Source organism: Wolbachia endosymbiont of Drosophila mauritiana (genome assembly GCF_004795975.1).
GTDB lineage: Bacteria > Pseudomonadota > Alphaproteobacteria > Rickettsiales > Anaplasmataceae > Wolbachia.
Genome location: NZ_CP034335.1, coordinates 922461 through 980131, shown reverse-complemented (window position 1 = coordinate 980131; position 57671 = coordinate 922461). Strand labels below are relative to the sequence as shown.

Sequence of the window (57671 nt, the reverse complement as noted above, 5' to 3'; positions counted from 1 at the left end):
TCATCCAGTTTTTATCATCACGTTCAGGGAAATCTTCACGAGCATGAGCACCTCTGCTTTCCTCGCGATTAGATGCGCATTCCATGGTAATAACTGCTTGTGGAATCATATTGGCAAGCTCCAGAGCTTCAACCAAATCACTATTCCATATCATACTACGATCTTCAACTGCAATGTTAGGCATCATTTTTGCTACTTCTTTTATAGCTTTTTTACCTTCCTCTAAAACTTCAGCAACACGGAATACCGATGCATATTTCTGCATAGTGTGCTGCATTTCACTTCGTATTTTTGCTACTTTGAACTCTCCAGAAGCAAATCGCATTTTATTAAATCTATCTACTATCAAGTCTGTGCAGTCTGAATGCAATTTTTTATGTGGTGTATCAGGTTTCAATTTTTCTTTTGCCCTAAGCGCGGCAGCTCTACCAAAAACCACAAGATCAAGAAGCGAGTTGGAACCTAGTCGATTTGCACCATGTACAGAAACACATGCTGCCTCTCCTATTGCAAATAATCCTTCTACCACTTCTTCTTTACCTTTTTGCAACGTGATCACTTCTCCATGATAGTTGGTTGGAATACCTCCCATGTTATAGTGAACAGTTGGAATAACAGGTATCGGATCTTTAGTAACATCAACTCCTGCAAAGGTCTTTGCTGTTTCACTAATACCTGGTAATCTGAGTTTGATCACTTCTGGATCAAGATGCGCTATATTCAAGTGCATGTAATCCTTATTCGGTCCAATTCCCCTTCCCTCTCTAATTTCAATTGTTATTGCTCGACTTACCACATCACGAGAAGCCAAATCTTTTGCCTTTGGTGCATAACGTTCCATAAACTTCTCACCCTGAGAATTAACGAGGTACCCACCTTCACCACGACATCCTTCCGTCATTAAACAACCTGAGCCATATATTCCTGTTGGATGAAATTGCACAAATTCCATATCTTCAAGTGGCAACCCAGCTCTTACCACCATGCCATTACCATCACCTGTGCAGGTGTGTGCACTTGTTGCAGAGAAATAAACACGTCCATAACCACCTGTTGCTATTACCACAGAATGTGCACGAAATCTATGCAACGTACCATCACACAGCGACCAAGCTATCACCCCACAGCATGTCCCTTTGTCCATAATCAAATCGATTACAAAATATTCAACAAAAAATTCAGCGTTAAATTTAAGACATTGCTGATATAGAGTATGAAGAATTGCATGCCCAGTTTTATCTGCTGCTGCACAAGTACGCTGAGCAGATTTTCCTTTACCAAAGTGAGTTGTCATTCCACCAAAGGCACGCTGATATATTTTTCCATCTTCCGTACGAGAAAAGGGTACACCAAAATTTTCAAGTTCAATCACAGCTTTTGCAGCATTTTTACACATATACTCTATTGCATCTTGATCGCCAAGCCAGTCTGAACCTTTTATTGTATCATATGCATGCCAGCGCCAGTCATCTTCAGCAATGTTGCTCAAAGCTGCACTAATTCCGCCTTGCGCTGCAACTGTATGACTTCGTGTAGGGAAAATTTTAGAAATGCAGGCAACTGAAAAATTAGTTGCAGCCATTCCAAGTGTTGCTCTAAGCCCCGCTCCCCCTGCACCTACTATTACCACATCATATTCATGTTCTATGATTTCGTATTCTGACTTATCCATATTCACTTATTTTATCATTACAGGCTTATAGTAGCACATAAGTAGGAAAAATCTATACTGGTTTTCCAAATGTAAGCTTCTGAAACAAACCTATAGTAAATAATGTCATAACAACCATAAGGTGTTATGAAAGTAGCTGACACTGGAATCCGACTTCTATTATACCAAACCATTTGATATGCTTATCCACAATCAAAATTCCTGGATCCCAGTGTCTGAGCACTGGGATAACACTATCATAGAGGAGTAAGTGTAGTTACTTGCATAACATTGATGACTTATGCCTATTTAATTAGATCTAAAATTAGATAGAAAAAGGTAATCTTGATAAAACTCATTTACAACAAGTTCTCTCGCACTTGAATTTTCCGTTTGCACTTTTTTGTATCCTAATTTATGGCTTATTGAATCTTTATATGCACTAACTGCTTTATATACCTTACTTACCTCTCCTGGAAAGATACCACCAACAATTATAACGCATAACCCTGCAACTGTTGCAAAAGCTAGAGTTAAACTTTGCCTCCAGTTAGCTTTTTTTTCTTGTATACCAGCAGGGCACAATTCACTTGACATTTCTTTTAGATACTCATGCCACATGTGATTGCAGTTTGTACATTTCACTTTTCTTCCAGATTCACCTATTTGCCCACGAGATACTAAGTAAGTTTTAGTACAATTATGACATTGTATTTTCATAGTGCTTGCGTATAAAATAATATAAATTTGATATCAATATGTATATAATAAATGAAAAATTTGCAACTAAAAAATTACAAGATGAGATAGAAAATATTTGGAAAGATAAAGAAAAACTTAACGACTATAATCTAAAACACGAAGCAAGATTAATAATCAAAGAGGTAATTGAGTTACTTGACAGTGGTAAAATTAGAGTAGCAGAAAAGCTATCAAGTGGAGAATGGATAGTACATAAGTGGATAAAGCAGTCAATATTATTACATTTTCTCACTGAGGAAAGCAAAATAATAGACAATACCAATTGCTGGTTTGACAAAATTGGTAGCAAGTTTAGTGAATGGAATGAGGAGAAATTTTACCAATCAAAAATTAGAGCAGTCCCTGGGTGTTTTGTCCGCCAATCTGCTTACATAGGTAAAAATGTTGTTCTAATGCCAAGCTTTATCAACGTTGGTGCATATATTGATTCTGGTACAATGATAGACACCTGGTCAACAATTGGTAGTTGTGCACAGATAGGAAAAAATTGCCATATTTCCGGGGGAGTGGGAATAGGCGGAGTTCTTGAACCTATTCAAGCTTCTCCGGTCATTATAGAGAATAACTGCTTCATTGGAGCACGAAGTGAGGTAACCGAAGGCGTCATAATAAGAGAAGGATCAGTCCTCAGTATGGGGGTGTTTATTGGAGCATCAACAAAAATTATTGATAGAGAAACGAGTAAACTATCTTACGGTGAAGTGCCACCTTATTCTGTAGTAGTGCCAGGATCCATTCCATCTAAAAATAACATTTCAACCTATTGTGCAGTTATAGTAAAAAAAGTAGACGAAAAAACGAGATCAAAGACCTCTATAAATGAAATATTGAGAGATTAAACTTATCTCACTACTTGTTATCACTTTTTTTATCATTGTTGCTAACTACAGTGATAGCATATGCACATAATTCTGAAAAAGAAATTCCGTTTTCTTGAGATAACTTGTGTAATTTTTGCAGACTTTCTTTGACTTTGTTAGGTATATTTCCTCCACGCTCCTTTGCAAGCCAGGAATCTTGATGGTGAATTGGATGAGTATCACCCTTTGGATCTCCTATGTATATTGCAAAAGGCGAATTTTGTCCTTTAAAATCACACTGTACAGTAAATTTTTTGATGGATGCAGTCATTTAAAGACCTCTACTTTTCTTTTTAATCGATTTTATAGCAGGTGGGAGAGATGGTTTTTTGATAAAATCTTGTCTATTGAGCATACTTTCTTTGCCTTCTAAAGCTCGAAGAACATCGGCTCTGCTTAGCTGTGACTCTTTCGCCATCCTCATTCCATGCTTTACCATAATATTAGCACATGCTAGTACTCTTTTGACCAATTCTAGATCACCATTCAGCATTTGAACCAACGCTTGAAACACCTCTGCTAAAGTTAATCCATCAGCACCTATAATTTTATTTTCTATAAAATTGACAACTTCTTCAAATTTATATTCAACACCATCATCTTGAGGTATAAGGATAACATAATCCGTATCTTGACTATTCATAACCAAAGCACTATCGCTTTTAAACTTATATTATATATATAAATACTCCACTATTTTATAGTATGGCACGCTATAGTTAAACATTTATTAATAATATGCTCACTTATATACACGAATTAATTGATAAAAGACAAGGGTCAATATCAATCAGTGATTTTATGAACTCTGCTCTATATCATAAAGAGTACGGCTATTACATGAATAAATTACCACTTGGCAAAGATGGTGACTTCATTACTGCACCTGAAATTAGTCAGCTATTTGGTGAAACAATTGCAGTGTGGATAATGAATACATGGGAAAAATTAGGAAAGCCATCAAAATTTTCTCTAGTTGAACTTGGACCAGGTAAAGGAACACTCATTCACGATATAATAAGAGTTACTAAAAAATACAGCTGTTTTTTTAGCTCAATGAACATTCACCTAGTTGAAATAAGTCCTCTTTTACAGAAAACACAAAAGGGAAAATTAAAGGGATTAGATATTAACTGGCACACAGATGTCAACAACTTACCAAATCAGCCAACTATTTTTCTTGCAAATGAGTTCTTTGATGCTCTTCCAATTGATCAGTTTGTTTATCGTGATGGGCAGTGGTATGAAAATAGAGTGATGAAACAAGATGATGGCAGTCTTTCATTGTCACTCCAGTGCTTAACCAGACCAAAAACTGGATTCCAGACTGGAATGACAGGGGGTTTCAATGGTGCGGTAGTAGAAGTATGCTTAACTGGAATTGAAATATTAAGAAAGCTTGAGAAGAAGATAGTCAATAATGGAGGAGCTGCTTTGATCATAGATTATGGCTATATATATCCTTCATACAAGAGCACTTTGCAATCGATAAGGCAGCATCAGTATGCTAATTTTCTTGAAAATATTGGTAACAGTGATATTACTGCACTTGTAAACTTTCAAGCGTTAAAAGATTCATTAAAATACTTAAATTGTGAGATTTTAACTCAAAGAGAATTTTTATATTTGTTTGGTATAAAGGAAAGAGCGCAAGCCTTAATGGAAAATGCAAGTAATGAACAGAAGAATAAGATCTTCAGTGAATTTTTAAGGTTAACTGAAAATATGGGTACTCTCTTTAAGGTAATGCTGATTCACCATTTGTAGTCTTGTATAGTTCTTATGTTAAACATACAAATACTAAAAAATTTACAGAATAAAAAAGGTAAAAGAAACGTATCTGTTCAGCAGAGTAGCAAAATAAGATAGATAGATAAGACTATCATAGGAACAAATAGGTGTCATGAAAGTAGCTGACACTGGCATGACAACAAAAAAGTTACTCAAATGACACCCTTTTGATGCACAATTTTTGGTGCATCACGTACTGATTTTCATCCAAGACGATGTCATGCAAGTAGCTGACACTGGCATCCAGCCTTTTCGCGCAAAAAACGTTGTAAAGTGTTTACCAACTTAGTTGGATCCCAGCTGGAATGACACTTGGTTATGCAAGAAATCTATTGTCAAAAAAAATTACTTCCGCATATTTTGAATCTGATTATAATGACAATTAGAGATATTTTAAGAGCTCAAAATCTATCTTTGTCTGCAGACTTTCAGTTAACCTTTCAATAAAAAACGTAGCGTATCTTTTTCAGCGTATACACACGTCTGTCATATGTGCGCTGCATTTTTTTTCTAATCTTTTTATACAGGAGGATTTTATGTCCAGAATTCCAGATACTTGACCTTTACTTTAGCTAATAACAGGCGCCTGTGATTTTTATAAAGAAAGTGTAGGAAATAACCAAAAACTGTTTCCAGGCATAAATTTGCCATTTATACCTAAAAAGTAATTATATTAGCATAATATTCATACTTATATGCCAATATTAATATTCTTTGAATGGAATACGAAATTAATGTTGAAAAAATATGTACCAAAAAATTTATGGGGGATCTATGCCGAAGCTCAAATTGCATGACACCATTTATTTTTATGGTTTTGTCTATTTTATTTTGCCACTCTGCTAAACAGATACATTTAATTCCATTTTTATCGAGCAGATAATTGTCATATATTAGCTTAGTTCTCCTGTTATACTTAAATATAAATCAGCATAGCCCTAATTTTTTTATATATTTTACTTCTTTCTCTATATTTAATAATAGGCTTGAAAATAAATGGTAAACCTATAATTGTTAAGCTTAGAGCTAGAATTGAAAGTACACAAAAGGCTTTGTGTTTACTATGTAGCTCTTTCAAGTAAAGCGTCAAAAACCTACAAAATTTTTTGTAATTTTCTTCAATGTTTTTTTTGCTATGAGCCTTGTCAATAAACATGTCTATTATAGTAGAATCTTTACTACACTTAATTGCCCCTTTTTCTATTAATAGCTGAGCTATATCAAAATAATCCTTTTGAATAGTAAGATGCAGAGGTGAAAAACCTTGTTGATCACAAATATTCATATTGGCTTTTACTGCTAACAACATTCTTACAATTTCTACATGGCCTTTTTTAGCTGCAAGTAGCAGAGGAGTTCTGTTGCATCTAGTGACGGCATTAACGTTTACCTTAAGCTCCAATAAGAACTTAACTGCTTTAGTATCACCATTATAGCTAGCTTTATGTAACCTGGTGTTACCGCTACAATCTTGGTCATCTGCTTCTATTCCCTTTGAAACAAGAAATGTTACCATTTGCCTATTATTATGCTTAATAGCGCAATCCAGTGCATCAAAACCATGTTTGTTTTTTGTGCAAACAAACTCTTTTAACCTAGCTTTTGCTTGCTTTACAATAAGCTTTACCAGTTGCATTTTGTTGTTATATGCTGCTAGAAAAAGCGTAGTATTATTTTCTGCATCTTTTGCTTCTATGTTTGCACCTTTCTTTATCAGATATTCTATAATCTCTGCTCTACTTTCATAATGTGTAGTACATTGATAAATGGTCAAAAATAAAGGAGTACGAAAGTTGTTATCTTCACATTCAAGATTTGCTCCGCTATCAATTAAAATCTGGACGCTCTTTTTAGAACCGTATAATGAAGCCATGTGAAGAGGAGTATAGCCTTCCTCAGCATCTTTTTCATTAATTTTTGCGCCTTTTGTTATTAAAAAATCCATTAATTCTGTGTCATCTTGTAGTGTAGCAAGGTGAAGTGGAGTAAATCCATTTTTATCTCTAGAATTAATTGTCAGTTGATTAACAAGAAGTTTAGCAATTTTTTTGTGTCCATGCATAATAGCATAATGCAGTGGATTTCTATTTTCGTTGTCCACAACATTAAAGTCAGCTTCGTGCTCTAATAATGATTTTACTCCAACTAAATCGCCTTCTTTTGTAAACTTATGTAAGAGAGTGACTCCGCTTATATCTTTTGAGTTAATATCAAATCCACTTTCTACCAATTGATATATGTCTTCCTCACACGCCATACCATTTTAATTAAACCCTTTTCGCATTAATAATACTCCCACTTAATTAAGTTTGAATGAATCTATAAGAGATATATCACAATTTATTGAAGTTACTAAATTCCGATATATTAAAGTCCACAATTTCCTGAATATAGAAATATTTATTTTTATACATTTGCCCTATTTCTTGTCATCCCAGTACATTCTTTTTTGTCATCCCCAAGTAGCCCCATTTCACACTACTGTCATCCCAGTGCCCAGACACCAGCCTTTCTTACCAACAAAAACTTAGCATAACTTTTGTTCTCAAAAAATTTCTGAATTCCAGTGTCAAGCACTGATCTTCAATCTCCGTACATCTCTGCGTCACGCACTGAAATGACACCATGAAGCTTTAGCTATAAATATTAAGCAAGCAAAAAGTGGATGTTCAATTATCTTAACATAAAAATCAAGGCAGCTTTAGGTATAAATACGAGTAACTCGTATAAGTAAAGAGGCTATAAGAAGTTTCTTACCATTCTATTCAAACGGGTTTTAAACTTTTGAAATGTCATGACATTGTTGATACGTTTGTCAAGAAACGACAGGGTATCTGCAAAATCTTTTGAATAATCATTGATAAAAAAAAGTATCGTACTTAAGTACACTCCAGCTAATATTGCTCTTTTTGTATAGTAGTTAAAATCTGTTGATTGATCATGAATGCCATACCAAATCGCGCTAACAGTTCTGTACAAGAGTTTACTAGAAAAATATGTATTTTGGGGTAATATAGAGAATGATAAAACATTTTTTAAAAACTCTCTGTAATTTTGTAACTTAGCATAGTTTGAAAGGCGTATTTGGACAGCTAACTTTATCCGCTCTCTTACCTTCATATTTTCTAAATTGGAATTCCAAAATTCAGTTTCCATTGAGCTATTTAAGTCCTCTGCTATGTACTCCAAAGCACTATATATTCCATTTTGAAATTTACAAAAACTATTGGCTAGGTTAAGGTTCGTGCACACTTTCAATAAGGTTGCATCACTTATTCCTTCAAATGGAATAACCTTAATCAACTCATCTACTATTAACTTTTGTTCCATACAATATTATACTAAACATCACATATAATTATACCTGAGATTTTCAAACATTCTGCAAAATGCTTCACCGCGCTCTTCAAAATTTTTCCACTGATCAAAAGAAGAACATGCAGGAGAAAGTAATATCGCTACTTCTTCTTTGCTATTTATGGCCTCTTCAAAAGCCAGTTTAAATGCGTTTTCTAGATTATAGCACTTCATATAATCTATTTTGTTCTCCATAATGTTTGCAAAAACTTCAGTTGATTCTCCAATAAGAAAAGCTTTTCTAATCTTGGTGAAATGCTTGCTTAATGATTCTATTCCGCCTTTTTTGCTTTTTCCGCCAACAATCCAATATATGTTTTTATAAGATAAAATTGCCTTTTCGGTCGATTCTGCATTGGTTGCTTTGCTATCGTTGATAAAAAGTACATTATGTATTTTGCCAAGAAATTCATTTCTGTGTCTTAGCCCTGGAAAGGATTTGATTTCATTGACAATAGTGCTGCTATCTACTCCAAGTAACTTGCACACAGCGTGTGCAGCTACTATATTTTCTACATTGGATACTAGGTTTACTTTCATATCACTCATTGATAAGTTGTGATTCTCTAGTTTTAGCGAGATCTCCTGAATCTCAGCACTCCTTTTGTCATCCAAGTAGCTGACACTGGGATCCAGATAATTTCGATCTATACCAGTAATCTGTTCACTATAATCAAGCAAATTGTTATCTGCCAATGATATTAGATCTCTTGCACTACCCTCTATCATCTGAGTAGTTGGCAATGGTTTTTCTTTTCTGGTCATGCGCTGGAATGACACCAGGGAATATGTTACTGAAATTGGAATTTTGTTCCCAGTGAATTTATTGAATACATCAGCGGTAATTTTGTTATCACATCCTATCACGGCAATCTTGCTACTGTTTATCAGTTTTAATTTAGTTGCTATGTAGTTATTCATACTTCCATGTCTATCTATGTGGTCTGGTGTGATGTTGAGCAATACAGAAATGTCTACATTAATTTTATTTATTAGCTCCAATTGAAAAGAGGAGAATTCAATTACATAAATTTCTGCATCTCTTTCTAAATCCAAAATAGGCACACCTAAATTCCCGCCAATAGCTACTTTTTTCCCTGTGGATTTTAATATGTACCCTATTAGTGACGTGGTGGTTGATTTGCCATTTGTTCCGGTGATGCCTACAACCTTCTGGCTTGTAGTTTTAGTTTCAAGAAATAGCTCAATGTCTGATTTTATTTTGCAGTCAAAGCTTCTTGCAAGTTTTACTACCCAATGCGTTGGTATTGGCACTCCAGGGCTCAAAATTAGTGTGCTTATCTCATGCCAATTATACTCATTGGGATGAGTAAAGTTACACTCTTTATATATCTTTTTTGCATTTGCTATTTGCTCTTTATTATCATCCCATGCATATATTTTTGCACTGCTTTTTGTTAGAGCATTAATAACGGACAAACCAGTTTTACCAAGGCCGAAAACTGCAACACTTTGATTTTTGTATTTGTTTAGTTGCACTTCTAGATAACTTATGCGAACCATTTTATAAAGATATAATACAAATTATAATGACTTCTTCCATAGTTTTTGGCAGTGCTTAACTTTATTGTCACAACCTTAGCCAATAGAAAACTCCTTGACACATTTTGCCAACTCCCTTACCATGACGTCCAGTACAATGTTGCAAATTAAAATCTCTCCATCCTGTGCTGGTTCTTCGATTCTAAACGCCACTTCTACCTGATCATAACCAATCTGAATTCGTTCTACTAATGCTTTAATGATGCCACGCTTAGTTTGCCAATCTAGCTGTTCCAAATTAGATTTTACACTGGAATAAAGACTCTTTATACTGTTGATGATAAGGTTCATTCCCTTCTCTATCGCTTTTTGATCAACTACCTTTTTCTTCTCTTCTTCTATCCCTCTTAAGCGTTCCCTCATTCTTTTCATCGTCTGTTTAAATTCTTCCTCACTTATATATCCTTTATCTCCTACATTTTCTTGACTATAATAGTCTTCCATTAACTTTTCGATGCCTTGTTTTATTTGATTTTCCCTTCTTGCAAACTTCTTATCTGATGATTCATCATTTTTATTTTCTGCAATTCTACGGTGATACTCATTTTTTATTATCTCTGGGTTTTTTAGTAAATTTTTCACCTTTTCCCATATAGCTGTTTCTAACATATCTGTACGGACCAATTTATTAGTACACTTCTCCCTACCATCAGTAATACGTATAGTACTACTACAGCGATAATAGCTAAACTTTTTTCCTTCAACTCCACATTGTGCACCACTATACGCATATCCACAGTTTTGACACACAACTAGACCTTATATGTTAAAAACAAGTCTTTATAAATGTCACGAAATGGCGGTATAAAGACACGCAGAGAGGAGGAACCGTACATACTCTTGGTCATAAGGACCGTTTTGCAGCAAGGTTCTCCTCTCTGGTTTATTATACTGAAAGTTCCGAACAACTGGTTGAGCTTTTAGGCTCGTATATAAGGGTGGAAAATGCAGTATACACATTATTTATGGAGGGATTATGAATTTATCAAATATTATTACTGGCATTGATATTAGCAAAAATAAACTAGATATCCATATTCATCCACTTGGACATCATAAAGTATTTGAAAATAACGTTCAAGCTATTGATCAAATAATCGACTTTTTGCGTTTACATAACGTAACCAAAGTTGGACTTGAAGCAACTGGTGGGTACGAAAAATTATGTGCTTATACTTTATTAAGCCATGGTTTTGAAGTATATGTCATTCAACCAAGATGGGTGAGAGATTATGCAAAAAGCCTTGGTATTGCTACTAAAACTGATAAAATAGACTGTAGCATCATCTCACGTTATGTTAGTAATACAGACATGCGTGTCACTCCTTTAAAAGTTAGTAGTATTGACTGTTTGAAGCAAAAATTATCTCGCAGGAATCAACTAGTAGAAATAGCAAAAATACAAAAAACCCAAGCTCATCAAGTAACCGATTTATCTATAATCAAACAAATGGAAGAGCTACTTGCAGTTTTACAAAATCAAATTCAAGTCTTAGAAGATGAGGTAATGGAATTAGTCGATAAAAATCAAGAGCTTAAAAAAAAGTATATGTCAATAACTAGTATACCTGGTATAGGTGCAATAACAGCTATTACTTTTATTTGTTATCTACCCGAGCTTGGAACTCTCCAACATAAAGAAATATCCAGCCTTTCCGGAGTTGCACCTTTTAATCGAGATAGTGGTTTTAGTAAGGGAAAAAGGTGTATTCAGGGTGGTAGATCACAAATTAGAAAGGTTTTACATATGTGCATTCTTAGTGCGCAAAGGTACAATTCTTATATAAAAATCTTCTTTGATAGGCTATACAATCAATATAAAAAACCATATAAAGTTGCTTCTACTGCTGCAATGAGAAAATTACTTATCCTTGCTAACTCTTTAGTAAGAGACGGTAGACTGTTTACTGAGGAGTATAGCCCTAAAACTGTTTCTATATAGTAATAGCATAGCTGTGAATAAGTACGCCCACACAAATTTTAAGTACTTATTCACAGCTACATCAATTTTTCTATTGACTTTTAACACAACTGCTGAGAAACTCCATTCCCCATCATTACATGCATTTAGCCTTGTTCCATCACCTATTACTTCATCTATAACTTTGTTCATCTCTTTTGGGGTTTTTGCTTTTACCACTCCACTCTTAAACCAGCTCAACTTTTCACTTTCGCTTATACTTGGCTTTATTTTTTGCAAGGCGGAGGTAAATGGATTTTTATCTTCTTGATCACTTGCAGGTTTTGTGCCATAAACATAGTCAAATCCTTTCCCACAGTTGATTTTGTTTTCGCGAACTTCTCTACCAGGGAAAGGTGCTATTTCCTCAGGCTTTTTAGCCTTATTAATTTTGCTTACAAAGGTGGATTGCTCCTTAGTACGACCTATTCCTACAATAGCATTTAACACCTCACCTTTTGATAATCTATCAAGATCAATGTTTAACTCGTAAGTACCTCCTTCTTGATCATCAAAAGGTACAATTATTTTATTACTCATATTAGCCTCCGCTATTAAATATACTTTACTAAGTCTACAACCGACTTTATTACTTTATTATTAACTTAATATATACTTTCTCATTAATTATAAGTAACAATTAATGTGCTTGCAAATACTTTCTTCATTCAAGTAGTTAAACAACTCATGAAAATCTTCAAATATCTGCTTTATAACAGTCCTTGCTCTTTAAAGCTAAAATACCCAACACTTGTGATGATAATGTGATCCAGTAACCTAATCCCTATAGTCTGACAAGCTTTAGCCAAGTCTTTAGTTACAGCTTCATCCTCATCAGATGGCTTTAACCTTCCTTCTGGGTGGTTATGCGATATTATTATTGACGTCGCTTTTCTTATTAATGCCTTTCTTGTTACTTCTCTTATGTAAAAAGGTACCTTATCCACTGTACCAGTGAACACTTCTTCCCACTTTAAACGGCACTTTTGATCAAAATATATTATTTTCATCTTTTCCTCCTCTGAATAGCCAATACTAACCCTTAAATATTTTACTATGGTTTCCAAGTTATCCATTACAGGTCCTTTCTTTAACTCTTCTCTTGGTACTCTCTTTGCAGCTTCCTTTAGACATAAAATTACTGCTACTGTAGAGTCAGTTATCCCTTCTATAGTTTTCAAGTCATCTATTTCCTGACCTAAAATTCCTCCTATTCCAAAACTATCTATTAGCTTTCTAGCAATAACTCGAGCTTCTTCCCTGTCATGCACTGCACTTAGAAACGTTTCTATTACTTCACGATCAAGTAGAGCTTTACCGTTGCTTTCTAATGCTCTGAACTCTATTTCTTCTCTACGATCTTTCTTATTATTCATAAAAATTACCCTTCACTAATAACAAAATGTTTTTATATATTTACTGCTGTTTTTTTGTCAGCATTGGCATAAAGCCATAGCTTTTGAGTGAAGTCAAATCAATTTCTCAATCTTTTTTACTTATTTTTTCATCAAAAAGTAAAGATATTAATAGATACTGATTTTTTATTTCAAATTTGTTGAATTTCGTCTAAAGAGATGCCCACTGTTTTTAAAATAATATTGATAGAAATTCCTTCCTTAACTAAATTCTTTGCAATTTTCATCTTTTCTACTCTCTTCACTTTCTCTTTGCAAACTTGTATGCTTTCAAACAGAGATTTTATTAGTACATGCCGTAGTTCTTGGCTCTTGATCTTTTTGTATTCTTCTATTAACTTTGATAGCTCTGCTTCACTATTCTCATTTTCTCTTGTTTCTGGAAGCAGATCTGTAATATTAATTAATAGTACCTTTGCTATTTCATCTAACATTTCAAGTGAAACAGCAGCTCGTCCTTGTTCATATTCATATATTCTTTGATTTATTATGCCCACTTTACTTGCTAAATCTTCCTGAGTGTATCCTCTTCTCAACCTCCATTCTTTTATTCTTTGACCTACTTTATACGGAATAGAAATTTTTTTCTCATCATTATCATATTCATCAATAGATAAACTGGTCGTTTGAGAGATAACATGAGCAGAAACTCCTTCCTTAACTAAACCCTTTGCCACCTCTATTTTTACTACCTTTCCACTTTCTTCCTCACCAATACGGATGAATTTAGTTAATAAATAAAACGTTTCACGTAATTCTTGGTTCTTAATCTCTTTATGTCTTCTTACTAGATTTAGTACCTCCTCTCCCTCATACCCTTTCTCATTTGATACTTCTTGTCCGCAAGCTAGATCTCTAACAGTTGTTGATAATGCTTCTGCTAATTCATATAACTTCTTAATTGAAATTCTGCGCGTTCCTTTTTCATATTGCAGTATTACCTGATATGTTGTTCCGATTTTTTTTGCTAAATCTTTTTGAGTATATCCCTTTGCTAATCTACGATTTCTTACTTCCTGTCCTATTACTTTGTAATCTAAAAAATTAGAGCATTTATTCTCTTTTTTCACATTTTATACTCCATAACCAGAAGAGCTATCACGTATACCTAATTGGGAACCTTTTTGACAAACTGAACTCATCTCCTTTCAAACAATTTTTCTATATCACTTAGTTTCATTTCTATATAAATTGGTCTTTCATGACCAGAATATGGAGTTTTCTCAATTTGTCTTAGTATCTCATTCATCTCTTCCAACTTCATTTCCCTTCCAGCTCTATGGCACACAATGGTAGCTAACACTTTTTCTTCTATAGGTAGCGTATCTCCTATCTCCATTAATCTATCAACTATATTCATCACCATCTCTTTCACATTTATTGTTCTTAAAATTGCAGGTATTTCTTTCACCCTTACTTTATCTTCTGATTCTATTTCAATACCAAAACCCATTTCGAAAAGCTTATCTTTATACATTTCAACCATCTCCATTCCAGCTTGGTTTTTAATCTCGACTATTTCAGGAAGAAGAAGCTTTTGCCTTTTTATGCTTGATTTTTGTTTTAAGCACTCATAGATCAACCTCTCATGAGCTGCGTGCTGGTCTACTATAATTAATTTGTCTTTAGCCTCAGCAACAATGTAAGTATTGTAGACCTGACAGCGTGCATATCCCAGAGGATAATCCTCTATTAAATCAATTTGCTTCCTTTCTAAAACCATCGTTCCCTTTTGGGGTGGAGATTCTCCATATTTAAACGTTTCTGGTAAGCTTTGCCTTCTTTCATCTGGTGCATTGAATTCTTTCATTAGACGATTTTCTAAAAGACTTGGTCTCTTTTCATAAAACTCTTTTTGATCTTTTTTCTCTTGACTATCAACCTGCTCTTGGCTTTTACTATCATTAAAAATTAGCTCCTCTTCAATACCTTGATCACCCGCTGCAAATCTCGTTGATAGTGTTTTTATTATCCCTCTTCTCACTATTTCATATATTAGCCTTTTATTCTGAAATCTTACTTCCGATTTATTTGGATGCACATTTACATCTACTTGGTCATATGGTACTTCTAAATGCAACACTGCAAAAGGATACCTATTGTTTGGAATAAAATCGTGATACGCATATCTAATTGCACCAACAAGTAGATTGTCTTTTATTGGCCTTCCATTAACAAACGTACAAATCTGAGTTGAGTTGCCACGATTGACATTAGGTTTACAGATGTGTCCCTTAAGTTTGATGCCTTCTTCTTCCTCTTTAACTTCCAGTGAATTGCTTTGAAATTCTTCTTCTATTTCACATAATCTGTTGAACAGCGAAGTTTGCTTAACATATTTTAAGAGCTTTTTATTACCAGAAGTGAGAGTAAACCCAATACTATAATTAATCATCGCTAAGTTATTCACAATATCAACAATACTTTGTGTTTCTGCCCTTTCGGTTTTTAGAAACTTTAGTCTATTTGGTGTAGCAAAAAATAAGTCACGAACTTCAATATATGTACCTTGCAACAAAGAACAAGGGGTAATCTCTCTTATTTTTTCTCCTCCCTCATACCTTATAGACCATGCTTCCTTTGCTCCACTTGCCTTAGACGATAATTTCATTCTGCTTACTGCTGCAATTGAAGGTAAAGCTTCTCCCCTAAACCCAAGGTGCTTGATTTCTATTAACTCACTATCGCTTAATTTTGAAGTGGCATGCCTCATAAATGCTAGTTCTAAGTCGTCCTTTTCTATTCCATTTCCATCATCTGTCACAGTTATAAGGTTACGTCCACCACTTTCTATTTTGATCTCTATCTCTGAACTTCCAGCATCTATTGCATTTTCTACTAATTCCTTTACTACACTCGCTGGCCTTTCTATTACCTCTCCTGCTGCTATACGATTTATAGTTTTTGTGTCTAAAAGAATTATTGCCATATTTTCAACTCTCAGTCTGATCAGTTTAATATCAATTAAAATCAGATTGTCTATTAAATTCTATTCTAAGCCCTTTCATGAAGATCATTAGAATTATGTATAATTATTAATGCTTTTTGTGTGCCGTAGAGACACAAGGAATGTTCAGGAAAGAGCAAACTAAGTGCGAAAGCTGCACAATAGATGAGGGTGGACCCCTCAGAGCCGGTTTACAAGAGCAGGCTTCAAACAACCATAAGCTGCTTTGGTAAAGAGCCAAGGTAGTGAGCGTTATGGAAAAGGCGTAATTATGCGTCATGTGTGAAATAGAGAGATGAACGCAAGTGAACCACTGATTACACGTCGAAAGGTAATACGATGATGTCAAAACCAGGGGAGAAAAAGTAACTTGGGATAAGCCTATCGGGAACTTGTCTACTGGGTAGGTGGCATCCGGCATATAGGTGGCATGAACCTATTTCAGGCTATTGTGTGGAACTACGGGAACCTGTCGTTTCGATGATAAGGGAGAAGTCCAAGGAGCTGAACTCTAAGGAAGAGAGTACTGATGCGAAAAACAGGGGCGGATTAGCTTGTAGTAATGAAGAAGTTTTTGTAATGGAAATGGAGCGAAGGGGCTGAGTTATTTAGTTTTTATTATTTATCAACCGAAAGGGAAGAGTTAATGAATAAAACAAAATCTTTTGACATACCAAAGCAACTGATTTGGAAAGCTTATAAACAAGTATCCAAAAACAGAGGTGCGGCAGGTGTAGATGAGGTCTCGATAACAAAGTTTGAAGAAAATCTAAAAGATAATCTATACAAACTGTGGAATCGGATGTCATCCGGAAGTTATTTTCCAGAATCAGTAAAAGCTGTTGCGATACCAAAAGATACAGGAGGACAAAGAACTTTATGTGTTCCTTCAGTATTCGACAGGATAGGGCAAACAGCAGCTACTATGTATCTCGAACCGTTAGTAGAGCCGGAATTTCACGAAGATTCATATGGTTATAGACCAAACAAGTCTGCACTGGATGCGGTAAGTACAGCGTGTAAGAGATGTTGGAGAAGTGATTGGATGATAGATCTTGATATTTCTGGATTTTTCGACAATCTGGATCATGTGTTAGCACTGCAAACTATCAAGAAGCATACAGATTGCAAGTGGGTCATACTGTACGTGGAAAGGTGGATGAAAGCCCCGATTCAACTAGCAGATGGCAGTAAGGTAGTTAGGAATAAGGGAGTTCCACAAGGAGGTTCTGTAAGCCCAATCATTTCCAACATATTTATGCATCATGCATTTGATATGTGGATGAGGCAAAACTACCCAACAATACCATTTGAGAGATATGTAGATGATGCAATGGTGCACTGTAAAACCCAGAAACAGGCAAAATTCATAAAAGACAAGATCGAAGAAAGATTGGCTGAGTTTAAGCTAAAATTACATCCTGAAAAGACACAAATAGTGTACTGTAAGGATGACAATAGGAGAGATGAGTTTCCAATACAGAGCTTTGACTTTCTGGGTTACACGTTCAGACCTAGACTGGCAAAGAACAATAAAATAGGAAACTATTTTGTCTCATTTCTACCTGCAATTAGCAACAAAGCCAAGAAGAAGATCAACCAAACCATAAGGTCATGGAAAATACGTAGGCAAACATATACAACACTAGAGAAAATATCAAAGAAAATAAATCCTATAGTCCGAGGCTGGTATCAGTACTATGGCAGGTTTTATAAATCAGAGATGTATCCATCTCTCAGAAATGTAGAGTGGCACCTAGTAGGATGGGTCAGAGCCAAATATAAGAAACTTCGAAATCATAGAAGACTAGCAAAGCAATTTCTAGCAAAAGTGAGAAAGAGGTCTCCAAATATTTTCTATCACTGGACACTAGGATTGGGATCAAAAGGATGAATAACGGGAGCTGTATAAATTGAGAGGGTGCGCCGTGGTACGCATTAAGAAATACTTAGCGGAGCTAAGCGAGGTTCAGAATAAATGGCCTCGAGGTGAACAACTAACTTTAACCCGAAAGGGAAGGAGGACAAGAGCATGTATGTAAAGCGAGAGTTATCTGAAGATGTGTAAGGTAACGGCTTGCAACACCTGATCAATATGGTTAAAGCTAAACTGCTTGAATTCTAATCTTCAGGGGTGGGATTTCACATCCATGGGTATCACATTTAAAACCCCATGTCTACAGTAAGCACAAATTAAACTTTCGTTTGTGTGACATTCTGGCTGTAGAACGATAAGTAGTGAACTTATTTAAGAGGATGAATAGAAAACCTAAGTTGATCTAGAACAGTTCTTAGTGACGGAACATGGGATGACCTAAGGAACGCGAGTTCTATGGTTACGGAGTCATCGTAGTAGTCGTGAAAGTAACGAATCACCGGGGAGTGTGGGAAAGCCACATACAGGGCAAAGGGTGACAGATAATTGAATGTTGAAATTGGGAGGTACGCAAGATGCGGAAAGCTGAAACAATACTTAACATTATACGTGAACGTGGACAAAGAAATTTGCCGGTTAAAAACGTATATCGCCTACTCTATCAGCGTGATCTTTACCTTCGGGCGTATGGCAAACTTTGTCGTAATAAAGGTGCTATGACAGAAGGTGTGACAGTTGAAACAGTTGATGGTATGTCTTTGGAAAAGATCGATAAAATCATAGAGGGTTTACGCTATGAGCGATATCGGTGGACACCAGTAAAACGTATCTATGTTTTAAAGAAGAGTGGTAAACGCAGGCCGTTAGGGTTGCCAACATGGTCAAATAAGTTACTTCAAGAAGTAATTCGATTAATATTGGAAGCCTACTATGAGCCTAAATTTAGTGAATGTTCACATGGATTTCGACCAAAGCGTGGATGCCACACTGCATTAAGAGCAGTAATGCAAAAAGGCAGAGGTACAAAATGGTTTATAGAGGGAGATCTCAGTGCATGTTATGACTCAATTGATCATACTATGTTGTTGAAAATACTGAGTGAAAGCTTCCAAGATAACCGTTTTATTCAGCTAATCAATCGACTGCTAAAAGCAGGATATATGGAAAATTGGAAGTACAATAAGAGTCATAGTGGGGTACCACAAGGTTCTATTATTGGTCCAATTCTGAGTAACATATTACTCGATCGGTTAGATAAACATGTGGAGCATATACTAATACCAGCAAATAACCGAGGTAAGCGAAGAAGGACAAATCCAAAATATTTAAGGTTAACCATGCAAGTATCGATGATGAGAAAACAAGGGAACTGGGATCAAGCAAAACAACTGCGTCAATTAGTGCAGGGTATGCCATCTAAGGATTCTTGCGATCTAAATTATCGACGTCTTTGGTATGTTAGGTATGCTGATGATTTTCTGGTAGGGTTTGCAGGACCAAAGAATGAAGCTGAACAAATTAAGAATGAGATTGCTGGGTTTCTCAATGAGGAGCTCAAACTTATGCTTAATGAAGATAAAACGTTTATTACACATGCGTGTGATAGCAAAGCCAATTTTTTGGGTTATGAAATACATGTTTTGCATGCAGATGATAAACATGATCATCGGACACAACGATGTATTAACGGTAGTATTGGGTTACGTGTACCACATCATATAAAGCAGAAAAAGTGTTCTGAATATATGCGTTGTGGTAAACCGATACATTTACCTCAACGTACAATTGATACAGCTTACAGTATTGTTGCTCAGTATCAAACTGAATATCGAGGAATTGTACAATACTACAAAATGGCCTACAACCTTCACACACTAAGTTATCTGAAATATGTGATGGAAGTATCATTAGTAAAGACTTTAGCATCTAAATACAAAACAACTTGCAGGAAAATTTATAGAAAATTTGGTGCGACGATCGAAAATGATGAAGGTGAAAAACGAAAAGTCATCCAAATCAGAGTAGATCGTTTACCATCAAAGATACCATTAATTACACACTTTGGTGCTGTGTTGCTAAAATGGAATAAATGGGTAAGCATAAGTGATAACCTTATACCAATATGGAATAAGCGTAGTGAAATAGAGCAAAGACTATTGGCACAAACTTGTGAATTATGTAAATCACAAGAGCAGATTGAAGTACATCACGTACGTAAACTTGCTGATTTGCTAGGTAAACGTAATACTGAACTACCGGAATGGAAAAAGAGAATGATTGAACGACAGAGGAAAACTCTTGTTGTTTGTCATGAATGCCATAAGAAAATCCAATATGGAAAATATGATGGTGACTCCTTAAAACATTAGATTATTGGAGAGCCACGTGATACGGAAACGATCATGCGTGGTTCGGAGAGGGGTTGTTGGAAAAGTACTTAACAAGTAACTCGCTGGCTGCCCACTCTACTTTACGTACAGTTCTGCGAGAGACTGGTGGGGAAGCTCCGCCGGTCTACTCTCCAAATGGATTTCCTATTGTTCTTTCTAAGTTCCTTGGTGCACGTAACGATTATTCTTTAAAAAGAATATTGGCTACTGAGAAGAATGAAGACATCTTCATCAGAGAAAAAAGGGGCAAAAAACAGAGAAATTTGATGTAGCTACTTAAGGTAGGTGTCTCTATTGCAGCTGAGACAGCTGATCACCCATGATCAAATAAAAAAGTTATAAGTACACAGATTGGATACAGTATCTTTTTTAAGAAGAAGATTTATCTTGCTTAAAAACTTGTAGATGCTATATTTACATAAATTCTTCATGCGAGGCCTTTATATGCGAGGCCTTTATGTTTACTAATAGAATATCTAATAATCTGGATCAGCTACAATTTTTTGTAGAGTTTTTAAATGCAAATTATGAAGCTCAGAAATATCTTAGTCTTACACCACTACATTTAGCAGCAGGAAATGGTCAGTTGGATTTAGTCAACACTTTATTAGAAGAAGGTTTAGATATTAATTCAGAGATTAAGTACGATGGCTTTACGCCACTGTATTTTTCAATTGCAAAAAATCGCTTAGAGATGGTTAATTTTCTTATTGCTCATGGAGCAGATGTAAACCATAAGACCATTCTAGGCTTTACACCTTTAAGTTTTGCATCCCAGCAAGGATATTTAGATATAGTCAACACCTTGATTGCAAATGGAGCAGATCTTAGTACTAAAACAGATAAACTTAATACACCTTTACACCTAGCAGCAGAGAATGGTCATCTAGATACAGTAAATGTTTTTATTGAAAAGGGATTAGATGTTAATGCTGTAAATAATGATCGAGCAAGACCTTTACATTCTGCAGTACAAAATGGTAACCTCGAAGTAGTTAAAGCTCTTATTTCACAAGGGTCTGATATTAACGCTGGATCTTCAGGCATAGGTAATCATAAAGTTGATGCAAACATTACACCCTTACATCTGGGAATACAAACTGGTAGGTTAGATATAGTTAAGGTTCTGCTTGAAGCGGGAGCAAACGTTAATGCAAAAACAGATGATAAGATTACACCTCTACATTTAGCGTCTCACAATGGCTTTTTAGAGTTAGTAGACATTTTACTAAAAGCAAAATCTAATGTTAATGCTAAGGATTATGAGAATCTTACACCACTACATTTAGCAGCAGAACGTAATCACTTTGGAGTAGTTAAGTCTCTTCTTCTCGTAAAGGGAATTGATGTTAATGCTAAAGGCCACGATAATTCCACAGCTTTACATATAGGATCTCAGAATGGTCACCTAGAAGTAGTGAAGCTACTAATAGAGAAAAAAGCCAATGTTAATGCTAAAAAAAACGAAGGTTTTACACCTTTGCATCTAGCAATTCAGCAAAGTCATTTCGAGGTGAGTGATTTTTTAATTAAAAATGGAGCAAACATTAACACCGTGGATGATCAGAATTGGACTCCTTTACATAATGCAGCATATAATGGTTTTTCTTTAAAAATAGTAGAGAGCTTAATTGCAAAAGGAGCAAATATAAATGCAAAGATGGATGATGGTAAAAGAGCTCTACATTTGGCAGCAGAACATAATCACTTGGAAATAATGAATTTCTTGATTGAAAATGGAGCAGATATTAATGCTCTAGATAACAGAAGTTGGATTCCTCTACATTGTGCAGCATATGATGGTAATTTAGAAGTTGCTAAATCTTTGCTTGATAAAGGAGCAGACATTAATGCTAAAACAGTTAAAAGTACTACACCTCTACACTTTGCAGTAGGCCATGATCATTTAGAGGTGGTTGAATTGCTCTTAGAAAAGGAAGCAGATATTAATGCTTTAGATCACACAAATTGGACTCCTTTACATTTTGCAGCAGAAAAAGGTTATGATCAGATAGCAACCGTTCTATTGAAACATGGTGCTGATGTAAATGTAAAAGAAGATCAAAATAAAGTCACAGCCCTACATCTTGCAGCTCAATATGGTCATCCTAAGGTAGTTAAAACTCTTATTATAAATGGAGCGGATGTTAATGCAAAAATGGATAAAAATGCTACGCCTTTACACTTAGGGGCACAAATTGGTAATTTAGATATAGTTAGGTCTCTACTTATGAGCGGAGCATACTTTAATGCTAGAGCTGAAGTAGATAGATATGTTTTACCATTACACTTTGCGGAAAGAAGAGGAAACCCAGAAGTAATAAAATTACTAAAATTGGTTGAGAAGTTATTTAAGGCTATAGAAGATAATAATTATTTAGGAATTGAGAGTTCCATTAGAGATGGAGCAATCATTGATTCGAAGAACGTGGATGGAAGAACGCCATTACATTATGCTGTTAATAATGGGCACATAAAAGTTGTAAATATCTTGCTAGCAAATGGAGCTGATGCTACTCAAGTTACTAACAAGGGTAATACACCATTACACACTGCTGCTTCCAAAGGTCATAAAGAAATTATTGAAGCTTTGTTACAACGTGTAAGCCACAATAAATTGAGTGATTTTATTAATGCTAAAACAATAGTTAAAGGCACTACATCGTTGCATGTTGCTACTGAAAATAGCTTTTTCGAAGCTGTAAAATCTTTGTTGAAACATGGTGCAATTTATAACATCAAGAATAAAGAAGGTAAAACACCACTTGATCTTTCTCGAGACCAGAATATTACTAACCTATTGAAATTAGTAGAAGAGCTATTTGAAAATGCAAAAAATGGTAATGTTGAAATTATCAGTAAGCTGAGAGCAATAAAACCCGATGAGCGCGTAGCTGTAACAAATGCTCGTGATGATCAAGGCAAGTCATTAGTCCAGGTTGCAGTAATCAATAAACACTCAAACCTTGCAAGTAGATTATTAGAAATATTAAAAAGTCCAGATCAGAGTTTACAAGATGTCAGCGTAGAAAATCGAGTAAAGAGTTTAAAGTTATAGTTCTCTTAAATGAAACTCTAATGAGGGTGCCAAGATCTAGATCATTTAGAAAATTATAGTGGGCTTTACATCTTATTAATTATAAATTAACTTACTATCTAATCAATCCCTAAGTCATGTATGAGTAACATTTTGATAATATTAGCAGCAGGAAAGAGCAGTAGAATGAATTCTGAATATTCAAAAGCGTTGCACCAAGTGGGAAATCTTACTCTTTTAGAACATATAATTTCTAATGCAAAATTGCTGAGTCTAAAAAGCTTATCAATTGTTGTTAACAACTCCCTTCTAAAAGATTTAGAAAACTTTGATACTCTAAAAAGTATAATCGATCAATACAATATAAAACTAATAATTCAAGAAGATATTACAGGTACTGGCACTGCAGTTAAAATTGCTCTAGAAAATCTGGAGGAGTTATCTGATCAAGACATAGTTTTAATACAGTATGGAGACACTCCTTTTATATCTAGTGATACAGTTATGAAAATGACTGATTGTTTAAAGTATAATAATTTAGTTCTTCTTGGATTCAATAGTCAAGATGAACAATATGGAAGATTAGTAATTGATAATTACGGCAATGTTCAAAAAATCCTAAAAAATGGAGATAAAATGCTTCTTGCAAACTCTGGAATAATAGCTTCATATGCTAAAGATCTCTCTACCTTAGTAAAAGAAATAAAATTTAATAATTCGACCAATGAATATTGTCTTAATGATATAGTACCCATTGCAGCAACCAATAACTTGAGTGTAGGTTATGTAGTTACTGATGAAAGAGAAGCAATGGGAGTAAATAATAAAGAGGATTTGGTTAAAGCTGAACACTATTTTCAAGCAACAACTCTTCTTTCATAATCACATTTTTTATTCACTAATTTAAGTTGACATTTATTTTATATTGGTTTTATAATACCTTTTGATTCTTACTTGTAAGATAATTGGTACGACAAATTTTCCTAGTTGTAGTGAGAGGGTATACATGGGGATATTAATAACAGGTGCTGCAGGTTTGATAGGGTCAACCTTGGTGAAAAAGTTAGAAAACCAGGGCCATGAAGTAATAAGCTGTGATATTAGGTTTCACAACAATCCACTCAGTTTTTTTTTAGAAGATATAGTACCACTACTTGCTAAGTGTACAGGAATTATTCATCTGGCTGCAATTTCTCGGGTTATACATGGTGAACTTTATCCTGAACTGTGTAAAAAAATTAATGTTGATGGTACAATGCAGTTTTTAGGGTTATGTAAGTCACTTTCAAATAAACCATGGTTTATATATGCAAGTAGTAGGGAAGTCTATGGAGAGCAGAAGGAACTGCCGGTTACAGAATCTGCTAGTATCAATCCAATAAATAATTATGCCAAAGGTAAAGCATTTATTGAGAAACAAATAACAAGCTTAAAAGATTTTAATGTAGCAATATTACGCTTTTCAAATGTATACGGTGGTTTACTAGATCATAACAGTAGAGTAATTCCTGCACTCTGTATTAATGCATTAAGAGGTGATCCAATTAAAATAGAAGGTAAAGAATGTGTTTTTGATTTTACCTATTTGGATGATGTTATAGAGGGTATATGCTTAACTGTTAAATATTTACAAAGCGAAAAATCTTCTCTTCCTGCTATTCATCTTACTACTAATAGCCCATGTACTTTAGAAAACTTAGCAAAAACAATATTAAAAGTCACGAAAAGTGATTCTAGAATTGATTTTTATCCTCCAAGAAATTTTGATGTAACTAAGTTCCATGGTGATTTTACTAGAGCTAAAGAGCTACTTGGTTGGTCTCCAAAACATTCATTAGAAGTAGGATTAAGTAATTTTATAAAAAGTCTACAAAACAATACACAAGAATATCCTGACAATATAGATATGGTAATATATGAAAATATTAAAAGTTATTCATGGTTACCCTCCTTATTATAGTGCTGGTTCAGAGGTTTATAGCCAAACTCTTGCTCATGAACTAGCAAATAACAATGAGGTACAAGTATTTACTAGGTATGAAAATAGCTTTTTACCTGATTTTTATTATACTACAGTCCTAGATCGTAGTGATTCACGAATCTTACTGCATTTAATTAATATACCCATAACTAAATATCGTTATAAATTTATTAATGAAGAAGTAGATATAAAATTTAAAAGAGTAATAGATAACTTTCAGCCAGATCTTATACATTTTGGTCATCTTAATCATCTATCAATTACTTTACCAGAAATTGCTTTTAAAGAAAATATACCTACAATTTTTACGCTACATGACTTTTGGTTAATGTGTCCAAGAGGAAGGTTTATTCAACGCAATTCTGAAGATTTGTTGCGGCTTTGTGATGGACAAAAGGATCAAAAATGTGCAACCCAATGTTACAAAGGATATTTTACAGGAGATGAAGAATTCCTGAATTTAGACATAAATTATTGGGAACAATGGGTTGCAACTAGAATGAAGCACACAAGGAAAATAATAGACTATATAGATTACTTTATTTCCCCATCAAAATTCTTGATGGATAAATTTACTCAGGATTTCAATGTTCCGATAAACAAAATTTCTTATCTTGATTATGGTTTTGATCTCAATCGTCTTAAGAATAGAAATAGAGCACAAGAAAAAGAGTTTATTTTCGGTTATATTGGTACTCATACTCCCGAAAAAGGTGTTGACCTATTACTAAAGGCTTTTTCTCACTTATCATCTAAAGCAAAACTTAGAATTTGGGGAGCAGCAAGAGAAGAAACTAAATCTTTAAAAGCGATTGCCGATCAGTTTTCACCTGTTGTTAAAGAAAGAATAGAGTGGATGGGAAGTTATGATAATAAGAATATAGTTACTGACGTATTTAATAAAGTTGATGCAATAGTCGTTCCTTCAATTTGGGGTGAAAATTCACCATTAGTAATACATGAAGCACAGCAACTTAGAATACCACTTATAACAGCCGATTATGGTGGTATGGCAGAATATGTAAGAGATGGACTATTGTTTAAGCACAGAGATGCAAGTAGTTTATCAGAAAAAATGCAAGTCCTATCTACAAATCAGGAGTTATACAATAAACTTACCCAAAAAGGCTATCCTTATACTGAAAATGGAAATATACCTTCTATAAGTGAGCATACTGAAAAACTTAACAAGATTTACCGTAATGCTATTGAAAAGAAAGGAAAATCAGTAGCTTTGAAACCCGGTCCTTGGAGAATTACTTTTGATACTAATCCAGATTACTGCAATTTTGCTTGTATAATGTGCGAATGTTTTTCACCATACAGCAAAGTTAAAGAAGAAAAGAAAGCTAAAGGAATAAAACCTAAGATACTGTCGATAGAAACTATCAGAAAAGTAATTAAGGAAGCAGCTGGCACACCTTTAAGGGAAATCATTCCTTCTACTATGGGTGAGCCTTTAATGTATAAAAGCTTTGATGAAATAATCAATTTTGTGCATGAGTTCAACCTTAAGCTTAACCTCACAACCAATGGTTCTTTTCCTATTAAAGGAGCTAGAAAATGGGCTGAACTATTGGTACCAATTTTATCTGATGTTAAGATTTCCTGGAATGGGGCAACTAAAGAAACTCATGAAAGAATCATGAAAGGTTCAAAATGGGAAGTAGTGACAGAAAATTTAAAAACTTTCCTTGAAGTTAGAGATAAATACTTTAGCGATACAGGTGAAAGGTGTACCGTTACTTTACAATTAACATTTTTAGAAAGTAATTTACATGAACTTTACGACATAGTTGAGATGGCTATAAAAAATGGCATAGATAGAGTTAAAGGACATCATCTTTGGGCACATTTTAAGGAAATTAAGGATCTATCTATGAGGAGAGATGAATTAGCAATTAGTAGATGGAATACGGAGGTGGGAAGGTTATATGAACTTAGGGATAATATGCTATTGCCAAATGGTAAAAAGATAAAATTAGAAAATTTTACGATCCTTTCTCAAGAGGGTATCAAGGATTTGGCTCTAGGTGGTCAGTGCCCATTTTTAGGTAAAGAAGCATGGATAAACAATGAAGGCAAGTTTAGTCCCTGCTGTGCTCCAGATGAACTACGCAAAACATTAGGAGATTTTGGCAATGTTAATGAAGTTAAACTGGAGGAAATATGGCAAAGTAGCGAGTACCTAAACTTACAAAAGAATTATTTAAACTATGAATTATGCAAAACATGCAACATGAGAAAACCATTAGTCAATTAATGAAAGATAGTGAGTACCTTAAATCTATTAGGGTTTCCCCCTGTGAAAGGTTTCACCAATTGTCAGAAAATCCTTTGTACAAAAATAGATTTATTAGAGTTGATAAATTTCACGAGCCTGGCCTTGCACCAGTTTATGATGAGACAGGCGCTTATCACATCGATGCAATGGGAGAAGCAATTTATCGCGACAGATTTTTAAAAACTTTTGGATTTTACTGCAATAGAGCAGCCGTAGAAGATGACACAGGGTATTACCATATTGATCCATCTGGATGTAGAGTATACAAACATTCGTATCAATGGATTGGAAATTACCAAGAAGATATTTGTGTGATTAGAAAGCATGATAAGTTTTTTCATATTGATTTGAACGGCAATAGAGTTTATGAGCAAGAATACAATTATGTTGGGGATTTTAAGGATGGTATCGCTGTAGTCCATAAAGATGGTAAAGCTACACATATTAATAATCATGGAAAGTTAGTACATAATAAATGGTATAAAAAGCTTAATGTTTTTCATAAAGGATTTGCTATTGTAGAAGATAAGCATGGCTGGTTTCATATAGATATTAATGGCAATCCTGTTTACCGGCAAAGATTTAAAATGGTAGAAGCATTCTATAATGGCATGGCAAAAGTTGAAACTTTTGAAGGTGTATTAGGACAGATCGATATTACCGGAAACGTAAAGTTTAGTATTTTTGATTTAGATAAAGAATCTCAAGTGCATAAGATTTCTGCAGAACTTTCAGCCTTTTGGAAAACTTACCTCGCAAATGTTGCTATTGAACTTGATTTGTTAAATATCTTACCTGCAACTATGCCAGTTTTATCTCAAAAGTTAAATATTATCGTTCCAAATCTAGAAAGGCTGTTAAGGGCGTTGTGGGAAATAGGGTTTATTGATTACGATAAGAACAAGGACTTATGGCAACTATCATCAAAAGGTAAGTGTTTTAAGGAAATACCATTTTTGCCTAAAGCAGCAGCAATGTGGGCAAGGGTTGCCGCTGAAAAGAATTGGTTAAAAATTGCCGATATATTAAGGCAGGAGTCAATATCTTCATTTGAATCTTTTAAGGAGAAAGAAACATCAGAAGACAGGAAAATAGCGTTTTACCAAGCATTGCTAGGATATTCCAGGTTTGACACTAAAGAGTTTAATTCTAGGGTTAATATAGATGGTGCTAAAAATATATTGCTATTTGGCGTACACTCTTTATTTCTTGCTTATTCTGATATACACAATAAAGGTTCTATAGGCTTATATTATTACAACGAACATAAAGTGCCTAGGCAGGCAGTAGAAGATTTAAAAATTAAACTCATAACTCAAGAAGAATTATCAGCTACAAATTATGAATTAGGTGTCTTTTGCCGCTTTCTGCAGCATTATGATGATAATAAGGTATTGTCTTATTTAAAATTGGTAAAAAATAAAGGAATATCACGCGTTTTAGTGATAGAAACTATCCTAGATTACTACTCCCCAGTGGGAGGTTCTGTAGATATTAATGTAATGGTTGAAACAGGGGGTAAACTAAGGACATTGAGCGATTGGAAAAGAATACTAAAACAAGTAAAAGGGCTTAAAATTTTTAGTATTGTACCTTTAACAGATTATTTATCAGTTATTGACATTAGGTGTTAATATATGAAAGCATTGCAAAAAAATGGTTTTTTTATTATCAAAAATCTAGTTCCTTTAGAGTTAATAACTCAGTCTTTAAATGATATAATAAGCAAGATATCAAAGTTATCTCAAGAATTAGGTGTTTCAACTTCTGACTATTTAAACTGCACTGGAAGATGGGGTACATCATCTCAGGTAACTAGAATTGTATCTCAAGTATTAGATAAAATTATTAAAGATTATCTTGAAAAGTCACTTCAATGCCAGATACTGCAGAAAAAATCAAATGTTATATGTAAAACTGCTGATTTAATAGATGCAGTTCCCTTCCATCAGGACATCTCTTATAGCTTTAATGACCCTTATCATTTTTCTGTTTGGCTAGCTTTGAATAATGTCAATAAAACTTCAGGTGCACTACAAGTTATAGAAGATAGTCACAACTGGAAAATACAGCCTCTAGTTGATTTTTGGCATCCATACTTTTTGGATCAATACTCGGATAACCGGGAAAATTATAAAATTAAGTCACTACCTATTTCAGCAGGAGATGCGATAGTTTTTGATTCACGGTTATGGCATGGTAGTGATAAGAATATAGATGCTAAAGATAGGTTTGCTTATGTTACGAGATGGGTTGTAAAAGATAAAAGTCTTCCTTGTGTGCCAAAACCTCAGCCTTCAGTTTTTGGTATATTAAACTGTGGTGCATTAACAGAATTTATACTGAGAGAATACTTATCATTATTTCGTCGCCAGGAAAGTATAAAAACAAAAAATATGGAAGAACTTATTAAGAGCTGGTTAGCCTTTATTACAGACACAACTACAAATATTTCTGAGGTCAACACTGCTGAAGCTAAGCGAGATTTATATAAGCTACTTATTCTGAATCAAGCGTCAGCACTACATGATGCTGGAGACATTTCAGGAAAAATATACAAAAATTTATGGTTTTCACTGCTTGTATTTCTCAATAAAAAAGTCAATGTGGTGGAGCTAGCATTATAAATGAACAAAAGTAGAGTTGGTAGTTTCAAGTATATATTGGTGTTCATTTTGAATATCTTATCCAAGTTTAAGCTTAATGTGCTTGTAATGTTCCTGGTTGCCCTAGTAGTGGCTGTTGATTTATCTTTTAGAAAGTATTTAGTAAAAAATATCTTAGATACAGCTGTAAAATATCAAGAAGGTAATGTAATTGAAAATCTTTTATTACCTGTAAGCGCTTATGTTTGTATGGCATTACTTATTACTACTGCTTTTAGATTCTATGGCTATTTTGTTGACATTCGAATGTTTACCTCAATGCGTCAAAAAATAGCTGATATGTCTTTTTACAGGCTGCTTCAGCAAGACCATTCCTATTATCAAAACAACCTATCCGGAAGTTTAGTATATAAGGTCAGTAACTTAATGGATAGTGTGATAGAGCTAATAAGACTGCTTATAGACTGTTTCTTTAGTTATAGTATAGCATTAATCTTGGCTATTTATACTTTATCACTAGTAAATATAAAGTTTGCAATAGCTACATTCATTTGGGTGAACATTTTTATTTTGATTTCGGTTTTCAGTTTTCGGGTGCTTACCGGATTAGCCGATGATCATTCTAAACAAAGTTCACAAGTAATAGCGGGTATAGCCGACAGTATTTTAAATGTTATATCAGTAAGGTTATTTTCTCGGCAAGCGCATGAGAGGCATAAATTTTTTCAAGTATGCAAGAAAAAAACTATTGCAGAAAGAAAATTACAATGGGCATACTTTTGGCTTTGGTTTATATATGGCTATTCATTTGATATACTCCAAGCAGTAAACTTGTATTTTTTAATTCATGATTATCAATTGAACAAGATTGCAATAGGAGATATTGCTCTTGTACTTGGAATTAATATATCGATTATAGAGTTTCTTAACCATCTAACTAGGAATCTTACCCAATTTTCTACTCATTTCGGCAAAGTTTCAGATGCATTGCCAATCTTGACTACCGTACCAGAAATTCAAGATAAGGAAAATGCTAAAAAATTAAATTTATTAAGTGGAAGAATAACGTTTAATAATGTTTCTTTTTCTTATGAGGGTCAGAAGTCATTATTTCAAGATTTTTCAGTTACCATTAATCCTTGCGAAAAGGTAGGTCTAGTTGGTTATTCTGGAGGTGGTAAATCTACTTTTATAAACTTAATCATAAGGCTATTTGATGTTAAAAAAGGTAATATACAGATTGATAATCAAGTAGTATCGGAAGTTACACAGAGTTCTTTGAGGCAACAAATATCTGTAATACCTCAAGAACCATTGTTGTTTCATGATACTATTTTAGCAAATATTATATATGGTAAACTTCAATCTACTATCGAAGAAATAATAAGAGCTGCAAAGCTGGCTGGTATTCACGATTTCATTATGACTCTACCCGATCAATATGAAACTGTAGTCGGAGAAAAAGGCATAAAGCTATCTGGAGGGGAAAGACAAAGAATAATCATAGCGAGAGCATTTCTAAAAAACGCTCCGATATTATTTTTCGATGAGCCAACTAGTCAGTTAGATTCTATAACAGAGAAAACAATTCAAATGAGTTTATTTAAGTTGATGGAAAATAAAACCACCATTACTATAGCACACCGTATTTCTACACTTTTACATATGGACCGAATTCTAGTATTTAACAAAGGAAAAATTGTCCAAGATGGTAAACACGCTGAATTAGTTTCTAAGCAAGGTCTTTACAAGGAACTTTGGAATGCTCAAATTGGTTGTTTGAATGGCAAAAAATAAGATGGAAAAAATTATTGATCTGAGAAGTGACACTACAACTCTGCAGAGCTCCAACGTTATACATGCAATAAGTAATGCAACTGTTGGAGATTTTGCTTATGGTGAAGACAAAAGCTGTAATGACTTATCAGAATATTGCAAACAATTATTCAAAGTAGAAGAAGCATTATTTGCAACCAGCGGTATGCTTGCAAATAGATTAGCCATTGCCAGTCAAACAAGTCCTGGTGATGAACTAATAACTCATTATAATTATCACGTTAATTTTTTCGATAGCGCAGGCAATGCAAAAGTAAATAATATCGTATTTAATTGTATTAGAAATAATAGCGGAATCTTAGATGTTGCTGAAGTAGAATATGCTATTAATTCTAAGCCAAGGTACAAAATTTTTGCTCAGGTGAGTCTTGTTTCTATAGAAAATAGTATAAACGGGTTTAATGGTAAAATTTATCCTTTTGAAAAACAAGTCGAGTTATATCACTTTTTAAAAGCTCACAATGTAAATCTTCATTTAGACGGTGCAAGAATATTTAATGCTCATGTCGAAACAAATATTGCTTTAGCAGATTATGCTAAATATGTGGATACAATGAGCTTTTCTTTTACCAAAGGACTTGGAGCTCCTTTTGGTTCAATGCTTATGGGTAAAAGAGAGATAATTGAAAGGGCTAAAAAGCTACAGGTTTGGCTAGGTAGTGGTTATCATCAGATAGGGTATTGTGCTAATGCAGCAAAGTATGTACTACAGAACAATATTTCTAGGCTTAAAGAAGACAATAAACTCGCCAAACTGTTTGCAGACAAGATTAAGGAAATTCCACACATAAAACTGGTACTACCTTATCCAGAAACTAATATAGTAAGCTTTAGTATAAAAGCACTAAATGTAACTAATGAGGTTTTCTTGAGTAAGTGCCAAGCTTATGGTTTATTGCTTTTTCCTTGGCTCGAGTCTCATATAAGAGCAGTTACCCATCTTGGCACAAAGGAAACAGACATCATGAAAGCTGCTGAAATTATAAAGGAGGTTGTGTTAAATTTAATATGAGAGTAAAAATAGATTTCTTTAGCGATTCAAACACTGACCCTTCAGCTAAAATGAGGGAAGCGATGGCTAAAGCAAAAGTTGGAAACGAAGCTGCATGTGAAGATCCAACTGTGAACGAATTAGTGGCAACCGCATGTAAAATATTAGGTAAACCTGCAGGAATCTTTTTGATTTCAGGAACGATGTCCAATGTAATTGCTTATAAAGTACACATTCAAAGACCTGGTGATTACTTGCTGCTTGATGAAACTTCACATCCACTCATAGTACAATCTGGCTTGATCGCAGCCCAGGCACATGCTACTCCTTTGCCCATCAAAGGTACAAGAGGAATATTTACTGGAGAACAAATTGTTGAGTTTATTACTCGTCCTAGTTTAAGAAATATTCCGAGAGTTGGGCTTGTTTCTATCGAACAAACGACAAATTTTGGTGGTGGAGCTGTGTGGCCTTTAGAATATATTCAAGAGATCTCAAGTCTCTGCAAAGAGAATGACGTATTCACTCATTTAGATGGAGCAAGACTGTTCAACGCTTGTGCTCATACTAAAATATCTCCAAAGGAGTATGCAAGTTATTTTGATTCGGTATTCATTGATTTTAGTAAAGGATTAGGTGCTCCAATGGGTGCAATATTGCTTGGAAGTGAAGATTTTATTGAAAAAGCTTGGTACTATAAGTTTCAAATTGGCGGAGGTATGCACCAAGCTGGCATTATTTCAGCTGCATGTTTATATGCTCTACGTAATAATGTAAATTCTTTAGAAGAAGATCATAAAAAAATGCAGCACCTTATAGAAGGCCTAGACTCCATAGATCAAGTTATAATTGATATCGACCTGTATAAAACTAATATAGCGTATTTTTCATTACGTACTAATTGTATATCTACTCAAGAATTAATAAACGTACTAATGACAAATTATGGAATTAGAATGGCTAACATCAAAGGTAAAATCAGAGCTATAACACATAGAGATATAAGCTATGAAGATATTAATACTACTGTATCTGCTATAAGAAAGATACTAAGTAATTTTCTGCACTAATTGTTTGCAAACTTCTTGTCAAACAATATTATACCAATATAATATTATGCTAGCATCTGCATAGAGCTATTTGGGAATAGGTGTGAACTTTGTCTTCTTTCAATATTTACTATTCTTCTGTGGATATATGCTGCTTTATTTATCAAGACAAAGTATACCAATTGCTCTATCACTGTTAATAGATACTGACCATGTAAAATTAAGCTATTTTTTTGCCTGCTTTTCTTTTTTTTATGGAGTATCAAAATTTGTTAATGGAATAATCATGGACTCCAAAAATAATCCATTATTTATGTTTGGGCTATGCAATATTGCAACTGGATTATTAACCATTGGTATAACTTTATCATATAATAATCTAACTTTATTACTGTTAACATTAATATTATTAGCTTGGACACAAGGGTTAGGTTGGCCAGCTATTACCAAGTTTATGGTTACAAACTCTAGCATCTCTTCAATTGCATCATCATGGGGAGTTATGAGCGCATCTCAGCAACTTGGTTCTTGTATTACTTTAATTGTATTACCAAGTATAATTAAAATATATAATGCAAAAAGTGCATTTTTGTACTCTGGTTTCTTATGCTTACTTTTTGGAATTTATATAATATTAAAGGCATATTACAAAGAAAGTGCCAACTTTACTACCTATTATAAGGTGCAGAAATCTCAAATAGGTATCAAGGTAACAAGTTCCATATGGTTTCTATGTTGTGCTACTTTTTGTGCTTATATTATAAAAATGGGAATCTTCTTTTGGTTTCCTATAATTTTAAAGAATAAATTACAAATTTCTCTTGTACAATCCTCACTAATAACAGGCGTATATGATTTAGGTGGAATCCTTGGAACTTTAATAACAGGAAGAATTAGTGATATGTACTTCTTTCAAAATAGAAGCTTGCTGGCATCACTTTATATGTTGGGTATAGCACTCACTTTTATTGCAATGAACTTTGGTCAAAACATAATTCTTATGAACCTTTGTGCAATCTTATCAGGATTCTTTATATTTGGAGTGCAAGTACTGACAGGTGTTATAGCTGTAGAAATTGCTCCACAAAATAATGTATGTGCAATTGTAAGCTTAACAGGATTATTTGGGTATATTGCAAGTTCAATATTTTCATGCGTGCTCTTAGGAGTACTTGTTAAGCACTGTGGTAACAGTATTATGTTTTCATTTTTTTCCATTTGCTCTGTTGTTGCACTCGTTTGCTTTTCCATACTATCAAGCAAAGATCTAAAAAAACTAAGTAAAGCGGTGTAAAAAAAATTTCTCAACAGTTAAACTTTGTAGATAGATTTTTTACCCAAGGAATAAACATGGTAACCATATCTTAGTAATAGCTCGCTATCTAATAAATTACGGAAATCAAAAACATTAGATGCAGCCATAATACTCTTTAAACTTGCAAAATCTTGATTTTTAAATTCTTTCCACTCCGTTAACAATAACAAGGCTTCCGCGTCCCTTGCAGCCCCTATAGCATTATCCGCGTACTCTATATCCTTTAGAACTTGCCTAGCATTATCCATCCCCATTGGGTCATATGCAGTAATTTTAGCCTTGTTATTCACTAACAATTGTGCAATATCTATAGCTGGGCTATTTCTTACATCATCAGTACCAGACTTAAAAGTTAGCCCCCATATCGCTATTTTTTTATTTTGGACTCCATTTAATAAATATTCTACCTTTTTAGCAATGTTTGTTATATGATTATAGTTAGATTCCTTAACTGAATTTAAAATTTGTAGCTTGACATTGTGATCTTCAGCAAGCCTTATTAAGGCCGATAAATCTTTAGGAAAACATGATCCTCCAAATCCTGGACCAGATTTGAGAAATTCCTTACCTATTCTATGATCCATTCCCATACTGTTAGCTAAAAGGTCAATGTCTGCTCCTAATAGCTCACATAAACCTGCCATCTCATTGATAAAAGCAACCTTTGTTGCTAGAAAAGCATTAGAAGCATATTTAATCATTTCAGCAGTAACTGTATCAGTGACTATTAACGGAATATTCTTATCTATAAATGATCTATATATAACTTCTAGTTTTGCCCTAGCTAGCTTAGTTTTTACTCCTATTATTATCCTATCTGGGTATAAAAAATCTGATACTGCAGAGCCTTGCTTGAGAAACTCTGGATTAACTCCTAAATCAAAGTTATAGCCCTTATTAGATAAATAATTATGTATATTTTCTGCAGTACCAGGAGGAACAGTTGACTTTATCACTATTAAGCAATCTTGATTAACTCTCTCAGAAACTTCACTTACTGCATTATATACATTCTTTAAATTTGCATTTCCTAGGGAGTCTGATGGAGTATCTACAGTTACAAATACTACTTCTGTATTGGGATTTATTTGAGAATACGAATCAAAAAATCTTATCCTTTGTGACTTTATATTATTCTCTAAATAATCTGCTAATCCAGGTTCATATAGAGGAATTTTACCTGATTTCAAAAGTTCAATCTTCTCAGTATTTATGTCAATGCAATCAACTTTATGGCCCTGCTCCGATAACATTGTACCAGATACTAAGCCTACATACCCTACTCCTATAATAGTTATGTGCATTTTATTATCACCTTAAAAATATGGCTTAGCATCTAAAATAAATACCATTAACAATTATAAACTTTTGTTGTTACATTATTTTTCTTAATTGCCTTACCTTCCGAATAAGCTATAAATAAGGTTGATGGTATTAATATCAAAGTACCATATAAAGCACTTTTATCAGGTAATTCATTAAATATAACGTATGTTACTATTGCAGAAATTATTAGCTCTATGTATCTATACGGTGCAAGTGCAGTAGCATCAGTAAGAGCAAAAGCTTTTAACATGAAGAACAGAATTAGGTTTGAACTTATTCCTAAAATCAGCAGTAATACTAACTCCAACAAGGAAGGCATATACCAATAAAATAACAAAGGTGGAGTAGAAAAAATAGTTGTCGTTAGAGCTGAATAAAATAACATACTTATTACTGACTCTTTTATTACAAGTTTCTTATTAAGTATATCCAATATAGCAAAGATCAATGCAGATACAATAAAAATAAGAATTTTAGGATTAAAATCTTCACTATGAGCTTTGGTAGTAATAGCAATACCAACAAAGCCAATAACAGTTACTATCCATCTTTGCCAAATTATATTTTCGTTTAGCAAAGGGATTGCAAGGAGTATAACAAATAATGGTATAGAAAAACTTATAATCGTTGCAGTTACTATGGGGAAAACAGTCAACCCGTAAGTCCATAAGGTCATTCCACAAAACAACAACCCACCCCTGGTTATTTGAGTAGATATTTGACTTGTTTTAAAAGTTTCTATTCCATAGTAAAACATAAAAGGTACAAGGGTAATAGTGGTAAACAGAAAGCGGAAAAAAATTATTTCAAAACTCTGAAGATGTAAACTTAGATATTTTGATATAGTATCATTAGCTACACTACTAAGTAAGCTAAGTATAAACCAGATAACCCCAAACAAATAAGCTCTCAATCTGTAATCCATAAAGCTTCTGATTTAATAGATACGATGTACTCATATAATTTTACTACAAAACTAATAATATAAAAGTTTTCTGATGTACGTCCCCAGAATGTGATCGTAAGGGTTCATTATAAATAATTCGGGAAATTTCGTCTCTTTAGACATATTAAGAGCTATGTAACGAACGTTTATATTTGTGAGTAATAGTAAGGCTCAAGGTAAGGAAAATGCTAGTGAGGTAAAGTAGAATAACGTTAATTTGATAATTTAAGCTCATTCCCTCTTGCTACATCTCTCTTTAATATCTCCTCTTTTGCAGCAGGTCTATAATTACTGCTTAAATTTAGGTGCACACTAATTTTTCGATTTACATATTATTCTAATGCTTGTATAATACCTTCATTGAATATTTGATTTTGAGGTAATTAGATGCCAAAAAGTAAAACTAAACGTGGAACGGAAGATTTGAAGGGTAATGCAGGCCCAAGCAAAAGATCTCGTCTCAGTTCTGATCCTAAAAAAAATAAAGAGATTATCTCTAGCAAAGTAATAAGTAAGCTGAAGGATGTTGTTAAAGGTGATAGAACTTCAGCTATTGAGGAATGGGTCAAGGCTCACCCTGTCACAGTAGAGGGTCTAATCGTTGAGCAATCGGACCTCTTATGTAATGCGTTTCGTGATGAATCTTGTTGGTCAGGTGCGACACTAGATGTTGCTAAATTGGTAGGAGAATTAGCTAAATCAGGTGTGTTGAATCCATTTGCTATATATAAAATAGCATGTATTGAGTGTGTAGAGAGTGAAATTAAGCAATTATTTGACAAGGCGTTAGAGTCTTTTAGATCTGACTTATCTCATAAAGGTGCATGTGAGGAAGATAGGAATTTAGCTTGCAGTGATAAGCTTGCAAGAGTTGAATTGTTAAGTTCCATGGGAAGACGTGATCCTGTTTTCAATTTCTGGATTGATCAAGAATCAGGTAACCTTAGAGAAAATATAGAAGCAGAAGATGGATTTAATAAGGCTGTAGATTTCAAGTGGAGTAAGGGAGTGGAACACTTCTATAATCGTCTGTGTTCTGAAGAAAAATTAGTGAAAGAAGAGAGAGAAAAATTGCTAGTTTCTGCTATTGCAAAATTATCTCCATTGCAATCTAGCTATAAACTTGCTTCTACCTTAAATTCCCTTCTAGGTAAAGTCATAAGCGCAAAAGTAGATCATAAGTCACTACTTGGGCTACCGAATAAGAGAGATAGGGGTGTGATCTATCGTCCTCTTAGTTACTTAGTAGAGCACGGTTTTCTTTGCACAACTAAGTATGTTATCCAGTACTTGAGCGAGGGATGTTCAAGATCTGAAGTAGAGAAAATGCTTTCACCTAGAGGATATGCACATCTTCTCTCATCGCTTTCATTTGTTGTAGTTTCTAAAGATTATGACTTGGATAACAGGAATGAAGCAAGGTCAGCTATTAGCAGTCTTTGGGAATCTAGTGTATTTAACCAAAATAAAATAAATGTTGTTGATCCTTTTAAAGATAGGATTGCTTTTGTTGCAATGGAAAATGCAATTTCAAATTTGATTGTAGATCAGGAGAACAGTAAGGATACTCAAAGTGATGGCGATGGTGAAAAAGTTGATTTGGTCTTGAGTATTTTAAAGTTTGCTAAAGATTGTTGTTCAGACAAAAGCTTTAAATCATTAAAAGCGAGGATAGCAAATAGTTTAGATAAAACAAGGAATTCTAAGATGATAGATGCAACTAGCTCCTGCAATTTAATAGAAGAGTTGTGTAAGTCAGCGAGAAATTTGAATTTATTCTCTGCTAGCACTGAAGGTCCTCAATCTACGTTAGTGGGTACTAATGTTAGTATTTCGCCTGCTGCAGTTGTTAACAAATAGGAGTATTTATGCATGGTAATAATGAAGATCGTGAATTAGTTAGGGCTTTATTAAGTGGAGGTTGTGATGAGTTTAGTAGACAATTTGTAGGTTTTTTAAACAACTGTCCATCTTTTTTGCATTCGGCTAATAAGCCTGGCTTTTTTCCTACATTCTTTTTTGGTATGTTTTCTACTGCACATGATGCAGGTATATTAGTTGAAGGTGAAAGAGTCTATTTTCGTTTTGACAATTATGGAAATCTAAAAGTTGCTGTTCTCACTAATAAAGAAAATAGAAGAATAGTCAGGTGTTATACTGTTGCTGATAATGAGAACAGCCCTGGGTCAAGGTTTAGTGCAGAAGAGAAGCAGCAGGTAGAAGAGAATCTTCCACAAGAATTACAGGAAGATGAGGATCTGGATTGGGAAGAGTATAAAATATTTCGGTTTGGAGAAGAATGTAGGTTTATTCATGAAATAGATAGATTTCCTCAACGTGATGAACCTGGAGCTCCAATTTTTCATGAAATTAACCCAATCAGAGAACAAGGTGAATTGTTAGACCTGATGAGTGAGTTGGCAAATGACGATACAGGAGAAGTGCGTACTAATGTTAAAAGAATTTTGGAATATGTTATTGATATCCATGATGAACATGAAGATAGCTTAGTGTTTCGTGCAGAGTCTGACTACCACGGTTTTCTGTGTGGGTTTTTAGTAAATTTTAGATACCGAGCTTTGGCTGATTTCTACCCAGAGCTACTTATAGGAAAAGGTTATGCAGATGTTGTTTTGCTTGTTCGTGGTGTTGATCAGATAAATGATTCGGTTCCAATTATAATTGAGTTGAAGGTTGGTGATGAGGAAGGATTAGAGCAAGCTAAAGATTATGCTAAAAGTTGTTCTGTTTCGTCTTTGCCTATTCATACCTCATCACCAAGTGCTGTTTGTGTAGCGTTAAATTTTCAATTACGTGGAGGTGCTGGTCTCCGAACTTCTGTGCAGGCCTTTTCAGAAGGTGGTCTTTCCTTAATACCGGGTTTACTACATCCTCATGGAAATGGAGTTAGGGGAAATGTAAAACGTTTTTTACAACCCATAGCATCAGAGTTCACTCAATCGCCTCATTGTAACACTTTTTCCTGTACTTCATCGTTTGTTTTGGAAATGTTTTATCTACAAGGAGGGACTTAGAAACAAATGATGGGCGGGAGGTAAGGGTTACCAAGTATCTATTTAACCACTCTCAGGGAGAGAAAATGAAACGTACAGGTGGTAGAGGAGATGCAGCAGATATTGTAAGCCATGCGTTAACTTTAGCTCTATTTTTATCAAATATTGGTTTTGTTGTGCTTCACATTTTTCGTCGTTTAAAGTGGCAGACTTTACCAGACAAGGCATTGAACCTGTCGTTACTGCCTCAAGCCACAGATGATGCTAAGGTGCGTCAAGTACTTTGTGAAGTAGATGTCCAGGGTCATCTGGAAGTGGCTTCTGCAAAGAAATTCGAATCACTACGTGCTTACTCACGTTCTCATAGTGAAGGTTATTTCGAGGGAAGGTTTTCAGAACAAATGGGTAATGTTAGGAATTTACATCAACTTGCAGATCAGTTGATGAGTGCTGAGCCTAATTTTGGTAATGATGGTAATGTTAATGGTGAGTACAGGGCTAGGTATGAAGTTTTATTTAATGAGATTTCTCGTCTGTTGTCTCCGTTATTAAATGGAAACCGTCTACTCGTGAACAATGAAGCTAAATTTCAGGCTTTGTTGCGTGGAATATTTCAAAATTGCGATAATCCTGCCAAGGTAATTATTGAGTTCCAGCTACAGAGAGGAAGGAAAATAGACCTAGTATTATCAAAATCTGCGGAAAATGATGATACTCATCCAATTGGAATAGAGTTGAAGTATGCTAACACCGCAGAACAAGTTGAACGAAAAAGGGTGGAGGCAAATCGACAGTTAAGTGAATACGAATTTTGTGGAGGATGCAAGCGTATTACTGGGGGAGATGCGATGGTTTTGTTATACGCTATATTAAATGCTGTAGGACAAGAGCAGGATCTGATATTGATTGGTGGGCTTCGTAGAGCATCTGGGTTTTCTAGATGACTTGTAACTAATAAAAGTACCAAAGATAAGGTTGTTTATGGGTAAAATTATGCATTAAGCTAGAGTACGTTTGAGTAAGGTTGGAGAAAAAGCAAGGTCTTTGAACAAGAAAATTTGATTTATGTTTTCTTAAGTTAAAGTTAACCTGATGAAGTTTGTATAATTTATTGTTGTAGTTTTTTTGTTCTATTTTTACTGTAAGTTCAATCTGCTCTATCTTTGGTCTTTTTTTCTTAGTTTTGCGGCAAGTCTAATATTTTTACTACTTAATGGAATAACTTGCAGAAAGTGGAGATATAATGCTAAGGCAGAGGAGCTCAGACAGTTATCTTAAACAATAAAGAAATACTAAAGGCAAAAGATACGCTTGCGTAGTTCGAAAGCTTTCTATAGGATAAGCCTCACCTGATTTACAAATAGACTCGTTATGTTAGATGTTTGCTATTTATTCTTAAGCTCATTTTAACAGCATTTTGCTTTTTTTAGTATGTAGGGGTTTTCTAGGAATTACCCTACTGAATTCTATGATATTATTTTTTGTAACATTGTTATACATATCATGACAATAAGAGTATTTATCCTTTAGAATTAATTAAGAGAAAATTTTTTCTTGACTTGTTGTATAATTTGATAAAAGTGATCAAAATCTAAGCTTGCACTACCAATTAAAACTCCTAATAGATTTGGAATACTGAGCAAGTTTCCTATATTTTCTGAGCTGACTGAGCCACCATATATAATGTGTTTTTTACCAGTACACAATTTTATTATCTCTATCACCTCAGCAATTGCGTCATTATTTGGCACATTTCCTGTTCCTATTGCCCATATCGGTTCGTATGCTATGGTATATTCACCTTGTGTTGGCAAACGGTTTTTGCATTGATATTCTATTACTTCTTTTGTTTTTTTATTTTTATAATCTTCTGAGTTTTCACCTACACAGATGATTGGGTGTAATCCTGATTCTATTGCTGTTTTCGATTTAAGTTTTATTTCACTATCTTTTTCATGAGCCCTTTCAGAATGTCCAAGTATTACGTAACTACATCCTAGTTCCTTCAACATTCCTGCACTAATTTCACCTGTGTAAGAACCGAACTCTTTATGATGGCAATTCTGTCCTCCTATTTTAATATTGTTGTTCAACTCTATATTGCTTGGAAATGATGTAAAAGGAGGGCAAATTACTAATTTAGAGGTAATCCCGTTACTCTTGTTATTGAGTTTGTTCATAAAGTCAACAAATGAAGAACGTGTTCCATTCATTTTCCAATTTGCTACTATTAAAAAAGACATCAATTTTTCTTATATGAATGAGAGTGCCGGCTGTCGGACTTGAACTGACAACCTACTGATTACAAGTCAGTTGCTCTACCAATTGAGCTAAGCCGGCATTAAATACACTGACAATATACAATTATTGATGAATTTTCGTCAACTAATTTTTAAAATACTGCATACTAAGATCATATGAAAAAATTTTCACTGAAGCCAAAAAAGAGTCTAGGGCAAAATTTTATTTTATCGAATGAGATAACAAAAAGAATAGTTGCCTTAGCTGGTAGCCTGAAAGATTTTAATGTTATTGAAATTGGTCCTGGGTATGGTGCGTTAACAAGAGAAATATTGGCGTATAATCCAAAGTTTCTACTTTCTATAGAAAAAGATAGTAGTTTAGTGAAACATCACGAACAATTGATAAATGAGAATCAGGGAAAATATAGAATTATAGAAGCAGATGCACTTAATGTTGTAGAAAAAGAGCTGGTAGGATGTCCAGTCAAAGTCATTGCTAACTTGCCTTACAATATCTCAGTAGCGTTATTTTTAAAGTGGTTAAATAATATAAAATTTTTTACGAATTTGACGTTAATGTTCCAAAAGGAGGTAGCAGAGCGTATTACAGCAGAACCTAATTCTAAAGATTATGGTTCCCTATCAGTGCTAAGCCAGTTACTATGCGACATAAAAAAGGAATTTGATATTGAACCTAAGGAATTTTTTCCAAGACCAAAAGTATATTCTTCAGTAATTACAGTAAAACCTTTACCCACTCCAAGATTTGCAGTAAATCTAGAAACCTTAACAAAGCTAACACGTGCTGTGTTCGCTCAAAGAAGAAAGATGCTGAGAAATAGCTTGCAAAGTATAACTAGTGATGTCTCAACTATTCTTGAGAATGCTAAACTGAGTGGAGAAGAACGTCCAGAAAGCTTAACTATTGAGCAGTTCTGTTTGCTAGCAAATAATGTAATTTTGCGATAAATATATTAGGAGCTACATCCCTCTTTTATCCTATTTTGATCTAAAAATAGCTGGAGCCAGGCTAATTTTGCAAAAGCTCTATTGCAATTTCATTAATTGGCGTATAAGCTTTAAATAAAGCATATGAAAAAAATGGAAGCTTGTTATTCGTTTGACGATGTACTTCTCTTACCGGCCTATTCTGATGTATTGCCTCGTGATGCAGACACAAGAACTTATCTAACAAATAATATAGAACTAAATATCCCTCTCATATCCTCTGCAATGGACACTGTCACTGAATCAGGCTTTGCAATAGCTATTGCCCAACATGGTGGAATAGGTTGCATACATAAGAATTTATCAATAGATGAACAAGTGTTAGAAGTAAGAAGGGTGAAAAAATATGAAAGCTGGATCGTGTACAACCCAATTACAATTTCCCCAGATAAAACGGTTGCAGAAGCAGTTTCATTAATGAGAGAGTATAATTATTCCGGCATTCCTGTAGTTGATCAACGCAAGTTAGTGGGAATTTTAACTAATCGAGATGTGAGGTTTATTGAAGACCAGAACATGAATATAAAAGTTTCCGAGGTAATGACAAAAGATAAGTTAGTAACAGTTCGAGAGCAGGCAGTAAACAGCGCCTCAGCAATGAAATTGTTGCATGCAAATAGAATAGAGAAGCTTTTGGTTGTTGATGAAAATTCTTGTTGCATAGGTCTAATCACAGTTAAAGACATCGAAAAATACAATAGATATCCAAATTCATGTAAAGACAGTAAAGGTCGACTCAGAGTTGCCGCTGCAATTGGTACTGGTAAAAAAGACGGTATAGAAAGATGTGAAGCTTTGGTCAAAGAAGAAGTTGATGTGGTTATTGTAGATACCGCTCACGGTCATTCCGAGAACGTTATCAGCACCATTAAGGAAATAAAAAAGATGTATCCGAATACGCAACTAATCGGCGGAAATATTACAACAAAGGAGGCTGCTGAAGCGTTAATTGATGCTGGTGTTGATGCAGTGAAAGTTGGAATAGGGCCAGGATCAATTTGTACTACCAGAATAGTTACAGGCGTTGGTATGCCACAATTCTCTGCGATCAAGAATATTGCAGAGGTTTGTAAAACAAAAAACGTCAGACTAATTGCTGATGGTGGAATAAAATATTCGGGAGATGTTGCAAAAGCTATTGCAGCTGGTGCTGATACTGTGATGATAGGTTCAATCTTTGCTGGTACTGAGGAAAGCCCAGGTGAGATTATCATGTATAAGGGTAGAGCATATAAGGAATATCGAGGAATGGGATCTATTAGTGCAATGAAACGAGGATCAGCTAGCCGTTATTTTCAAGATTCAAAACTTGATTTAGTCCCACAAGGAGTAGAAGCAAGAGTTCCTTTTAAAGGTCCAGCTTCAGGAGTGATCTGTCAGTTAATTGGTGGGTTGCAAGCTGCAATGGGTTACACTGGCAACCGTAATATAGAAGAGATGAAAAAAAACTGCAAATTTGTCACTATTACTTCATCAGGGTTAAGAGAAAGTCATGCTCATGATATAATCATTACACAGGAAGCTCCAAATTACGCTTACCAAGCATCTAATTTATCATCTGATTCAGAGTAAATACAACCCCCTTTTGAGGGTGTCATTTCAACACTGGTACACAATTGTATAAACATATTAATATTAAGAGTCAAAAAGATGTCATCTAAGTGGCTGACACTGGAAAATCGATTATAAATAAACTGACTACATAAAATTTTTGATCAAAATCAGTACTATAAGCTGGAATAGCAACTTAAGGTAGATTGCCAGCTTAATATATTTTGATAAATCCAAATTATTTTAGCTATAAGAGAGCTTTGCTTTTTTGCTCCATCATAATAGGCTTACTTTTAGTGATTCATGGAGTTAAAAAAGTCAGCATTGCTCTTTGTTAAAAGTAGTTTATCACGTAAAAACTCCATTGCTTCAACAGATCCCATAGGATTAAGTATCCTACGCAATACCCATATTTTATTTAGTATGGCCTTATCAACTAATAGCTCTTCCTTCCTTGTTCCGGATTTTGTAATATCAATAGCAGGGAATATACGTTTATCAGCAAGTTTTCTATCTAGTATAATTTCAGCATTACCTGTGCCTTTAAACTCTTCAAAAATAACATCATCCATTTTTGAACCAGTTTCTATAAGGGCTGTAGCGATGATTGTCAAAGAACCACCATTTTCAATATTACGAGCTGCTCCAAAAAAGCGTTTTGGTCTTTGCAGCGCATTTGAATCTACACCACCGGTTAGAACCTTTCCAGACGAAGGAATGACTGCATTATAAGCACGTGCAAGGCGAGTTATAGAATCAAGCAAAATCACTACATCTTTTTTGTGTTCAACCATTCTTTTAGCTTTTTCTATTACTATTTCAGCAAGTTGGACATGACGGTAGGCAGGTTCATCAAATGTAGAGCTTACCACTTCACCCTTTACAGAGCGTATCATATCTGTCACCTCTTCGGGTCTTTCATCTATAAGTAATACTATTAGTTCTATTTCAGGATGATTTGTAGCTATAGAGTGAGCCATTTGCTGAAGCAATATCGTTTTTCCTGTACGAGGTGGAGCAACTATCAATGCTCTTTGTCCTTTTCCAAGAGGTGTAACTATATCTACAGCACGCATGTTTATATCTTTTTTATTATCTCCGCTACTGTTGTTTTCAAGGATGAGGCTTTTTTCAGGATAAAGCGGAAGCAAATTATCAAAATGGACGTACTTTCTTAATTCACTGATTTCAGTAGAGTTTATACTTTGAACCTTAGTTAAAGTAAAATATCTTTCTTTATCACCAGGTGGCCTTATTTCTCCACATGCCATATCTCCTGTACGTAAATTAAACTTCTTTATTTGGCCATTGGAAATATAAACATCATCGGTACTTGGAGCATAATTTGCACTTGATGAACGTAAGAAACCAAAACCATCAGGCAATATTTCCACTACTCCACTTCCTGTGGTTATGCCTCCTTCTTCACTCATTTTCTTCATTAAACTGAATATCATTTCCTGTTTTAGCATCCTGCCATTGCCTTTACCACTAGTTGAAATTTTTCTTTCTTCAGCTAGTTCTAACAATTCTTCTGCTGTTTTCTCTTTCAATTCGCTCAGGTCCAATGTTTTCTTGTTTTTTTCAGCACCTTCACTGGTCATTTGTTTTACTGCGTCAGCATTATGAATTTGTTCGCTTTTTTCAGGTTGACCTACAACCTCTCCTTTTGCTAAGACATCTTCATTAATTGTTGTCATAATCCTCCAAAAATTTTAATTGATGCTTACTAACCTAAAATGTGAATATAAAACAATAAATTAGGCTGAGCTAGTTTTTAGTGCGTATTTAGACTTAATTATTATTAAACTAGATACTTTACTTACATTATACTGATAAAAACTAACAAGTCAATCTAATATTAACAAAGTACAAGAATTTGAGAATCATCAATAGCTATTATTTATATTTTTTAATCTTTGTTTCTTCTCTTCTTCTACTTGCGCTTTTTCTACTTCCGCTTCTAAATTTTCCTGGCTACATAAACCAAGTAGTACAGGATCTTGAGGTTTGATATTGAGTATGTTATGATGAGATCTATCTCTTACCTGCTCAACTGTGTAATTTGTTGTACTAACTAGCTTAGCTATCACATTATTGTTCAAGATAGGAAATTTTTTTACCAAATAATAAATCGCATTAGGTTTATCTCTACGCCTTGCTGTGGAAGCAAAGGCAAGAAAGTTAATCGTCTTTGCCCTTTTTTTTATATTTTTTATAATCAAATTTGGTACACGATTTGGATTTTTTTTGCAATTATCGATTTCTTTTTCAGTAATTATTTCAGAAATAATAGGGTCATATTTTTCAACTTCTATTTCCTCATCAGCTATGTCTTGTACTTTTTCAAGGGATAACTTGCAACATTGTGCTATTTGATCAAAAGTTAAGCTAGTGTTATCAACCAACCAAGCAGCTACTTGCATGAGAAATTGTTCATTTCTATCTTTATTGTCTTTAGAAGATTCCATTGATATCGAAAAAACATCCCCCATTTTAATATTCCTTTACTGTTATAGAAATAAAATATAAACCATTAAAACTAAAAAAGCATTAACTTTGTCATCCAATGGCTTTTTGGTTTATATTTCTTATCTCTTAGAACCTGTTCATAATCTTTTGAGGAGGAAAGAAGTAAAAGCAAATTTGTAGGCTAGTATTAAGTTTACGCTCGCAATTTTTCCAAAATCGCCTACATTTTTCCAACCAGGCAAAAGATCTCTCAACAACCCATCTTTTTGGCAATACAGCAAAGGTGTGTAATTCGCTTCACCTCAACAATTGCACCAATAGTTACTTTCATCTGTGTTGCAAAATTTTCTCCAGTGTAGCCTGCATCAACCAGTATGTTTTTAACTTCAGAGAGACTTTACTTAGCATTTTTAACCATTGTCAAAGCACTGCTACGATCAGTTATTTCTGCCGTTGTTATATGAATTGCGTGTGTCAAACCTTGTGTATCAACTGCGATATGACGCTTTATTACTGAAATTTTCTTGCCAGCATCATAACCTTTTTCTTTAGCAGTATCGGTATTTTTTACACTTTGGGCATCAATGATGCAGAAGCTTGTTTTGGTATTCCGACCACTGTTCTCTCCAACCAATTTTTTTAAGACAATTTCTAGAACACTTTCTCTATCTTCATTCGTTTTTTTACTCCATTTCTTAAAGTAATCGTAACAATTTCGCCATCTTGGAAACTCTTTTGGAAGCATTCGCCATTGATAGCCACTTTTTAGTACATAAAGCACACCACAAAATAACTCATATAAACCTAATCTTCTTGGCTTTGTTTTCTTGCGCACGCTTTCTAAAATTAGTCTAATCTTTTCGAATTTTTCACAACTTATGTCACTTGGATATGTATTCCTCATACTTTACCTCATGTCAACTATACCTCATCTTACCATATTCAGAGATCACTTACAGGCTCTTAGGTTAATATAAGCTTCCATTCAATTTAATACACTACAATATTACATATATTAGCTAATTTGTTAATAGATTTACAAATATTAAATTATTGCTATTCTAAATTTAAGTGTTAGTTAACTGAGTTTACAATGAGTATTAGAAATTTTTTTACCAAGGCAATCGTTCTCCTTTTAGTTTGCTTATTAATCTTTATGGGGATTGGCAATCTTCTATCAAATGATGATGAAAGGAAAGAATTAGCTAAAGTAGGAAAGGAAGTTATAACATCAGATGAATATAAATTACTATATCAAAATTATGAAAAGCAAATTTCTGGATCTGATGTAAGTAAAGAACAAGTAAAAAAGCTGAAATATGATTTACTTAACGCACTTATAGAGCAAAAACTATTGTTTAACCTAATTAGCGAACTTGGATTAAAAGCTGGAGAAGAATCTATCAAAAGCCATATTAAAAATACCAAGTACTTTCAGGATGATAAAGGAGAATTTGACCATAATAAGTTTCATCAAACTCTAAATAGCCTGCATATAACAGAAAAGGAGTATATAGAAAAGCTAGAGAAAATCCTGCCTGCAATGATGTTCATGACTTCATTATTTAAAGATAATTATCCGGTAACTTTTGGTGAGAGTGTTGATGAGCAGATATACAAAAATCGCTACCAAACTAGAGTGATTGATATTGTTAAAATAACTGGGGATGCAATTATAAACGTTCCTGAACCAGATGATCAAGCCTTACTTGATTTGTATGAAAGAAATAAGTTTAATTTTTATTATCCTGAATATCGAACTGCACAATATATTTCTCTGGATCAAAAGTATTTTGAGGATCAAATCAGAATCTCAGATGAAGAGGTTGATAGTGTAATAGAACATCAGGAACTTAAAGATCAAAGAGACATATTTAATGTGATATTTTCTACCAAAGAAAAAGCTGAAATAGCAAGAAGAGCGCTTGAAGAAAGTAAAGCAAGCCTTGAACACATAATAGAAGAGTTCAGTAAAGTAAAACTTGAAGAAACCAGAGTAAATAATATAACTAAGGATTTCTTACCTGAAAATATGAGAGAAAAGGTATTTGCTCTCAAAACAGGTGAAGTAAGTGAAGTTTTAACAAGCAATTTTGGATGGCACGTAATAAAGGTAGAAAGCATACATAAAATCTCTGATGAAGACTTGGTTGATTTAAAAAAAGACATAAGGTCAGTTTTAACCAATCAAAAGTCTTTTGAAAAAGTCAATGATTTCATAAATCAAGTGAATTATAAGATATACAATGGTGCAACGATTGAAGAAATCTCCAATAATTACAATTTACCTATACAAACCATTGGTCCAGTAGATGCTAGTGGAAAAGACCAAAGTGGTAATGAAGTAGGAAATTTCAGTGATTTCATTTCTTTCATTTTTTCACGCGAGAAAGATCAGAAGAGTTATTTTAAGGGTGTTGGAGATACTGTTGTTGGTGTAAAAATCAGTGATATCGTTCCTCCTAAATTACAAAATTTTGAAGAAAGTAGGGAATCAGCCATAAAGCTTTGGCGTAGTGAATTTATAAAAGAAAGAATGTTTAAAATGGGACAAGAAGTAGCAGTTCAACTAAGAGAAAAGATAGATTTGGAAGAAATGCAAGGTATAAAATTGGTTAAAGGCCAGCAAATACAACGCAATGAACAAAACTACCCTTTTTCTTTCATAGAAGAGATTTTCAATATGAAAACAACTAATTCGGTAACAGATCCTATTCAATACAATAATGAAATTATAATAGGCGTTCTAAAAGAAATGCATTCATCAAATGGTAAATTAAACATGCTTGACACCGGAAAACGTGTGATGATATCGCTAAAGGAACAGTTAATTAGCTATCTAAAATCAAAGTATAGAGTAGAAGTTAATCATGCTATGATTGATGATATATAAAAAAGTTTATTATCCTAGATCTTCCTTTTATGAGTGATTGTAGGGGGCTATATTGTATTTTTAGGTAAAAGAGGTACAATTAGTTTGACTTGAGCTGTTTATTGTATTTAAATTGTAATTAATATATGAATAAAGGTTGACATGGCAGTTAAAATAAGGTTAGCAAGATTTGGGGCAAAGAAACGTCCTTTTTATAGGATAGTTATAGCCGACTCACGAGCACCAAGAGATGGGCGCTTTATCGAGAGAATAGGACAATATGATCCAATGTTGCCAAAAGACAATAAAAATCGTGTTGTAGTGAAAGCTGATAGGTTAAAACATTGGCTAAGTGTGGGGGCGCAGGCAACTGAAAGGGTACTGTGGTTCATTAAAAAAGGCGTAGTAACTTTAGAAGCAGAGCCAAAAAAGATAGAAAAGGAGAAAGTTAAAAAGGCACGAGAAGCATAAGTCCTCTTAAATGCTAAACACTGATTTAACAAAAAGTAGTAAATTAGATGATATTGTATCTTCTGATTTATTGGCTATGAATGACTTTATCTTCAAAAATGTCAATGATGAAGGTACTAAGCTTGCTACCGATATTACATCTCATCTTATTAATTCAGGAGGAAAAAAGATAAGGCCTAAGCTCATTTTTATTATGTGTAAAATGCTGAATTACTCTGGAGAGAGTAGGGTCAACATTGCTGCATCGGTAGAATTTATACACAACGCTACTTTACTTCATGATGATGTGCTTGATGAAAGTAAGGTACGCCATGGAGTTGCAACAGCAAATAAAATTTGGGGGAATAAATCAAGCATTTTAGTTGGTGATCTATTATTGACCTTAGCATTTAGATGGCTTATAGAATGTGGGAATTTAAATGTTCTCTCTATTTTATCTAAGGCATCTAATTTGCTTGTCAAGGGTGAGATAAAGCAGATGACAACGCGTTTTGACCCTAACACAATTAGGAAAAATTATTTTAATATCATTGGAGAAAAGACAGCATCTTTATTTTCTGCATGCTGCGAGGCTGCATCAGTAGTATCTGGAGCCACAAGTGACGAAACAGAGAGGCTAAGGAATTTCGGGTTTAATTTTGGTATGGCATTCCAAATAATTGATGACGTGCTAGATTATACTGCTAATCAAGGCACTTTAGGAAAGCAACTTGGAAAAGATTTCTTTGAAGGTAAAGTTACTTTACCTTCTATTATAGCATATGAAAAAGGCAGCCCATCAGAACAAAAATTCTGGGAGAAATCTTTTTCTTCAGCTAGACACAATTTTGACCAAGCATTACAATATATTAATCATCATAATGCCATTCATGTTTCTATGGAAGGAGCTAAACACTATATTAATATGGCGCAAAGTAATATTGATACTTTTTCTGATTCTCTTTATAAAGCTGCTTTGATTGACTTTTTAAATGCAAGCATAGAAAGACAAGGATAGCTAACGCTTGATATTTTTAGATTGATTGTTATATATTTATTAAGTTTGTAAGGGTGAATGATATGTCAGATAGTAATAAAGAGAAAAAAAAGAAATTTGCAGATATGGTCAGTAAACGAAAAGGGGATGATCAAGAAGATCAGCAAACAGGTGATTTAAGTGAAGAGCTTAATATATTAAAAGAACGTGCAGTTCAGCTTGAAGATCATTTACGTCGCGCTGTTGCGGATAATGAAAACGTTAAACGTATAATGCAAAAGCAAATTAGCGATGCAAGTGATTATGCAGTCACAAAATTTGCACGTGATATGATCGACTCTTGTGACAATTTAAAAAAAGCAATGGAAAACTTGAAAGATGGTGATCCTATTCATGAAGGAATAAAAGTGGCGCACCAAAAGATTGTGAGTGATCTAAAAAAACATGGAATAGAAGAAATAGATCCAATAGGTAACTCTTTTGACAGCAATTTACATCAAGCTGTTGTAGAAAGAGAAGATAATGAAAAAGAGCCTGGCACTATTGTAGAAGTACTACAAACTGGTTATACCATTAAAAATAGGTTGCTTCGTCCTGCAATGGTTATTCTTTCTAAAAAATCTGCTGATTGCGAAAGTAACTAATAAAACACTCAAGGGTATGACAGAAGTTGTCTTCTCAGGTATTCAGCCAAGTGGAGTATTACACTTGGGCAATTATCTTGGTGCAATTAAGCAGTGGATAGGCTTGCAGGATAAATATAAATCTCTTTTTTGTGTTGTTGATCTGCATGCAATCACAGCAAATAAGCTTCCCGCAAATGAATTAAAAAATAATATTTTTAAAGCAGCAGCAACTTATATTGCATGTGGAATAGATCCGGAAAAGTCGATTATTTTCAATCAATCCGCAGTTAGTGGTCATGCAGAATTGGGCTGGCTGCTAGGGTGCTATACACCAATTGGTTGGCTTAATCGTATGACTCAATTTAAAGATAAGGCTGGAAGCGATAAACAAAAAGCTTCTCTTGGGTTATACAGCTACCCAGTACTTATGGCTGCGGATATATTGCTGTATCAAACTAAATACGTTCCTGTTGGCGATGATCAAAAACAGCATTTAGAACTTGCACGTGATATTTCATCAGCTTTTAACAATCATTATAAATGTAGTCATTTCATCATACCTGAAATCTTAACTTTGGATTGTACATCAAGGATAATGAGCTTAAGAGATGGAGCAAGCAAGATGAGCAAATCTGATCCTTCAGAATATTCATGCATTAACCTTAACGATACAAATGACTTAATTGTCAAGAAAATAGAAAAAGCAAAAACAGATTCAATTCTAGGCTTTGATTTTTCTACTTTAAAATGTCGTCCAGAAATAAGCAATTTGATAAATATTTATTCAGTGCTTAGTGGTTTAAATGTAGAAAAAGTGTGTAAAAAAGTGGATAAACATGACATGAAGAACTTTAAAAAAGAGTTAGCTGACTTAATCATCAGCGTTATATCACCCATACGCGAGAAGATGAATAGTCTTCTAAAAGATCAGCTTCATTTACATAAAATATTAAAACAAGGTACAGAAAAAGCAGCAGAGATTGCAAATAACAATATAAAAAAGATCAAGGATATTATAGGGTTTGCTCAATAGGTTACAACTATTTCTTCCCATGGCTTTCAAATCGTGCAGCTATTTTCTTTACGCTGACGTGCGTGAGAATAGGCTTTGTATTAACTGAAGGCTTGGGATCGGACTTTGCTGTTATGGGGTTCATTTTAGATCTTTTATTTCCCGCCGGAAATGATTGAGATTGGGAGGCAGTTTTTTGCGATGGTGCAGGATCTTTCTTCATACCGATATCTGCTTGTGTTGCAGGGGTGGCTTTGCTCTTAGCAACTTGATTTTGCTCAAATTTTCCTACTATTGACTTTACTCTACCGTCCTTCTTGCTATTTACTTTTTCTTTTATAATAACCGCTTTTACTTCTGATGCTGCTTTATCAGCAGATTTTTTCAGGATTGGTTTACTTTCAGCTGATTTTTGCGAAGTCACTTCTACTATTATTGGTTTCGTGCTCACTTGTTGATCAACAATATCTAGCCTTTTAGGATTTGACAGTATTTCAGATTTATCTTCTTTAGTTTCTTGCCTAATTTCTTGATTGGTAGCGTTTAGTGCTGGTGGCTCTGGAGCCTGTCTCTTTTTATATCCTTTTCTTGTTCCTGCATTTTTCTTAGGTTTCGTTTTGTGAGTTGGCTCCTTTTTAGCTAACTTTGAGTCTTCCGGATCTTTTGTTGAAGATTTACTACTTTTCTCTTGATAATTTGATATTTCCTCATGTCCAGACTCTTCACTTAATGAACTTTCATAGCCTGAATCTTCAGGAGATACATTCTCTATTTCTGGTTTAAAGTGTACCTTTTTTGAGGCAGTAGGAGGTGGCGGAGGTGCTGTTGTTGGCCGTTTTATTCTCTTCATAACTAATTTTCCTACCGGCTGTTTTCCTTCTTGCAGCTTAGGAGTATCTTCCTTCTGCTTTGATGTCGTTTTATTTTCCGTGCTTACTTCGTATGATTTATGTTCTTTATTGCCTTTTCCACTCTGCTTCGAATCTAAAATTTCTTTAAGTCCTTTCTTGAATAGATTAATTGTACTTAAAATATTTGTGTATTCGGCTGCTTTTTCTATAGTGAAACCTGATAATTCATCACCAACAAAATTTTTTATGTCATTATCATTAGTTGGAATATCTTTTCCCAAGACTCTATCTAATATCTCTTTTAATGTTCCAATAAAACCGAGTGGCTTTGTGCTCAAAGGTTCTATATAGTTATTCAAGTCGCTATATATAACAAATTTGGCTACATCTTTTGCGTTGTTTGTAAAATTCTTCAGAGCTTGAGATAAATCTTTCAGTGTTTCATCATATTGTTCATTAATTTTTTTTGTATCCTTTAGCTTTATGACTCTTATCAAAGAATTGAGATTTTTATCATAATTGTCACTTTTAAATAGATCATTCATACCAATTACTGTTTATCGTTTACTTAAATATAAATTCAAAGTATTAAGACCGAGTAAATGTTATATGACTTATCCTCTGACTCATAAACGCTTGCGTTCCTTAATGTGCAAAAAAATTTCAATAATCTTCAATCAGCAATAGTATAGAAATCCAAAAAACAAGTAGCTAACACTGGAATCTAGGAATTATGATTGGGCACAAGTTGATGAGTATAGTTATTTTATGTTGAAATACAGCATTATGGAAAGATTAGATGTCAGTCTAGAATGACACCCTTTCTGGAAAACTCAGATTACAGTGTTTGTATAACTTAATAATTAGAAACTAAAGGAGTTCTTTTTTAAAAAACTTAAGTTATACTCATAAGTACTTGATACTTTTGTAGTGATTATGTCCAATTTTAAAAATAACTCCTGTTTTTATGGCGATAATGTCGAATTTGTGGAAGAAATTTATAGCCGTTACTTGCAAGGCGATAAATCAATTGGAGAAGATTGGTACAGAATTTTTTCGAGCAATTTAGAAGTTAATAAAGCAGAACCCTGCAGAGCACAGAATGAAGCCAAGGTAGATGCTGATGATTTAGCAAATTTTTTCAGATCTTACGGTCACTTTTTTGCAGACTTAAATCCATTATCAACGAATGTAAATAAGAAAATAGATTATCAAAAATACTTGAATCTTTCTCCTACAAGTGACACTAGAATCTACAGAGATATTTACTGCAAGAATATCGGTTTTGAATTTATGCATATTTCCTCTTATGAGGAAAGAGTTTGGCTGCAGGAGAAAATTGAAAATCAGGTCTATACGCTAAGCCCTCAGGATAAAAAAGAAATACTAAGGCACTTGATTGAATCTGAGATGTTCGAGCAATTTCTCCATATGAAATTTCCTGGATATAAGCGTTTTTCTATCGAAGGTGGGGAGTCAGCCATTGTTGCAATTGAAAGAGTTATTAGTGATTCTGCAGCTTTTGGTATTGAAGAAATAGTTCTTGGTATGGCCCACCGAGGACGGCTTAATGTTCTAACCAAAGTTATGGGGAAAGAATATGCGGCAATGCTGTCTGAATTTCAAGGCAACCTTGCATATCCAAGTGGTCTTGAGGTATCTGGTGATGTCAAATATCACCTTGGTTACTCTTCTGATCGAGCACTTGCTGGTGGTAAAAAAATACACTTAAGTTTATGTCCTAACCCATCTCACCTTGAGGCGGTAAATCCGGTTCTAGCTGGAAGAGTAAGGGCAAAACAAAATATGAGATCTGTGCTTGGAATATCAATTCATGGTGATGCAGCTTTTATCGGGCAGGGAGTGGTTGCCGAAACCCTGACTTTGAGCAACATTGAAGGTTATAAAGTTGGTGGTATCGTTCATATTGTCATCAATAACCAAGTTGGTTTTACTGCGAATCCTCGTTGTGCACGCTCTTCTTTTTATTGTACTGATGTAGCAAAATCAATAGAAGCTCCAATATTTCATGTTAATGGAGATAATCCAGAAGCCGTGAGTTTTGCCGCGAGTTTGGCAATGGAGTATGTGCAGAAATTTAAAAAGGATGTGGTGATTGACATAATATGCTACCGCAAATATGGCCATAATGAAGGCGATGAACCAAATTTTACTCAGCCACTTATGTATAAAGCAATATCAAGGCATAAAACTCCAGGAACAATTTACGAAGAGAAGCTGGCTGCAGAGAAAGTCCTAATTAGTGATGAAGTAAGTAAATTGCGCAGCGAATTTAGGGTAAGGTTGGATAAAAGTCTTGCTGAGTCAGTGACTTACACTCCAAAAAAAGCTGATTGGTTTGATGGAGTGTGGTCAAAATTTAGAAGAGCAAAGTTGAACGATTTTAGTGAATATTATACGGACTCTGGTGTTTCACCAGATGAGCTAAAAAAATTAGGTGTACACATAAATAGCAATATTCCAAGTAGTTTTAATCTCAATAATAAAGTCAGAAGAATACTTGATGGCAGAATAGACAGTATAAATTCCGGTAGCAACATAGACTGGGCAACTGCTGAAAGTCTTGCATTCGCGTCATTGCTTAAAGAAGGAATAGGAGTGCGCTTGTCAG

At 34.2% G+C, this 57671-nt stretch carries 44 protein-coding genes, 1 tRNA gene and 2 pseudogenes (2 of these 47 cut by a window edge); 27 read left to right on the top strand and 20 right to left on the bottom strand.

Translation table 11 applies throughout. The features are described from left to right. Positions 1-1672, bottom strand: the 5' portion of a protein-coding gene (sdhA, locus tag EJB00_RS04725) for a succinate dehydrogenase flavoprotein subunit (RefSeq protein ID WP_015587831.1). Its footprint begins 128 nt before the window's first position; the window shows 1672 of its 1800 coding nt (coding positions 1-1672); it begins with the start codon at positions 1670-1672; the stop codon falls past the left edge of the window. Positions 1673-1960: 288 nt separating this feature from the next. Then, positions 1961-2371, bottom strand: a complete 411-nt coding sequence (locus EJB00_RS04715) for a zinc-ribbon domain-containing protein (protein WP_015587830.1) — start codon at positions 2369-2371, stop codon at positions 1961-1963. Positions 2372-2409: 38 nt separating this feature from the next. Here EJB00_RS04715 and dapD point away from each other — a divergent pair, with 38 nt between their 5' ends. Then, positions 2410-3252 (top strand): 2,3,4,5-tetrahydropyridine-2,6-dicarboxylate N-succinyltransferase, encoded by an 843-nt coding sequence (dapD, locus tag EJB00_RS04710; RefSeq protein WP_015587829.1) that lies wholly within the window; start codon positions 2410-2412, stop codon positions 3250-3252. A 10-nt stretch (positions 3253-3262) separates the two neighbouring features. On the opposite strand, the gene EJB00_RS04705 is transcribed toward dapD, so the two are convergent. Both EJB00_RS04705 and EJB00_RS04700 read right to left on the bottom strand, forming a co-directional pair. Next, the gene (locus EJB00_RS04705) at positions 3263-3544 is read right to left on the bottom strand and encodes a DUF2610 domain-containing protein (protein ID WP_108784050.1); all 282 of its coding nucleotides are present in this window, start codon (positions 3542-3544) and stop codon (positions 3263-3265) included. Continuing rightward, on the bottom strand, positions 3545-3916 hold the full coding sequence (locus EJB00_RS04700; protein WP_135352791.1) for a hypothetical protein: 372 nt from the start codon (positions 3914-3916) through the stop codon (positions 3545-3547). A 95-nt stretch (positions 3917-4011) separates the two neighbouring features. Here EJB00_RS04700 and EJB00_RS04695 point away from each other — a divergent pair, with 95 nt between their 5' ends. Then, the gene (locus EJB00_RS04695) at positions 4012-5040 is read left to right on the top strand and encodes a class I SAM-dependent methyltransferase (protein WP_135352790.1); all 1029 of its coding nucleotides are present in this window, start codon (positions 4012-4014) and stop codon (positions 5038-5040) included. Between the two features lie 940 nt (positions 5041-5980). On the opposite strand, the gene EJB00_RS04685 is transcribed toward EJB00_RS04695, so the two are convergent. The 4 genes from EJB00_RS04685 to EJB00_RS04670 form a co-directional block, all read right to left on the bottom strand. Next, positions 5981-7321 carry an ankyrin repeat domain-containing protein gene (locus tag EJB00_RS04685; protein ID WP_135352789.1) on the bottom strand — a complete coding sequence of 447 codons (1341 nt, stop codon included), beginning with the start codon at positions 7319-7321 and terminating at the stop codon, positions 5981-5983. Between the two features lie 482 nt (positions 7322-7803). Next, complete coding sequence (locus EJB00_RS04680; protein ID WP_015587824.1) at positions 7804-8394, bottom strand: COQ9 family protein; 591 nt, start codon at positions 8392-8394, stop codon at positions 7804-7806. Positions 8395-8412: 18 nt separating this feature from the next. Next, positions 8413-9945 (bottom strand): Mur ligase family protein, encoded by a 1533-nt coding sequence (locus tag EJB00_RS04675; protein ID WP_015587823.1) that lies wholly within the window; start codon positions 9943-9945, stop codon positions 8413-8415. A gap of 75 nt (positions 9946-10020) precedes the next feature. After that, complete coding sequence (locus tag EJB00_RS04670) at positions 10021-10734, bottom strand: recombinase zinc ribbon domain-containing protein (RefSeq protein WP_225416254.1); 714 nt, start codon at positions 10732-10734, stop codon at positions 10021-10023. Between the two features lie 226 nt (positions 10735-10960). Between EJB00_RS04670 and EJB00_RS04660 the strand changes: the two genes are divergently transcribed. Then, complete coding sequence (locus EJB00_RS04660) at positions 10961-11926, top strand: IS110 family RNA-guided transposase (RefSeq protein ID WP_135352759.1); 966 nt, start codon at positions 10961-10963, stop codon at positions 11924-11926. 81 nt (positions 11927-12007) lie between these two features. On the opposite strand, the pseudogene EJB00_RS04655 reads toward EJB00_RS04660, so the two are convergent. The 4 genes and pseudogenes from EJB00_RS04655 to mutL all read right to left on the bottom strand — a co-directional run. Beyond that, positions 12008-12484 (bottom strand): annotated as a pseudogene (locus tag EJB00_RS04655) (hypothetical protein); the annotation flags it as partial. A gap of 170 nt (positions 12485-12654) precedes the next feature. Next, a complete protein-coding gene (locus EJB00_RS04650) occupies positions 12655-13320 on the bottom strand; it encodes a JAB domain-containing protein (protein WP_015587821.1) in 666 nt (221 codons plus the stop codon). Positions 13321-13490: 170 nt separating this feature from the next. Then, entirely contained in the window at positions 13491-14429 is a 939-nt protein-coding gene (gene wmk, locus EJB00_RS04645) for a WO male-killing family protein Wmk (protein ID WP_015587820.1), read from the bottom strand. 68 nt (positions 14430-14497) lie between these two features. Next, positions 14498-16288, bottom strand: coding sequence for a DNA mismatch repair endonuclease MutL (gene mutL / locus EJB00_RS04640; RefSeq protein WP_135352761.1), 1791 nt, complete (start codon positions 16286-16288; stop codon positions 14498-14500). A gap of 664 nt (positions 16289-16952) precedes the next feature. Between mutL and ltrA the strand changes: the two genes are divergently transcribed. The 13 genes from ltrA (at position 16953) to EJB00_RS04575 (ending at position 35650) form a co-directional block, all read left to right on the top strand. Then, the gene (ltrA, locus tag EJB00_RS04635; RefSeq protein WP_015587818.1) at positions 16953-18200 is read left to right on the top strand and encodes a group II intron reverse transcriptase/maturase; all 1248 of its coding nucleotides are present in this window, start codon (positions 16953-16955) and stop codon (positions 18198-18200) included. A gap of 557 nt (positions 18201-18757) precedes the next feature. Continuing rightward, positions 18758-20551, top strand: coding sequence for a reverse transcriptase/maturase family protein (locus EJB00_RS04630; RefSeq protein ID WP_015587817.1), 1794 nt, complete (start codon positions 18758-18760; stop codon positions 20549-20551). 56 nt (positions 20552-20607) lie between these two features. Beyond that, positions 20608-20844 carry a hypothetical protein gene (locus EJB00_RS04625; protein WP_041581314.1) on the top strand — a complete coding sequence of 79 codons (237 nt, stop codon included), beginning with the start codon at positions 20608-20610 and terminating at the stop codon, positions 20842-20844. A gap of 185 nt (positions 20845-21029) precedes the next feature. Beyond that, positions 21030-23630, top strand: coding sequence for an ankyrin repeat domain-containing protein (locus EJB00_RS04620; protein ID WP_135352826.1), 2601 nt, complete (start codon positions 21030-21032; stop codon positions 23628-23630). A 120-nt stretch (positions 23631-23750) separates the two neighbouring features. Beyond that, positions 23751-24491, top strand: coding sequence for an NTP transferase domain-containing protein (locus tag EJB00_RS04615; protein ID WP_039950631.1), 741 nt, complete (start codon positions 23751-23753; stop codon positions 24489-24491). A gap of 124 nt (positions 24492-24615) precedes the next feature. Further along, positions 24616-25569, top strand: coding sequence for an NAD-dependent epimerase/dehydratase family protein (locus EJB00_RS04610; RefSeq protein WP_015587814.1), 954 nt, complete (start codon positions 24616-24618; stop codon positions 25567-25569). Further along, complete coding sequence (locus EJB00_RS04605; RefSeq protein WP_135352825.1) at positions 25526-27853, top strand: glycosyltransferase; 2328 nt, start codon at positions 25526-25528, stop codon at positions 27851-27853. The genes EJB00_RS04610 and EJB00_RS04605 overlap by 44 nt, the downstream gene beginning before the upstream one ends. Then, a complete protein-coding gene (locus EJB00_RS04600) occupies positions 27814-29508 on the top strand; it encodes a WG repeat-containing protein (RefSeq protein WP_135352824.1) in 1695 nt (564 codons plus the stop codon). Before EJB00_RS04605 ends, EJB00_RS04600 begins: the two co-directional genes overlap by 40 nt. A 3-nt stretch (positions 29509-29511) precedes the next feature. Continuing rightward, on the top strand, positions 29512-30501 hold the full coding sequence (locus tag EJB00_RS04595) for a phytanoyl-CoA dioxygenase family protein (RefSeq protein WP_015587811.1): 990 nt from the start codon (positions 29512-29514) through the stop codon (positions 30499-30501). Continuing rightward, on the top strand, positions 30502-32277 hold the full coding sequence (locus EJB00_RS04590; protein ID WP_006280068.1) for an ABC transporter ATP-binding protein: 1776 nt from the start codon (positions 30502-30504) through the stop codon (positions 32275-32277). It begins immediately after the preceding gene. 1 nt (position 32278) lies between these two features. Next, positions 32279-33328, top strand: coding sequence for a threonine aldolase family protein (locus EJB00_RS04585; RefSeq protein ID WP_006280069.1), 1050 nt, complete (start codon positions 32279-32281; stop codon positions 33326-33328). Then, on the top strand, positions 33325-34377 hold the full coding sequence (locus EJB00_RS04580; protein ID WP_006280070.1) for a threonine aldolase family protein: 1053 nt from the start codon (positions 33325-33327) through the stop codon (positions 34375-34377). Before EJB00_RS04585 ends, EJB00_RS04580 begins: the two co-directional genes overlap by 4 nt. 127 nt (positions 34378-34504) lie before the next feature. Further along, positions 34505-35650 (top strand): MFS transporter, encoded by a 1146-nt coding sequence (locus EJB00_RS04575; protein ID WP_135352823.1) that lies wholly within the window; start codon positions 34505-34507, stop codon positions 35648-35650. Positions 35651-35667: 17 nt separating this feature from the next. On the opposite strand, the gene EJB00_RS04570 is transcribed toward EJB00_RS04575, so the two are convergent. Both EJB00_RS04570 and EJB00_RS04565 read right to left on the bottom strand, forming a co-directional pair. Then, positions 35668-36975 carry a UDP-glucose dehydrogenase family protein gene (locus tag EJB00_RS04570; RefSeq protein WP_135352822.1) on the bottom strand — a complete coding sequence of 436 codons (1308 nt, stop codon included), beginning with the start codon at positions 36973-36975 and terminating at the stop codon, positions 35668-35670. Positions 36976-37022: 47 nt separating this feature from the next. Then, positions 37023-37922: a DMT family transporter gene (locus tag EJB00_RS04565; RefSeq protein WP_135352821.1), complete on the bottom strand. Its 900-nt coding sequence runs from the start codon at positions 37920-37922 to the stop codon at positions 37023-37025. Between the two features lie 408 nt (positions 37923-38330). Between EJB00_RS04565 and EJB00_RS04560 the strand changes: the two genes are divergently transcribed. The 3 genes from EJB00_RS04560 to EJB00_RS06460 all read left to right on the top strand — a co-directional run bounded on the left by EJB00_RS04560 (position 38331) and on the right by EJB00_RS06460 (position 41901). Then, positions 38331-39803, top strand: a complete 1473-nt coding sequence (locus EJB00_RS04560) for a hypothetical protein (RefSeq protein WP_135352820.1) — start codon at positions 38331-38333, stop codon at positions 39801-39803. Positions 39804-39811: 8 nt separating this feature from the next. Continuing rightward, on the top strand, positions 39812-40978 hold the full coding sequence (locus EJB00_RS06465) for a PD-(D/E)XK nuclease domain-containing protein (protein WP_225416253.1): 1167 nt from the start codon (positions 39812-39814) through the stop codon (positions 40976-40978). A 65-nt stretch (positions 40979-41043) separates the two neighbouring features. Beyond that, complete coding sequence (locus EJB00_RS06460) at positions 41044-41901, top strand: hypothetical protein (RefSeq protein ID WP_225416252.1); 858 nt, start codon at positions 41044-41046, stop codon at positions 41899-41901. 588 nt (positions 41902-42489) lie between these two features. On the opposite strand, the gene EJB00_RS04550 is transcribed toward EJB00_RS06460, so the two are convergent. Continuing rightward, the gene (locus EJB00_RS04550; protein ID WP_015587804.1) at positions 42490-43200 is read right to left on the bottom strand and encodes a triosephosphate isomerase; all 711 of its coding nucleotides are present in this window, start codon (positions 43198-43200) and stop codon (positions 42490-42492) included. 24 nt (positions 43201-43224) lie between these two features. Then, positions 43225-43297 (bottom strand) — tRNA-Thr (locus tag EJB00_RS04545). Between the two features lie 77 nt (positions 43298-43374). Here EJB00_RS04545 and rsmA point away from each other — a divergent pair. Then, the gene (gene rsmA / locus EJB00_RS04540) at positions 43375-44169 is read left to right on the top strand and encodes a 16S rRNA (adenine(1518)-N(6)/adenine(1519)-N(6))-dimethyltransferase RsmA (RefSeq protein WP_015587803.1); all 795 of its coding nucleotides are present in this window, start codon (positions 43375-43377) and stop codon (positions 44167-44169) included. A 123-nt stretch (positions 44170-44292) separates the two neighbouring features. Beyond that, positions 44293-45780, top strand: coding sequence for an IMP dehydrogenase (gene guaB, locus EJB00_RS04535; RefSeq protein WP_015587802.1), 1488 nt, complete (start codon positions 44293-44295; stop codon positions 45778-45780). Positions 45781-46052: 272 nt separating this feature from the next. Here the strand turns inward: guaB and rho are convergent, their stop codons facing one another. The 3 genes and pseudogenes from rho to EJB00_RS04520 form a co-directional block, all read right to left on the bottom strand. After that, positions 46053-47459: a transcription termination factor Rho gene (gene rho, locus EJB00_RS04530; RefSeq protein WP_010402274.1), complete on the bottom strand. Its 1407-nt coding sequence runs from the start codon at positions 47457-47459 to the stop codon at positions 46053-46055. Between the two features lie 189 nt (positions 47460-47648). Further along, complete coding sequence (locus EJB00_RS04525) at positions 47649-48254, bottom strand: cell cycle transcriptional regulator TrcR (RefSeq protein ID WP_135352819.1); 606 nt, start codon at positions 48252-48254, stop codon at positions 47649-47651. A 114-nt stretch (positions 48255-48368) separates the two neighbouring features. Beyond that, positions 48369-49135: pseudogene (locus EJB00_RS04520) on the bottom strand (IS5 family transposase). Positions 49136-49324: 189 nt separating this feature from the next. Between EJB00_RS04520 and EJB00_RS04515 the strand changes: the two are divergent. The 5 genes from EJB00_RS04515 to trpS all read left to right on the top strand — a co-directional run bounded on the left by EJB00_RS04515 (position 49325) and on the right by trpS (position 54209). Then, positions 49325-51124 carry a peptidylprolyl isomerase gene (locus EJB00_RS04515; protein ID WP_015587799.1) on the top strand — a complete coding sequence of 600 codons (1800 nt, stop codon included), beginning with the start codon at positions 49325-49327 and terminating at the stop codon, positions 51122-51124. A gap of 141 nt (positions 51125-51265) precedes the next feature. Then, positions 51266-51574: a 30S ribosomal protein S16 gene (rpsP, locus tag EJB00_RS04510; RefSeq protein WP_135352818.1), complete on the top strand. Its 309-nt coding sequence runs from the start codon at positions 51266-51268 to the stop codon at positions 51572-51574. Between the two features lie 10 nt (positions 51575-51584). After that, positions 51585-52571 carry a polyprenyl synthetase family protein gene (locus tag EJB00_RS04505; protein WP_015587797.1) on the top strand — a complete coding sequence of 329 codons (987 nt, stop codon included), beginning with the start codon at positions 51585-51587 and terminating at the stop codon, positions 52569-52571. A gap of 62 nt (positions 52572-52633) precedes the next feature. Next, positions 52634-53194: a nucleotide exchange factor GrpE gene (locus tag EJB00_RS04500; RefSeq protein WP_007301960.1), complete on the top strand. Its 561-nt coding sequence runs from the start codon at positions 52634-52636 to the stop codon at positions 53192-53194. A gap of 16 nt (positions 53195-53210) precedes the next feature. After that, the gene (trpS, locus tag EJB00_RS04495) at positions 53211-54209 is read left to right on the top strand and encodes a tryptophan--tRNA ligase (RefSeq protein WP_015587796.1); all 999 of its coding nucleotides are present in this window, start codon (positions 53211-53213) and stop codon (positions 54207-54209) included. A gap of 7 nt (positions 54210-54216) precedes the next feature. Here the strand turns inward: trpS and EJB00_RS04490 are convergent, their stop codons facing one another. Then, a complete protein-coding gene (locus EJB00_RS04490) occupies positions 54217-55584 on the bottom strand; it encodes a hypothetical protein (RefSeq protein WP_135352817.1) in 1368 nt (455 codons plus the stop codon). Positions 55585-55975: 391 nt separating this feature from the next. Here EJB00_RS04490 and EJB00_RS04485 point away from each other — a divergent pair, with 391 nt between their 5' ends. Beyond that, positions 55976-57671, top strand: partial view of a 2-oxoglutarate dehydrogenase E1 component gene (locus EJB00_RS04485; protein WP_135352816.1) — the 5' portion only. The gene runs 971 nt beyond the window's last position; the window shows 1696 of its 2667 coding nt (coding positions 1-1696); the start codon lies at positions 55976-55978; its stop codon lies off the right edge, out of view.

Excerpts from the sequence above, each read along its gene's own strand:
- EJB00_RS04715 (WP_015587830.1), bottom strand. The coding sequence starts at position 2,371 with ATGAAAATACAATGTCATAATTGTACTAAAACTTACTTAGTATCTCGT.
- dapD (WP_015587829.1), top strand. The coding sequence starts at position 2,410 with ATGTATATAATAAATGAAAAATTTGCAACTAAAAAATTACAAGATGAG.
- EJB00_RS04705 (WP_108784050.1), bottom strand. The coding sequence starts at position 3,544 with ATGACTGCATCCATCAAAAAATTTACTGTACAGTGTGATTTTAAAGGA.
- EJB00_RS04700 (WP_135352791.1), bottom strand. The coding sequence starts at position 3,916 with ATGAATAGTCAAGATACGGATTATGTTATCCTTATACCTCAAGATGAT.
- EJB00_RS04695 (WP_135352790.1), top strand. The coding sequence starts at position 4,012 with ATGCTCACTTATATACACGAATTAATTGATAAAAGACAAGGGTCAATA.
- EJB00_RS04685 (WP_135352789.1), bottom strand. The coding sequence starts at position 7,321 with ATGGCGTGTGAGGAAGACATATATCAATTGGTAGAAAGTGGATTTGAT.
- EJB00_RS04680 (WP_015587824.1), bottom strand. The coding sequence starts at position 8,394 with ATGGAACAAAAGTTAATAGTAGATGAGTTGATTAAGGTTATTCCATTT.
- EJB00_RS04675 (WP_015587823.1), bottom strand. The coding sequence starts at position 9,945 with ATGGTTCGCATAAGTTATCTAGAAGTGCAACTAAACAAATACAAAAAT.
- EJB00_RS04660 (WP_135352759.1), top strand. The coding sequence starts at position 10,961 with ATGAATTTATCAAATATTATTACTGGCATTGATATTAGCAAAAATAAA.
- EJB00_RS04650 (WP_015587821.1), bottom strand. The coding sequence starts at position 13,320 with ATGAATAATAAGAAAGATCGTAGAGAAGAAATAGAGTTCAGAGCATTA.
- mutL (WP_135352761.1), bottom strand. The coding sequence starts at position 16,288 with ATGGCAATAATTCTTTTAGACACAAAAACTATAAATCGTATAGCAGCA.
- ltrA (WP_015587818.1), top strand. The coding sequence starts at position 16,953 with ATGAATAAAACAAAATCTTTTGACATACCAAAGCAACTGATTTGGAAA.
- EJB00_RS04630 (WP_015587817.1), top strand. The coding sequence starts at position 18,758 with ATGCGGAAAGCTGAAACAATACTTAACATTATACGTGAACGTGGACAA.
- EJB00_RS04620 (WP_135352826.1), top strand. The coding sequence starts at position 21,030 with ATGTTTACTAATAGAATATCTAATAATCTGGATCAGCTACAATTTTTT.
- EJB00_RS04615 (WP_039950631.1), top strand. The coding sequence starts at position 23,751 with ATGAGTAACATTTTGATAATATTAGCAGCAGGAAAGAGCAGTAGAATG.
- EJB00_RS04610 (WP_015587814.1), top strand. The coding sequence starts at position 24,616 with ATGGGGATATTAATAACAGGTGCTGCAGGTTTGATAGGGTCAACCTTG.
- EJB00_RS04605 (WP_135352825.1), top strand. The coding sequence starts at position 25,526 with ATGAAAATATTAAAAGTTATTCATGGTTACCCTCCTTATTATAGTGCT.
- EJB00_RS04600 (WP_135352824.1), top strand. The coding sequence starts at position 27,814 with ATGCAAAACATGCAACATGAGAAAACCATTAGTCAATTAATGAAAGAT.
- EJB00_RS04595 (WP_015587811.1), top strand. The coding sequence starts at position 29,512 with ATGAAAGCATTGCAAAAAAATGGTTTTTTTATTATCAAAAATCTAGTT.
- EJB00_RS04590 (WP_006280068.1), top strand. The coding sequence starts at position 30,502 with ATGAACAAAAGTAGAGTTGGTAGTTTCAAGTATATATTGGTGTTCATT.
- EJB00_RS04585 (WP_006280069.1), top strand. The coding sequence starts at position 32,279 with ATGGAAAAAATTATTGATCTGAGAAGTGACACTACAACTCTGCAGAGC.
- EJB00_RS04580 (WP_006280070.1), top strand. The coding sequence starts at position 33,325 with ATGAGAGTAAAAATAGATTTCTTTAGCGATTCAAACACTGACCCTTCA.
- EJB00_RS04575 (WP_135352823.1), top strand. The coding sequence starts at position 34,505 with ATGCTGCTTTATTTATCAAGACAAAGTATACCAATTGCTCTATCACTG.
- EJB00_RS04570 (WP_135352822.1), bottom strand. The coding sequence starts at position 36,975 with ATGCACATAACTATTATAGGAGTAGGGTATGTAGGCTTAGTATCTGGT.
- EJB00_RS04565 (WP_135352821.1), bottom strand. The coding sequence starts at position 37,922 with ATGGATTACAGATTGAGAGCTTATTTGTTTGGGGTTATCTGGTTTATA.
- EJB00_RS04560 (WP_135352820.1), top strand. The coding sequence starts at position 38,331 with ATGCCAAAAAGTAAAACTAAACGTGGAACGGAAGATTTGAAGGGTAAT.
- EJB00_RS06465 (WP_225416253.1), top strand. The coding sequence starts at position 39,812 with ATGCATGGTAATAATGAAGATCGTGAATTAGTTAGGGCTTTATTAAGT.
- EJB00_RS06460 (WP_225416252.1), top strand. The coding sequence starts at position 41,044 with ATGAAACGTACAGGTGGTAGAGGAGATGCAGCAGATATTGTAAGCCAT.
- EJB00_RS04550 (WP_015587804.1), bottom strand. The coding sequence starts at position 43,200 with ATGTCTTTTTTAATAGTAGCAAATTGGAAAATGAATGGAACACGTTCT.
- rsmA (WP_015587803.1), top strand. The coding sequence starts at position 43,375 with ATGAAAAAATTTTCACTGAAGCCAAAAAAGAGTCTAGGGCAAAATTTT.
- guaB (WP_015587802.1), top strand. The coding sequence starts at position 44,293 with ATGAAAAAAATGGAAGCTTGTTATTCGTTTGACGATGTACTTCTCTTA.
- rho (WP_010402274.1), bottom strand. The coding sequence starts at position 47,459 with ATGACAACAATTAATGAAGATGTCTTAGCAAAAGGAGAGGTTGTAGGT.
- EJB00_RS04525 (WP_135352819.1), bottom strand. The coding sequence starts at position 48,254 with ATGGGGGATGTTTTTTCGATATCAATGGAATCTTCTAAAGACAATAAA.
- EJB00_RS04515 (WP_015587799.1), top strand. The coding sequence starts at position 49,325 with ATGAGTATTAGAAATTTTTTTACCAAGGCAATCGTTCTCCTTTTAGTT.
- rpsP (WP_135352818.1), top strand. The coding sequence starts at position 51,266 with ATGGCAGTTAAAATAAGGTTAGCAAGATTTGGGGCAAAGAAACGTCCT.
- EJB00_RS04505 (WP_015587797.1), top strand. The coding sequence starts at position 51,585 with ATGCTAAACACTGATTTAACAAAAAGTAGTAAATTAGATGATATTGTA.
- EJB00_RS04500 (WP_007301960.1), top strand. The coding sequence starts at position 52,634 with ATGTCAGATAGTAATAAAGAGAAAAAAAAGAAATTTGCAGATATGGTC.
- trpS (WP_015587796.1), top strand. The coding sequence starts at position 53,211 with ATGACAGAAGTTGTCTTCTCAGGTATTCAGCCAAGTGGAGTATTACAC.
- EJB00_RS04490 (WP_135352817.1), bottom strand. The coding sequence starts at position 55,584 with ATGAATGATCTATTTAAAAGTGACAATTATGATAAAAATCTCAATTCT.